Source organism: Acinetobacter sp. YH12233 (assembly GCF_013417725.1).
GTDB lineage: Bacteria > Pseudomonadota > Gammaproteobacteria > Pseudomonadales > Moraxellaceae > Acinetobacter.
In genome coordinates, this window is sequence record NZ_VPDK01000001.1 from 113,416 (window position 1) to 171,086 (window position 57,671).

Annotated in this window: 49 protein-coding genes, 6 tRNA genes, 1 other RNA gene and 1 pseudogene (2 of these 57 only partly in view); 31 read left to right on the forward strand and 26 right to left on the reverse strand. The window is 41.8% G+C overall.

The window, feature by feature from the left end:
* From FTV12_RS00680 to FTV12_RS16460, 6 genes and pseudogenes are all read left to right on the forward strand, one after another.
* Positions 1-439 carry the 3' portion of a L,D-transpeptidase family protein gene (locus FTV12_RS00680; protein ID WP_179992060.1) on the forward strand. Its footprint begins 779 nt before the window's first position, so only the last 439 of its 1,218 coding nucleotides appear in the window; its start codon lies beyond the left edge, outside the window; it ends in the stop codon at positions 437-439.
* A gap of 163 nt (positions 440-602) precedes the next feature.
* On the forward strand, positions 603-1,301 hold the full coding sequence (locus FTV12_RS00685) for a pirin-like bicupin family protein (RefSeq protein ID WP_180010807.1): 699 nt from the start codon (positions 603-605) through the stop codon (positions 1,299-1,301).
* 306 nt (positions 1,302-1,607) lie between these two features.
* Positions 1,608-2,588 carry a class I SAM-dependent methyltransferase gene (locus FTV12_RS00690; RefSeq protein ID WP_180010805.1) on the forward strand — a complete coding sequence of 327 codons (981 nt, stop codon included), beginning with the start codon at positions 1,608-1,610 and terminating at the stop codon, positions 2,586-2,588.
* 236 nt (positions 2,589-2,824) lie between these two features.
* Positions 2,825-3,598, forward strand: coding sequence for a hypothetical protein (locus FTV12_RS16450; RefSeq protein ID WP_373687216.1), 774 nt, complete (start codon positions 2,825-2,827; stop codon positions 3,596-3,598).
* 17 nt (positions 3,599-3,615) lie between these two features.
* A pseudogene (locus FTV12_RS16455) lies at positions 3,616-5,058 on the forward strand (ImpA family metalloprotease); the annotation flags it as partial.
* Positions 4,989-5,747, forward strand: a complete 759-nt coding sequence (locus tag FTV12_RS16460) for a hypothetical protein (protein ID WP_257218394.1) — start codon at positions 4,989-4,991, stop codon at positions 5,745-5,747. The pseudogene FTV12_RS16455 and the gene FTV12_RS16460, both read left to right, overlap by 70 nt.
* 104 nt (positions 5,748-5,851) lie before the next feature.
* Here the strand turns inward: FTV12_RS16460 and FTV12_RS00700 are convergent, their stop codons facing one another.
* The 8 genes from FTV12_RS00700 to FTV12_RS00735 form a co-directional block, all read right to left on the reverse strand.
* Positions 5,852-6,337: a CinA family protein gene (locus tag FTV12_RS00700; RefSeq protein ID WP_034706081.1), complete on the reverse strand. Its 486-nt coding sequence runs from the start codon at positions 6,335-6,337 to the stop codon at positions 5,852-5,854.
* 476 nt (positions 6,338-6,813) lie between these two features.
* Positions 6,814-7,011, reverse strand: coding sequence for a hypothetical protein (locus FTV12_RS00705; RefSeq protein WP_034706083.1), 198 nt, complete (start codon positions 7,009-7,011; stop codon positions 6,814-6,816).
* Positions 7,012-7,081: 70 nt separating this feature from the next.
* Positions 7,082-7,309, reverse strand: coding sequence for a hypothetical protein (locus FTV12_RS00710; protein ID WP_004782813.1), 228 nt, complete (start codon positions 7,307-7,309; stop codon positions 7,082-7,084).
* A 102-nt stretch (positions 7,310-7,411) separates the two neighbouring features.
* Positions 7,412-7,627, reverse strand: coding sequence for a cold-shock protein (locus FTV12_RS00715; RefSeq protein ID WP_004782814.1), 216 nt, complete (start codon positions 7,625-7,627; stop codon positions 7,412-7,414).
* A 427-nt stretch (positions 7,628-8,054) separates the two neighbouring features.
* Positions 8,055-9,755: an NAD-dependent malic enzyme gene (locus FTV12_RS00720; RefSeq protein ID WP_159124414.1), complete on the reverse strand. Its 1,701-nt coding sequence runs from the start codon at positions 9,753-9,755 to the stop codon at positions 8,055-8,057.
* Between the two features lie 425 nt (positions 9,756-10,180).
* Positions 10,181-10,271, reverse strand: a tRNA-Ser gene (locus tag FTV12_RS00725).
* 87 nt (positions 10,272-10,358) lie between these two features.
* Positions 10,359-12,395: an NADPH-dependent 2,4-dienoyl-CoA reductase gene (locus FTV12_RS00730; RefSeq protein WP_180010803.1), complete on the reverse strand. Its 2,037-nt coding sequence runs from the start codon at positions 12,393-12,395 to the stop codon at positions 10,359-10,361.
* A 147-nt stretch (positions 12,396-12,542) separates the two neighbouring features.
* A complete protein-coding gene (locus tag FTV12_RS00735; protein WP_125278928.1) occupies positions 12,543-12,896 on the reverse strand; it encodes a hypothetical protein in 354 nt (117 codons plus the stop codon).
* Between the two features lie 245 nt (positions 12,897-13,141).
* On the opposite strand from FTV12_RS00735, the gene argG reads away from it, so the two are divergent.
* Positions 13,142-14,485 carry an argininosuccinate synthase gene (argG, locus tag FTV12_RS00740; RefSeq protein WP_005234795.1) on the forward strand — a complete coding sequence of 448 codons (1,344 nt, stop codon included), beginning with the start codon at positions 13,142-13,144 and terminating at the stop codon, positions 14,483-14,485.
* Positions 14,486-14,542: 57 nt separating this feature from the next.
* Here argG and FTV12_RS00745 read toward each other — a convergent pair whose 3' ends face one another.
* Positions 14,543-15,814 carry a GGDEF domain-containing protein gene (locus FTV12_RS00745; protein ID WP_166138230.1) on the reverse strand — a complete coding sequence of 424 codons (1,272 nt, stop codon included), beginning with the start codon at positions 15,812-15,814 and terminating at the stop codon, positions 14,543-14,545.
* Positions 15,815-15,966: 152 nt separating this feature from the next.
* Here FTV12_RS00745 and pyrC point away from each other — a divergent pair, with 152 nt between their 5' ends.
* From pyrC to FTV12_RS00810, 13 genes are all read left to right on the forward strand, one after another.
* Positions 15,967-17,001 carry a dihydroorotase gene (gene pyrC / locus FTV12_RS00750; protein WP_179992065.1) on the forward strand — a complete coding sequence of 345 codons (1,035 nt, stop codon included), beginning with the start codon at positions 15,967-15,969 and terminating at the stop codon, positions 16,999-17,001.
* The gene (gene rnt, locus FTV12_RS00755; RefSeq protein ID WP_179992066.1) at positions 16,986-17,645 is read left to right on the forward strand and encodes a ribonuclease T; all 660 of its coding nucleotides are present in this window, start codon (positions 16,986-16,988) and stop codon (positions 17,643-17,645) included. Before pyrC ends, rnt begins: the two co-directional genes overlap by 16 nt.
* Positions 17,646-17,665: 20 nt before the next feature.
* Positions 17,666-17,741: transfer RNA gene (locus tag FTV12_RS00760), tRNA-Glu, on the forward strand.
* Positions 17,742-17,900: 159 nt separating this feature from the next.
* Positions 17,901-18,056, forward strand: a complete 156-nt coding sequence (locus tag FTV12_RS00765; RefSeq protein WP_004782839.1) for a hypothetical protein — start codon at positions 17,901-17,903, stop codon at positions 18,054-18,056.
* Positions 18,057-18,188: 132 nt separating this feature from the next.
* Positions 18,189-19,619, forward strand: coding sequence for an amino acid permease (locus FTV12_RS00770; RefSeq protein ID WP_179992067.1), 1,431 nt, complete (start codon positions 18,189-18,191; stop codon positions 19,617-19,619).
* A 210-nt stretch (positions 19,620-19,829) separates the two neighbouring features.
* Positions 19,830-19,905, forward strand: a tRNA-Glu gene (locus FTV12_RS00775).
* A 109-nt stretch (positions 19,906-20,014) separates the two neighbouring features.
* A complete protein-coding gene (locus FTV12_RS00780; RefSeq protein WP_180025177.1) occupies positions 20,015-21,427 on the forward strand; it encodes an amino acid permease in 1,413 nt (470 codons plus the stop codon).
* Positions 21,428-21,511: 84 nt separating this feature from the next.
* Positions 21,512-22,405, forward strand: a complete 894-nt coding sequence (locus tag FTV12_RS00785) for an alpha/beta fold hydrolase (RefSeq protein ID WP_180025178.1) — start codon at positions 21,512-21,514, stop codon at positions 22,403-22,405.
* A gap of 248 nt (positions 22,406-22,653) precedes the next feature.
* Complete coding sequence (locus FTV12_RS00790) at positions 22,654-23,565, forward strand: alpha/beta hydrolase (protein ID WP_166138240.1); 912 nt, start codon at positions 22,654-22,656, stop codon at positions 23,563-23,565.
* A 131-nt stretch (positions 23,566-23,696) separates the two neighbouring features.
* A tRNA-Glu gene (locus FTV12_RS00795) sits at positions 23,697-23,772 on the forward strand.
* Between the two features lie 24 nt (positions 23,773-23,796).
* Positions 23,797-23,872 (forward strand) — tRNA-Glu (locus FTV12_RS00800).
* A gap of 45 nt (positions 23,873-23,917) precedes the next feature.
* Positions 23,918-23,993 (forward strand) — tRNA-Glu (locus FTV12_RS00805).
* A gap of 314 nt (positions 23,994-24,307) precedes the next feature.
* Positions 24,308-25,729 (forward strand): iron-containing redox enzyme family protein, encoded by a 1,422-nt coding sequence (locus FTV12_RS00810; protein ID WP_180025179.1) that lies wholly within the window; start codon positions 24,308-24,310, stop codon positions 25,727-25,729.
* Positions 25,730-25,795: 66 nt separating this feature from the next.
* Here the strand turns inward: FTV12_RS00810 and FTV12_RS00815 are convergent, their stop codons facing one another.
* The 5 genes from FTV12_RS00815 to FTV12_RS00835 all read right to left on the reverse strand — a co-directional run bounded on the left by FTV12_RS00815 (position 25,796) and on the right by FTV12_RS00835 (position 34,395).
* Entirely contained in the window at positions 25,796-27,040 is a 1,245-nt protein-coding gene (locus FTV12_RS00815; protein ID WP_004782846.1) for an NADH:flavin oxidoreductase/NADH oxidase family protein, read from the reverse strand.
* A 127-nt stretch (positions 27,041-27,167) separates the two neighbouring features.
* On the reverse strand, positions 27,168-28,178 hold the full coding sequence (locus FTV12_RS00820) for an ABC transporter permease (RefSeq protein ID WP_166138250.1): 1,011 nt from the start codon (positions 28,176-28,178) through the stop codon (positions 27,168-27,170).
* Positions 28,178-29,221 (reverse strand): ABC transporter permease subunit, encoded by a 1,044-nt coding sequence (locus FTV12_RS00825; RefSeq protein ID WP_179992073.1) that lies wholly within the window; start codon positions 29,219-29,221, stop codon positions 28,178-28,180. The genes FTV12_RS00820 and FTV12_RS00825 overlap by 1 nt, the downstream gene beginning before the upstream one ends.
* Positions 29,222-29,243: 22 nt before the next feature.
* Positions 29,244-31,076 (reverse strand): extracellular solute-binding protein, encoded by a 1,833-nt coding sequence (locus FTV12_RS00830; RefSeq protein ID WP_180033394.1) that lies wholly within the window; start codon positions 31,074-31,076, stop codon positions 29,244-29,246.
* A gap of 16 nt (positions 31,077-31,092) precedes the next feature.
* Positions 31,093-34,395, reverse strand: a complete 3,303-nt coding sequence (locus tag FTV12_RS00835) for a LysM peptidoglycan-binding domain-containing protein (protein ID WP_179992075.1) — start codon at positions 34,393-34,395, stop codon at positions 31,093-31,095.
* Between the two features lie 208 nt (positions 34,396-34,603).
* Here FTV12_RS00835 and dnaQ point away from each other — a divergent pair, with 208 nt between their 5' ends.
* The 3 genes from dnaQ to nudC all read left to right on the forward strand — a co-directional run bounded on the left by dnaQ (position 34,604) and on the right by nudC (position 38,526).
* Complete coding sequence (gene dnaQ, locus FTV12_RS00840; protein WP_180010790.1) at positions 34,604-35,977, forward strand: DNA polymerase III subunit epsilon; 1,374 nt, start codon at positions 34,604-34,606, stop codon at positions 35,975-35,977.
* Positions 35,978-36,103: 126 nt separating this feature from the next.
* Positions 36,104-37,747, forward strand: coding sequence for a chemotaxis protein (locus FTV12_RS00845; protein ID WP_180033395.1), 1,644 nt, complete (start codon positions 36,104-36,106; stop codon positions 37,745-37,747).
* Entirely contained in the window at positions 37,747-38,526 is a 780-nt protein-coding gene (nudC, locus tag FTV12_RS00850) for an NAD(+) diphosphatase (RefSeq protein WP_125278943.1), read from the forward strand. Before FTV12_RS00845 ends, nudC begins: the two co-directional genes overlap by 1 nt.
* 69 nt (positions 38,527-38,595) lie before the next feature.
* Here the strand turns inward: nudC and FTV12_RS00855 are convergent, their stop codons facing one another.
* From FTV12_RS00855 to FTV12_RS00870, 4 genes are all read right to left on the reverse strand, one after another.
* Complete coding sequence (locus FTV12_RS00855; protein ID WP_179992078.1) at positions 38,596-39,474, reverse strand: alpha/beta hydrolase; 879 nt, start codon at positions 39,472-39,474, stop codon at positions 38,596-38,598.
* Complete coding sequence (locus tag FTV12_RS00860; RefSeq protein ID WP_180033396.1) at positions 39,464-40,156, reverse strand: BON domain-containing protein; 693 nt, start codon at positions 40,154-40,156, stop codon at positions 39,464-39,466. Before FTV12_RS00860 ends, FTV12_RS00855 begins: the two co-directional genes overlap by 11 nt.
* Before the next feature lie 136 nt (positions 40,157-40,292).
* Positions 40,293-40,706, reverse strand: a complete 414-nt coding sequence (locus FTV12_RS00865; protein ID WP_159123344.1) for a YraN family protein — start codon at positions 40,704-40,706, stop codon at positions 40,293-40,295.
* 9 nt (positions 40,707-40,715) lie between these two features.
* Positions 40,716-41,675, reverse strand: coding sequence for a penicillin-binding protein activator (locus FTV12_RS00870; protein WP_180033397.1), 960 nt, complete (start codon positions 41,673-41,675; stop codon positions 40,716-40,718).
* Positions 41,676-41,685: 10 nt separating this feature from the next.
* Between FTV12_RS00870 and rsmI the strand changes: the two genes are divergently transcribed.
* The gene (gene rsmI, locus FTV12_RS00875) at positions 41,686-42,528 is read left to right on the forward strand and encodes a 16S rRNA (cytidine(1402)-2'-O)-methyltransferase (RefSeq protein WP_179992079.1); all 843 of its coding nucleotides are present in this window, start codon (positions 41,686-41,688) and stop codon (positions 42,526-42,528) included.
* Between the two features lie 68 nt (positions 42,529-42,596).
* Here the strand turns inward: rsmI and FTV12_RS00880 are convergent, their stop codons facing one another.
* From FTV12_RS00880 to FTV12_RS00895, 4 genes are all read right to left on the reverse strand, one after another.
* Positions 42,597-42,848 carry a hypothetical protein gene (locus tag FTV12_RS00880; protein WP_004782870.1) on the reverse strand — a complete coding sequence of 84 codons (252 nt, stop codon included), beginning with the start codon at positions 42,846-42,848 and terminating at the stop codon, positions 42,597-42,599.
* Positions 42,849-43,022: 174 nt separating this feature from the next.
* On the reverse strand, positions 43,023-44,270 hold the full coding sequence (locus tag FTV12_RS00885) for an FAD-dependent monooxygenase (RefSeq protein ID WP_179992080.1): 1,248 nt from the start codon (positions 44,268-44,270) through the stop codon (positions 43,023-43,025).
* Positions 44,267-45,475, reverse strand: coding sequence for a 2-octaprenyl-6-methoxyphenyl hydroxylase (ubiH, locus tag FTV12_RS00890; RefSeq protein ID WP_034703738.1), 1,209 nt, complete (start codon positions 45,473-45,475; stop codon positions 44,267-44,269). The genes FTV12_RS00885 and ubiH overlap by 4 nt, the downstream gene beginning before the upstream one ends.
* Positions 45,476-45,885: 410 nt before the next feature.
* Positions 45,886-46,326, reverse strand: a complete 441-nt coding sequence (locus tag FTV12_RS00895) for a BLUF domain-containing protein (protein ID WP_004782875.1) — start codon at positions 46,324-46,326, stop codon at positions 45,886-45,888.
* Between the two features lie 1,200 nt (positions 46,327-47,526).
* On the opposite strand from FTV12_RS00895, the gene FTV12_RS00900 reads away from it, so the two are divergent.
* Complete coding sequence (locus tag FTV12_RS00900; RefSeq protein WP_257218392.1) at positions 47,527-48,570, forward strand: acyltransferase; 1,044 nt, start codon at positions 47,527-47,529, stop codon at positions 48,568-48,570.
* A 190-nt stretch (positions 48,571-48,760) separates the two neighbouring features.
* Here the strand turns inward: FTV12_RS00900 and FTV12_RS00905 are convergent, their stop codons facing one another.
* The 3 genes from FTV12_RS00905 to FTV12_RS00915 form a co-directional block, all read right to left on the reverse strand.
* Complete coding sequence (locus tag FTV12_RS00905; RefSeq protein WP_034703714.1) at positions 48,761-49,000, reverse strand: DUF378 domain-containing protein; 240 nt, start codon at positions 48,998-49,000, stop codon at positions 48,761-48,763.
* A 393-nt stretch (positions 49,001-49,393) separates the two neighbouring features.
* Entirely contained in the window at positions 49,394-50,728 is a 1,335-nt protein-coding gene (gene pepP, locus FTV12_RS00910; RefSeq protein ID WP_179992082.1) for a Xaa-Pro aminopeptidase, read from the reverse strand.
* A 150-nt stretch (positions 50,729-50,878) separates the two neighbouring features.
* Positions 50,879-51,511: a UPF0149 family protein gene (locus FTV12_RS00915; RefSeq protein ID WP_179992083.1), complete on the reverse strand. Its 633-nt coding sequence runs from the start codon at positions 51,509-51,511 to the stop codon at positions 50,879-50,881.
* 65 nt (positions 51,512-51,576) lie between these two features.
* On the opposite strand from FTV12_RS00915, the gene FTV12_RS00920 reads away from it, so the two are divergent.
* The 5 genes from FTV12_RS00920 to lon all read left to right on the forward strand — a co-directional run bounded on the left by FTV12_RS00920 (position 51,577) and on the right by lon (position 56,144).
* Positions 51,577-52,134: a hypothetical protein gene (locus FTV12_RS00920; protein ID WP_004782884.1), complete on the forward strand. Its 558-nt coding sequence runs from the start codon at positions 51,577-51,579 to the stop codon at positions 52,132-52,134.
* Complete coding sequence (locus tag FTV12_RS00925; protein WP_005234746.1) at positions 52,131-52,418, forward strand: cell division protein ZapA; 288 nt, start codon at positions 52,131-52,133, stop codon at positions 52,416-52,418. The genes FTV12_RS00920 and FTV12_RS00925 overlap by 4 nt, the downstream gene beginning before the upstream one ends.
* 97 nt (positions 52,419-52,515) lie before the next feature.
* Positions 52,516-52,700, forward strand: a non-coding RNA gene (gene ssrS, locus FTV12_RS00930) — 6S RNA.
* Between the two features lie 288 nt (positions 52,701-52,988).
* On the forward strand, positions 52,989-53,570 hold the full coding sequence (locus FTV12_RS00935) for a 5-formyltetrahydrofolate cyclo-ligase (protein WP_159123362.1): 582 nt from the start codon (positions 52,989-52,991) through the stop codon (positions 53,568-53,570).
* Between the two features lie 147 nt (positions 53,571-53,717).
* Positions 53,718-56,144: an endopeptidase La gene (gene lon / locus FTV12_RS00940; RefSeq protein ID WP_180002307.1), complete on the forward strand. Its 2,427-nt coding sequence runs from the start codon at positions 53,718-53,720 to the stop codon at positions 56,142-56,144.
* A 65-nt stretch (positions 56,145-56,209) separates the two neighbouring features.
* On the opposite strand, the gene FTV12_RS00945 is transcribed toward lon, so the two are convergent.
* The gene (locus FTV12_RS00945; protein WP_180033398.1) at positions 56,210-57,169 is read right to left on the reverse strand and encodes a M28 family peptidase; all 960 of its coding nucleotides are present in this window, start codon (positions 57,167-57,169) and stop codon (positions 56,210-56,212) included.
* Between the two features lie 155 nt (positions 57,170-57,324).
* Here FTV12_RS00945 and rlmH point away from each other — a divergent pair, with 155 nt between their 5' ends.
* A protein-coding gene (gene rlmH / locus FTV12_RS00950) for a 23S rRNA (pseudouridine(1915)-N(3))-methyltransferase RlmH (RefSeq protein WP_004782895.1) crosses the window boundary here: on the forward strand, positions 57,325-57,671 show its 5' portion. 136 nt of this gene lie beyond the right edge of the window; the window shows 347 of its 483 coding nt (coding positions 1-347); it begins with the start codon at positions 57,325-57,327; its stop codon lies beyond the right edge, outside the window.

A 57,671-nucleotide genomic window follows, 5' to 3' on the forward strand; every position in this document is an offset into this window, starting at 1 on the left:
TGCCAATATCCGCAATGAAGTGCCTGAAGATATTCATTTAATTGTGGCGCATAAAGGTGCTAAGCAGCTTTATCTGTTCAATAGCCGTAACCAGATGATCGCTTCTTTCCCTGCAACGATTGGCAGTTCGAGTACTCCATCGCCAACAGGAACTTATAAAGTGACTGGCGTAGCGAAAAACCCATGGTATAGCTACTCACCATCTAACTTTGTTCAAGGCAACAACAAGAAACCACTTTCTTTACCACCTGGTCCAAACGGTCCTGTAGGTAATATCTGGATCGGTTTAAGCAAAAAATCATTTGGTATTCATGGTACGCCAAATCCATCTGCAATCTCTAAAACTGCGTCACATGGTTGTATCCGTCTGACTAACTGGGATGCGAATGATTTAGGCCGTAAAGTGAAATCAGGCGTAACTGTCCGTTTCCTTGAATAATCTTTATTTAAATACCTAAGCCCGCTTACGAGTGGGCTTTTTTATACCTGCTTTCTCTTATATCGTTGCAAAAATGCAATGATCTGTCGCCTGTTTATAATTTTTTAAGAATTAAAACAACGTTATGATGATCTCAAGTTAAAAATTAAAGTGAGATAAATTCATGAAAGCTTTTCTACATCCAAGTGAAAATCGTGGTCATGTAAAAATGGGCTGGCTGGAGTCTAAACACAGCTTCTCATTTGGCAACTGGTACAATCCGAACTATATGGGCGTGAGTGCATTACGCGTTATTAATGATGATCTGATTGATGCACATCAGGGCTTTGGTACCCATCCGCATGACAATATGGAAATCCTGACCTGTGTATTGAAAGGCACGATTACTCATCAGGACAGTATGGGCAATCATGGCGGTATTGCAGCAGGTGAATGGCAACTGATGAGTGCTGGAACCGGTGTACGTCATAGTGAAATGAACCAGGGCGATGAACAGGTGCATCTCCTGCAAATCTGGATCATTCCGAATGAACATGATGCTCAGCCAAATTATCAGCAAATTCGTCTGGACGCAAAAGAACAACCAAATCAATGGCATTTAATTTGTGGACCAAATGACAATGCACCCATGCACATTCGTCAAAATGCTGAAGTCAAAACAGCCGTGATCCAGCAAGGTCAAAGTCTAGATATTAAGGCTACCCAGCATATCAATTATGTACATGTGATTTCTGGCTCAGTACAAATTGCAGAATATACAGTTGAAGCTGGTGGTGCGATTGCCTTTATGGATGACGCAGAGATTAAAGCAATTGAAGATGCACAAGTGATCTGGTTTGATTTGCCAGAAGCTGCTAATTAAAACTTCTATTTATATTCAGTCTATGCCGACCCATCATTTTGATCAGTCGGCATTTTTTATAGAAAACATATAAAAATAAAAGTGATTCATTCTTTATAAGGATTTGAACTTCAATATCCCACTATACAAATTAAACCAATTCACATCAGTTTTTTACCGAACAACAGTAAATTTTGGGCGAAGATTGAGCTGATCCATTTTGATTGAATCAATATAGCGAATGGCTGTTCTGGTCATTATCTTGTATAGATTAAACAGGTGTATGCACCTTTTCATTTATTCTGAATAAACCGAAGAGCACATCTAATGAACCAGATTTTAGAAATCCAAAGCAGCCAGCAACAAGCTCTGCACTTTTTATTAGACTTTTTAAAACAGCAGCAATATCAGTTTACGGCCATTACCCCACTTTCCCATCAACGGATTCTGGATCGTAAAAGAAGCGAAAAAAATAAATATAAAACCCTACAGGATATCTTTGGCTGGAATCTGGAATTTACAATTACCGATCTTGATCCTGTTCTTTTTTCATTATTATTAGAGCATCAGCTTTTGGAAGTTCAGGATAATACATATAAAAGTCTGATCAGAGTCGCTTCACTCGAAGACGAATTATTTATTCACTCAGCCTTTCCCACCACCCAACAGGACGCTGTTTTTTTTGGTCCTGATACTTACCGTTTTGCCTATCATTTAAAGCAGTATTTATCTTGCCAGGCCAATTCTTTTAAACGGGCGGCTGAAATATGCTGTGGCACTTCTGCTGCTGCAATTCATATAGCTAAACATTTTCCAGATCATGAGGAAATCTTTGTCGCAGATCTGAATCCGAAAGCCCTTCTCTATAGCCAGATTAATATTGATTTTTCAGATTTTGATACGATTTATCCTGTGCAGAGTAATTTATTTTCTGGTCTTGAAGGCCAGTTCGATCTGATTTTTGCCAATCCTCCTTATTTAATTGATCCAGATCAACGACAATACCGTCATGGAGGCAATGAACTGAATGGCAATGAATTGTCTTTTAAGATTATCAAACAGGGTTTACAGCGACTCAGTCCAGATGGACGTCTATTTTTATATACTGGCGTCACTATTTGTCAGGACGGCAATCGCTTCTTACAGCATCTGGAGGATTTAGTGAAACAGCATCAAAATATTGACTGGTCTTATGAGGAAATTGATCCGGATATTTTTGGTGAAGAATTAGAGCAACCTGCTTATCAACATGTAGAAAGAATTGCGCTGGCCCTACTCAAGTTCGAAGTCAAAACTGATAGAACATGAATTTTCAGCTGGGATTGAGGCAATTTTTAAACTGCGGCCTAATTAAAACAAATAAAAATTAACTCAACCCGCATCACATTTAAAATTATTTTTAATAATTATTTATCATTAAAAAACATATACTTAAATTAAATATTGGTTCTATTTTATCGCCACTTACTTCTATAATTCTCATCTGATATTTACGACAACTTTAAAAATAATGTCGTCTTTTTGGTTATACCTTGGGGAAAATTGTGGAAAGAAATTATTTGAGGTTGAGAACAACCTTACTAGCCTTATCGCTATCGATGAGTCTGATTGCCTGTGGTGGAGGTGGCAGTAGCGGAACATCTTCTCCTGCAGAAACACCAGATTCTGCTGTTAATCCACCATCAACAACTAATCCATCTGATAACGAGGAATCATCCCCCTCACCTGTAGAAACACCTGATGGCAGTACACCACCTTTAAATCCACAAACGCCAACGACCACCCGGATTAATAAGGCATTGAGTACAGGTGATGCCCGACCTTTGATTCAGCAAGATTCCGCTACATTGTTAGACTGGGCCTTGCAGCTCGCCAAGCAACAACAAACATGGCAAAAGGGTTTAATTACCTCACTCTATACCAGTTCGAATGGCAAAGTTTTGCAACCTCAACTGCAATTTACGCCAACTGCTTCGATTAATCTTTATCCTTATGATTTAAGCGCAGCTTTGCCAATTGCAGTTTCAGATCAAGCCTGCGGCTGGAATTTAAGTCAGCAGGCAAATAAAGGCTGTGGTCTGGGAGTCGCATCACAAATCGGTAAAGGCCGTGCGCTGACTTTTGGCCAGAATATGCTTGGGGGAATCTCAGCGAATAGTCCTGACGTGGTAGATTTTGCACCCGTGCTCAACAATGGTTTTCGCTGGCTATTGACGGGGAAAACACAAGCACAGCCTAAACAAGAACTAAAACTTACCGTGAATGGTCTGGCACAAACCAACCTGAGCATGATAGAAAATATTTTGCCCACCATTTAGGGGTTAAAGTTACCTTTCTACAATGTAATGTACTGGATCAAACCAATACCTGCTGGAAAGATGCTGACCTGATGATTTTAGGCAGTAATATTGGCGCCAATAATTTTGAATCCAGCTTGATTCAGGAATATCTGGAGGCAGGTAAGCCAATATATTTCCAGGCAATGGGTTATAACGTCACTACACCGATGGAAAAAATCTTTTCGGCATTGAAGATTGAAACCAATAATAATTACTGGCGTGGCCAAGATACTTTACTCATGTCTTCAGGACGTTCTATCACAGATCAATGGAATAAAGTGAATGACATTGATAGTACGATCCAAATGTTGGAATATTTCAAGTCACCAAGTGCGGCACGTCTAGGTGATTTAAATGCCAATAATCCGTTGATTCAAACCATCAATAAAGCTTCTACCAATCTACAAAATTTAAATGCACAAGGCATTACTGCATTTAGCGCAAAAAATAATAATCAGATTCTAAAAGCTTTGGTGTTATTGGCAGATCTCTGGCGTCCAGGCGTGAATTACAGCGGACTGTCGAAAAATGGCGATGCTCTGACTTTTATGCGTACCTATGCCAGCGACTCCTGGACGGACTATAAACGCAAAACCACATTGGTGAATCCAAATGGTGCCGGCGATTATATGCCAGCCTCTGCACAAAACATGGCTGTCAGTGCTCAAGCCGAAACCATTACCGTGACCATTCCACAAGGCAGTGGAATTACCACAATTGGTCGTGCCAGCATTCCGGGCAAACCTGTCAGTATTGAGATTGTTGATGCTCAGGGTGCGCAGCTTTCAGTCCAGACCAGCTATTTACGTGCCTGGGGCAATCCCTTTGATGATGGCGGCTATAAACGTCCTCGCCGTCCCAATAGTTTCACCGTAAAATTAGACGCCACTCAAAGCAATGACTTTATTAGCCCGTTCGGTGGACCATTGATGTTGAATTACAGCAATGCCAAAGCAGGCTCGGTGGTGACCTTAAAAATCAAAGGCGCAGCAAAATATGCGCATTATGATTTTACTCAAACGATCACTGAAGCGGATATTAGCGAAGCCACCAGCATCCTGCAAAGTAGAAACTTCGGCTGGAACACTTTTAAATTTGTTGGTGGTGAAATTCAACAGACCAATGACTATGCTTTAAAAGCCATTGGTGATCGATCGGCACGTACCTATGTGGATCAGATTAAGGGCGTAATCTTTGACAGTAACCACATTGCTAACGGTTATAACAACATGCCGCTGGATAGCAGTACGGCACAGCGTTGTAATGAATTAGGCTGGGATTGTACCGGCACAGTTCATCGTGCCCCGTGTTCAACATTTTGTGGGCTGGATTGCGACCTGTGGCTTCCTGTGCTCAGGAAATCCATCAGATGGGTCAACTTGATACCGGTTGGGGCTGGGTGCATGAACTGGGACATAATACTGTTCAGGATGTCTTAACCATGGTATTCCCTTCTACTGAAACCGGAATAACTATTGGTTGCGTAGTGGAATGTAATAACAACATTCTGGCAGGCCTAAGCATGATGCGTAAATATCATCTATATGCTCAGGACAGTAATGGCAGCAACTTCCGCCACCCAACCTTATATGCCAATATCAAGGATACACGGAGTCTTGGTCTGTCAGGTGAGGTACAACGTGCCGCCATGGAAAAACGCTTATGGCAAGATGGCTATCATGTATCGATGCAAGCCTTCCATATCCAGATGGCCATGAACTATACCCGTTTACATCAAGGTAAATCGCGACCTGATCTTCAGGGTGTATTTGAGTTCATACGCCTACTGAATACGGCACAACGTTTATATAACCAGATCGATTTAAGTAAAGCTTCTCAAGCAGATAAGAATAAACTGGGACTAGGTGCATTTAATGCGAAAAACATGAGCCGCCCTGACCTGATTTATGTACTCAGTTCAAAAATCATGGGCTATGATCTTAAAGATTTCTATGCACTTTATGGCTTGCCTTTAACTGCAACCGCACATGCTTCAGTCGCCATGCTTAATCTGCCTACCGCACCTTTGTATTTCTATGCGCAACCAGATGGCGGTTCAAATCGCCTGGCAACAGGACAATGGCTCACCATTCCAGCAAACGGCCCTCTCCCTAACTATCCTTACTAATTGACCAATTTAATATAAAAAAATCCCGGCTTCGGCTGGGATTTTTTATAGCAGAACATTTTCATGATCCGTGTATTAGCGATCAGTGAGAACTAAATAAATAGCTATTTATTTTTCTTGTCTCGACTGCCTTCAAGGATTTCAATTAAGCTCAGATTAATATTTCTCGCCAGTTTTTTTAATTTCTCTCTCGGTTTTCCTCTGCAAAGAAAGCGGAAACTATAGAGCTCATCTTTATAAGAAATCACATAGAAAAAAGTTCCTACTGGCTTTTCTTTAGTTTCTGTCCCGCCTCTTTTTAATAGTCCTGTACAGGCAATATAAATATCAGAATAAAACATTTTCTTGGCTTTTCTGACCATTTCCTGCGTGACTTCCATAGATTCTGGAGTATATTTTTTAATAAATTCAGGTTTGATTTTTAAAATATTCTCTTTGACACCCATGTCATAACAGACCAGTCCGCCATATAAAATATCACCCGAATATTTATTTTGGGAAAATCGGTAAGCCAGGTAACCTGCTGATGCACTCTCTAGAAAAGTAATACTTAATTTTTTTTTGGCGAGTAATTTTATACATTTATTCATAGAGTAAACTCCTGACTTTATGATCATCTATAGAGTATTAAATATTCAAAAATAAAAGATTAAATACTTAGCTTCTGAATGTCCTAGCAAAACTAAAACTGAACTGCCCTTGCTCACCACCTTAAACCAGCTGTATATCCTCAGTCATTTATATGACTTAAGTTCATACCAACGAAACTCATAATAACCTTGACGGGTTTTAACTCTGATTGGCTTTCTGATTTGATGTGTATTAGATTTTTTATAGATTCATGATAGTTTTATGCCTAAAAGCATAAGTAGTAGAAGATATAAAATATAGATCACTGAAATGATGGCTAAGTCGATTTAAGTGTGAACTAAAATGTGCTTATTAATTCAGGGTTTATTTATAAGACGATGAATAGGTTTAATTAAGAAGTGAATAATTTCAAAGACAAAATCCTGGCAAGATACCAGGATTTTTTATATTCACTTTTGGTCATGTCATATGACCACTAAATAATTTTGAAAATTTTGCCGCTGATGGTGCTTTGAAAAAACATTTCAAAACTTGGGCGAATATTTTCACCTTCAACCGTAATATGCTTAACGTTAGAATCCGATTGGGTATGAACAAAATCAGGGTCAACAGTAGCCTGAATCACGTATTGAACACCGAATTGATCTTTCACATTAATATTTTGCTTAAGCATAAATAAACCTTTAGTAATGATTATAAGAGAGATCGGCTAGAAATTGGTTAGCCAATATATAATTTAAATATTAAATAACTTTATGATTTAATTTAAATAATTGATTTAAAGATGTATAAAATGTACGACCGTCTAGATTCAGGTCAACTTCGATTCCTGATTGAAGCAGTACTCTTTTACCTACTTCAATTTCCTTAAAACCTTGACGTGTATTTTGCATTTTATTCAAGGGAATCAAAGAAACAATAATTTCTGTACCATTTTTAGATTTTGCAATTAATTCATTAATTTTTAACAACTTGTATCCTATTTTTATACTTCTTCCAATCTAGAAAAAGCTTTTTAACTTTTATTTAAAACAATAAAAAAGCACTGATGCGTGCTTTTTTATTCTACAGACTTATAGCGCAGTAATATTTACAGCATTTGGGCCTTTTTGACCTTGAACTACGCTGAATTCAACTTGCTGACCTTCCATTAAGGTTTTAAAACCTGAACTAGCAATTTCACTGAAATGAGCAAAAACATCTGGACCAGATTCTTGTTGAATAAAACCGAAACCTTTAGTTTCGTTGAACCACTTTACAGTACCTTTAACAATATTTGAGTTTGACATAATAAAACCTACTAATTTTTAATAATTTTTAGTCATCTGAATGACCAGTTGTAACTTTGAAAATAATAAAGAATGGAACTTAAAATCTGGATAAAACGAAGGATTATGAATAAAACGACGATACTTAAGGAAGATTTTTTGCAACAAGACTTTTTTCTAGTTAAGGCCAGTATACAGGAAGATTTAAAATAATCAAGTTTTCTTATATATATATTTAATTACTTTATAAATATTATTTTATTATTTACAGAATTTTCATTATATTTTATTTAATTTCAACGACTTGATAAAATAAATCCATATTGCTTGAGTGAGTTAAACTTTTACATTTTAGTGTACTTTCGTTTCCTGCAAACAAAGAAGCAGAGAAATAACAATGTCATCGCTCTGCTTTACTTAATTTTAAACTGCCCTTTCCCTAATAATATTAAAAGGTCACACGCTTATATTCCCGGTATTCCGGTATCCAGAAATTCGCATCTATGGCTTTCTGCAGCACCTCAGAACCAACTTTTGGAGCGACGCCATCCTCAACCGCAGCTTGTGCAACCCTTAGAGCAATAATCTTGGAAATATGCTGAATCTGATCCAGATCTGGCAACAAATTGGCGGTTGGGTCTTGAAGTTTTGGAGAGCATTCTGCTAAGGCATTACTTGATGCCATCAGCATATTATCCGTGACTCGTGTAGCGCCTGAAGCAATCACGCCTAGTCCAATTCCCGGGAAAATATAAGAGTTATTACATTGAGAAATAGTATAAATGTGTTCCTGATAATTAACGGGTGCAAATGGGCTACCTGTAGCAATCAGGGCTTTTCCATTGGTCCATTGAATAATATCGGCTGGAACAGCTTCTACGCGAGAAGTAGGATTCGATAAAGGAAAGATGATCGGATGTTCACAATTTTCAGCCATGGTCGTGATTACTTCTTTACTAAATAATCCCGGCTGTCCAGATACCCCAATCAGTACTGTGGGTTTTGCATATTTGATGACATCCAATAGAGAAATAATCTCTTCGGCATTTCCCCATTCAGCAATATTTTCTGGTTCTTGAGCCAGTTTTCTCTGGAAATTTAATAGGTTTGGCTGGTTTTGAGTAATAAGGCCGAAGCGATCCACCATAAAAACCCGCTTACGCGCTTCAGCATCAGTCAGGCCTTCTGCCACCATTTTTGCCACAATCTGTTCAGCGATCCCACAACCGGCTGAACCTGCTCCCAAGAAAGCAATGGTCTGATCTTTTAATTGTTTGTTTGACGCATAGGAAGCCGCAATCAAACTGCCTACTGCCACAGCTGCCGTACCCTGAATATCGTCATTGAAGCAACATATTCGATCTCGATATTTTTCCAGTAAAGGCATGGCATTGTGCTGGGCAAAATCTTCAAATTGAATCAGCGCATCGGGCCATCTTTGCTGAATTGCCTGTATCACCATTTCGACAAATTCATAATATTCATCACCGGTGATACGAGGCTGACGCCATCCCATATAAATCGGATCATTCAACAACTGCTCGTTGTTCGTGCCTACATCTAAGGTAATTGGTAAGGTATAGGCCGGACTAATGCCTCCGCAGGCCGTATATAAAGCCAGCTTTCCAATCGGAATACCCATTCCGCCAATGCCTTGATCACCTAAACCAAGAATGCGCTCTCCATCCGTAATCACAATCACTTTGACATTTCTTCGATTCACGTTATGCAGGATGTGCTCAATATGATCCCGATCTGGATAGGAAATAAAAACCCCGCGATGACGGCGATAAATCTCGGAAAAATGCTGACATGCTTCTCCTACCGTTGGCGTATAGATGATCGGCATCATTTCGCTTAAGTGATTTTCAATCAAATGATAGAAAAGCGTCTCGTTGGTGTCCTGGATGTTACGTAGGTAAATATGCTTATTGATTGCATCATTGAATGAGCAGTATTGCTGATACGAACGCTGACTTTGTTCCTCAATCGATTCGATCACTTGGGGCAAAAGTCCATGTAAATTAAAATGAATACGTTCTTCTACAGAGAAAGCTGAGCCTTTATTCAGCAATGGGAGTTCAAGTAATGCAGTGCCTGCGTAGGGAATATAAAGTGGACGTTTAGGATTCAGAGGTTCAGTTGCCATTTTTAACTCGCACTTTAAAATTCGACATAAATGAAAGCCGAAAAGAACAAAAAATTATCCTACTATCGTAGTCGACTTTCAGCTGTTTCAGTCATTCAGCGAATTAATAATGAAAAATGTTCTATTTAATAAACTAATAACGGCAATAAAATAAGCTCTAAATTTTTATATCCTCTTTTTCAGATAAAAATTTAGATCATACTTTTTTAATTGAGACTTAAGCTCAATGACTGGGATTAAATTTTAGAAATTAGAGCCATATATGCATTCGTTTTTATTCATTCATTTTTTAATAAGAAAATATCTTAGAAATTAGATCAATTAGCTTGTTATCTATCTGCTTTATCTAAAAAATCAGACAATTTCCCACTCAATAAAACTTAGGCAATAAAAAACCCCGATCAATGATCGGGGTTTTCCGTATCTGGCGGAAGCGGTGAGATTCGAACTCACGGAGGGGTATAAGCCCTCGTCGGTTTTCAAGACCGGTGCATTAAACCGCTCTGCCACGCTTCCATGTGCGCAATAATACGGAGCTTTTAGGTGACTGACAAGTGAAAATTACAGTGAATCTCATCAACTGCATATAGTTTCATCAAATCCTTACAATTTTGCTGCCAATTCAGCCCCTTCACGAATTGCGCGCTTGGCATCCAGCTCAGCAGCCAGCTTTGCTCCACCAATAATATGGTAATTCGCTAAAGTCTTTTGATCCTCTGAAGGCATGACATCTTTGACTGACTCCTGACCAGCACAAACCACGACCGTATCTACACGCAGCAACTGATCATGTCCATCCACTTCAATCCACAAACCTTCGTCCGTGATCGATTTATAGTGCACACCGCGTAACATGCGTACGCCATGTTTTTTTAATTGGGCACGATGAACCCAGCCCGTGGTTTTACCTAAGCCTGCTCCTAAAGCAGTAGTTTTACGCTGTAATAGATAAATTTCACGTACAGGTGGCTCGACTTCTGCTGGCTGCAGTCCGCCTTCACTTACATAATTTGCATGCAGATCTACACCCCATTCCCGTTTCCATTCATCTACTGGTTGCGGTTGTGGCTGATGCGGTGGCTTTAATAAAAATTCTGATACATCAAAACCAATTCCTCCGGCACCAATGACAGCGACACGATCTCCTACTGGTGCGCCGCGCAATACTTCAGCATAAGACAGGACTTGAGGTGCATCACTACCGGTAATTTTCAATTCACGCGGAACAACGCCCGTAGCCACAATGACTTCATCAAAACCTTCGCGTTCCAGTTGCTCCCGATTCACTCGAGTATTTAAACGGACATCTACCCCGGTTTTTTCCAGTTGTACTTTGAAATAGCGAATGGTTTCATGGAATTCTTCTTTACCTGGAATTACTTTGGCCAGATTAAATTGCCCACCCACTTCATTAGTGGCTTCAAACAAAGTCACATCATGACCGCGGCTAGCTGCGACTGTAGCTGCGGATAAACCTGCCACTCCACCACCTACCACGGCGATGCCTTTAGGTTTTTTGGTTTTGACATAAACCAGTTCGGTTTCATAGCCGGCACGTGGATTCACCAGACAGGTAGCACGTTTATTTTTAAAGGTATGATCCAGGCAGGCCTGATTACAGGCGATACAGGTATTAATTTCATCAACTCGATTGGTTGCTGTCTTATTCACCCAAAATGCATCTGCCAATAACGGGCGTGCCATTTGCACCATATCTGCCTGACCCGATGCCAAAATTGCTTCAGCAGTTTCTGGCATATTGATCCGGTTCGATGCAATGACTGGAACAGCAACATGCTTTTTGACTTCTGCGGTGTAATCTACGAATGCAGCACGAGGAACAGAAGTGACAATCGTCGGAATACGCGCTTCATGCCAGCCAATACCAGTATTGAGTAAAGTTATTCCAGCCTTCTCTAATGCTTTAGCGACGGTAATCACTTCCTGCATAGTATTGCCATCATGCACCAGATCTAGCAAGGACAAACGGAAACAGATAATAAATCTTTCACCAATTTCAGCACGAATCGCTTTAACAATTTCCACTGCAAAACGCATGCGGTTTTCAATTTCTCCGCCCCAGCGATCAGTACGCTGATTGACATGACGGCTTAAAAACTGGTTAATCAAATACCCTTCAGAGCCCATGATTTCCACGCCGTCATAACCCGCTTTTTTAGCCAGTTTTGCAGTTTTAACATAGTCCTGAATCGTATCCAGAATCTGGTTTTCAGACATCTGACGTGGTTTAAAAGGTGAAATTGGCGATTTGATCGGACTGGCAGATACCACAAAAGGCTGATAGCCATAACGTCCGGCATGCAAAATCTGCAACAGAATCTTGGCCCCATGCTTATGCACGGCATGCGTAACCAGTCGGTGCGGTGCAATATCGCCCAAGGTATTCATGGTTCCACCAGCAGGCAATAACCAGCCTTGACGATTCGGTGAAATCCCGCCAGTAATCAGGAGACCCACACCACCTTTGGCACGTTCACCAAAATAAGCGGCCAGTTTAGGATAATTATAAAAACGATCTTCCAAGCCCGTATGCATTGATCCCATCACCACACGGTTTTTAATCGTGGTGAAACCCAGATGTAATGGTTTTAAAATATTTGCATAGCGCGTCGTTGTCATAAAATATCCCTGATTCTTATTTGGCTAAAAGCTTAAATCTTATAAATGTACTTTAACTGATTTTCAGGGGCTTTTTATGACTATCAGGTCCGCTTTCTCAGGCACAAATACCAATTGTGATATTCATGCCGTACCTGAGTGATGGATTTATTGCTGCCATTGATTTTTACTGGATTTCCATAACGCAATTACTCCGAGTACTGTACCAATAGGAAAACTGAGCAGCATAAGGATCGCCATAATTCTGGACAAGGTGCGTCCTGAACCATTGCCCTGTTTGACCTTGAGACAGGTCTGAATATTCAAAACAATCAGCACAGCTAAAAGTAGCAACACAATACCCAGACTCAGCATGGAAATCGTCGACTGCTGATATTCCAGATATAAAAATGCAACCGTACTAAAAACCAGCAAACCGGCATAGATTCCATGCACAATCGACAGGGTTTCATTTTTGGCAGCCGGTTGCAGATTAGGTAAAGGAGGAATATTCGGGCTCATGAGGGCTATCCTAAAGATGTTTTTTCTTAATGATGTTATTGAATCTTCCCAGATTTTCCTATTTTTTAAGCGTTTGTCAAAAATACGGTAATTTTATGATTATCTAAGCCTATTGAATCAAGATTTTGAAACGAGTTTTTCTTTTCTAAAGCAAACCTAAATAAAATAATGATACAATTGATGCAATATGTGTTTTTTCAGGCCACCACTTCTGGCGTGCCTATTTCATATCATTAGGATGAACAATGTCTGATAATGCAACTATCTTGCAGAATGTCCCAGTAGGCAAAAAAGTTGGTATTGCCTTTTCTGGCGGTCTAGATACTTCTGCAGCTCTTTTGTGGATGAAACAAAAAGGCGCTGAACCTTATGCTTATACAGCAAACTTGGGTCAGCCAGACGAAGACGATTACGATGCGATTCCAAAAAAAGCTGAGGCTTATGGCGCAGTAAAAGCACGTTTGATCGACTGCCGTTTACAGCTTGCATTAGAAGGTATTGCTGCAATTCAATGTGGCGCGTTCCACATTTCTACAGGTGGCGTTCCATACTTCAACACGACTCCTCTTGGCCGTGCAGTAACAGGTACCATGCTGGTAACTGCAATGAAAGAAGATGACGTGAACATCTGGGGTGACGGTTCTACTTATAAAGGTAACGACATCGAGCGTTTCTACCGCTACGGTCTGTTGACTAACCCTAACCTGAAAATCTACAAACCTTGGTTAGACCAGACCTTCATTGACGAGCTAGGCGGCCGTGCAGAAATGTCACAGTTCCTGATCGACAATGGCTTTGACTACAAAATGTCAAAAGAGAAAGCTTACTCAACTGACTCAAACATGTTGGGAGCGACTCACGAAGCCAAAGATCTTGAATACCTGAATGCCGGTATCAAAATCGTTGATCCAATCATGGGCGTTGCATTCTGGAAAGAAGAAGTTGAAATCAAACCTGAAGAAGTATCGATTACTTTTGAAGAAGGTTTCCCTGTTGCAATCAATGGTCAACGTATCGAAGATCCTGTTGAGTTCATTCTTGAAGCGAACCGTATTGGTGGCCGTCATGGTCTAGGTATGTCGGATCAGATCGAAAACCGTATCATCGAAGCGAAATCTCGTGGTATCTACGAAGCTCCGGGTATGGCCCTTCTTCACATCGCTTATGAACGTCTGGTCACTGGTATTCATAACGAAGATACCATCGAACAATACCGTATCAACGGTCTTCGTTTGGGTCGTCTTCTGTACCAAGGTCGCTGGTTCGATTCTCAAGCATTGATGCTTCGTGAAACTGCACAGCGTTGGGTAGCTAAAGCTATCACTGGTACTGTGACTTTAGAACTGCGTCGTGGTAATGACTACACCATCATGAACACTGAATCTCCTAACCTCACTTATGAAGCTGAGCGTTTGACTATGGAGAAAGGTGATTCTATGTTCTCTCCAGCGGATCGTATCGGTCAGTTGACTATGCGTAATCTGGACATCACAGATACACGTGCAAAACTGGGTATCTATACAGATTCTGGCTTACTTGCAGTAGGTACAGGTTCTGCAGTACCTCAGTTAAAAGACAAAAACAAATAAGTTTGTTTTAACGTCAAAAAAAACCGCTCATCTGAGCGGTTTTTTTATGGATTCGATTTAGGTATTCACGCTGTTCGGGTTTGCGGTGCGGATCGACTGATAATAAATCTGATTCCGTCCTAGCTGTTTGGCTCGATACAACGCCTGATCGGCAATTCCCAATAAGACATCCTTATCAATAAAGTCTTCACCACGATACACAGTGATGCCCAAACTGATGGTGATGTGATCAGCCACACCAGATTTCTCATGCGGAATTTCCAGACGCTCAATCGCATTAAAAATATTAGAAGCCACTGCATAAGCACCATGAGCATCAGTTTCTGGAAGCAGTACCACAAACTCTTCACCACCATAACGGGCCACGAAATCCATATGCCGGATCGCATTTTTAATAGTAAAGGCAATACTGGAAATGACATCGTCCCCTTTTTGATGTCCATAAAAATCGTTATAGTTTTTAAAATGATCCACATCGATAAATAAAATCGCTAAAGCATGCTGATTACGGCGAGAACGTTCAAAAAAGATATCCAGTGTTTCATCGAAAGTTCGTCGATTAGAGATTTTGGTCAGCTCATCATGCTGGCTTAAATGCAACAATTCTGTGGTATGAATCCGCTGAATTTTCTCACTGATTCTAGCCCGCATGGTATATAGAAAAATCATGCGCTCACGGGCAAAAAGCATATAACTAATCACACATCCCAATAGGCTACTGCCGATCAGAATCCGCCCCAAGACCAGTGCATTAAATTCGATCGATAACACGGATAACAGCCAGACCGTACAAAGTGCAGCAAACAACCCCGTGATTAACATCTGTAAAGGTTTTACTCCGGTCAGAATATAACCCAGAATGTAGATAATAGTGATGATCGCCATCGACTGATGTTGCAAGCTTACTGTTTGAATGGACATGGTCAGATAAGAGGTCGAGACTATCATCCAGAACATTAGCAGCATGGAAGCCTGCGGAAAAAAGCGTTTGATTTTAGGTAGACAGGAGAAGAAATAAAAAGCAAGTAAAGCGAGACTACCATTGATCAGCCCCAGCATGCAGCGCACAAAATCTTGCACGAAATATTGTGAATCGATAATCCAGTAGTCGGTCGGAATCATGACCAGCAGAAAAATAAAATAGGTCAGTACACCTGCCCAGACATACTTTTCGACATGTTTACGTGCCCGCTCCAGGTTTTTGCTCCAGAACTCCTGTTCCAGATTCTGAGGGAAAACCGAGCCTACACGCTGACTTTGCCGTGTGATTAATTCTTCTATTTTTTCTTTTTCATCTTGCAATTTTGCTAGATTGTACTTGTATTCCATTGCCAAGTATTTATGTAATTTTTTTATTAATTTTAAAATATCATACTTTTATAAATTAATTTATAGATATCCCTTATTTTGTATATATTTCTCGTTACCATTTTAGGCATAGATGCATTATCATTTGTTTTATTTCTCCGATTGAATTCGCCTTGAATACGATTACCCTTCTCCAGCCAGACGACTGGCATGCCCACCTGCGTGATGGTCACGCTCTGCAACGCACCGTTCCTGATCTAGCTAAACAGTTTTCCCGCGCCATCTGTATGCCGAACCTTGTTCCACCGGTTAAAACTATGGAAGAAGCATTAAGCTACCGTGAACGTATTATGGCGCATGTTCCTGAAGGTAGCGATTTTGATCCACGCATGGTGCTGTATTTCACAGATAATACCTCTCCAAGTGAAGTCAAAAAGATTAAAGATTCTGAGCATGTCAATGCTATTAAACTTTACCCTGCTGGCGCAACCACCAACTCGGATAGCGGTGTAAGCGACATTCGTAAAGTATATTCAGTCATTGAACAGCTTGAAGAGCATCAGGTGCCTTTATTGCTGCACGGTGAAGTGACGCATAATCATGTCGATATTTTTGACCGTGAAAAACGTTTCCTTGATGAAGTCTTAGCACCATTACTAAAACAGTTCCCGAAACTGAAACTGGTTCTGGAACACATTACTACCAGCGAGGCAGCTAATTTCGTACTGGAACAGGATCGTAATGTGGCTGCGACTATTACCCCACAGCATTTACTGTTTAACCGTAATGATATGCTGGTTGGTGGGATCAAGCCGCACTTCTATTGTCTGCCAATTTTAAAACGTCAGACGCATCAGCAAACGTTGCTTGAAGTGGCAACCAGCGGTAATCCTAAATTTTTCTTAGGCACCGACAGTGCACCGCACTCAAAAAATGCCAAAGAAAATGCGTGTGGCTGCGCAGGATGCTATAGTGCTCCGACTGCAATTGAGTTATATGCTCAGGCCTTTGATCAAGTAGGTAAAATCGACCGCCTAGAAGGTTTTGCCAGCCACTTTGGTGCAGATTTCTACGGCCTCCCACGTAATACCAAAACCATTACGCTGGTCAAAGAAGATCAAGTTATTCCTGAAAGTCTAGACTACTTGGATGGTGAACAAATCGTTCCGCTATATGCAGGAAAAACCATTCAATGGAGAAAAATGTGACAAATGAAACTCTTCCAGTCATTGGTCAGCGTTTCCGTGGATTTTTGCCTGTTGTTGTCGATGTTGAAACAGCAGGCTTTAATGCACAGACTGATGCCTTGTTAGAAATTGCGGCCATTCCTATTGTTTATAATGAAGATGGCCAGTTTGTGCCCGGTGCAGCTTACCACGCACATATCAATCCTTTCGAAGGTGCCAACCTGGATCGCCGCTCTTTGGAATTTATCGGGATTGACCCGTCAAATCCGATGCGGATCGCAATGGCTGAAGATGAAAAAACCGCGTTAAAACGTATTTTTAAATCGGTCAATGAAGTGCGTCGTCAGCAAAATTGTACGCATGCCGTTTTGGTCGGTCACAATGCGCATTTTGATTTGGGCTTTGTACAGGCAGCAATTGCCCGTACCGGAACCAAAAACCAGAATCCGTTTCACAGTTTTTCTGTGTTTGATACCGTGACTTTAAGTGCGGTGATGTTTGGTCAAACGGTTCTGGCTAAATCTTGTATTCAGGCCGGTATTGAGTTTGATGGCAAAGAAGCACACTCTGCGTTATACGATACGCAAAAGACTGCGGAACTGTTTTGCTATATTTTAAACAAACTCGCACCTCACCTGCTTGACACTTTGGTGGCGGATCAATAAGATACCGCCATCTTCTAAACGTCCCTATCGTCTAGAGGCCTAGGACATCGCCCTTTCACGGCGGTAACCGGGGTTCGAATCCCCGTAGGGACGCCATCTTATTTATCCTTCTCTTCTTTCATTTTTTCAAGAAAACTCTTTTTCTTATTATTGCTTTCAATACTATTTTATAAATTCCGATTGACTGAGTTTAGTGCCCTTTCTCGTTTGCTTAGGCTATAATCAAGTTGATGTTAGGTTTTGATCAATTTTCCCATGCTAAAGAAAATCCTGCTTGTTTTACTTATTCTGGCACCTTCAGCGCTTTATATTTATGTGATCAGTCGCGATGATAAAACTGCTGAGAACCGAGCAGAAACTACGCCTGCTGAAAAAACACCGACTGAGCAATACCAGACTCCCGATCACTAGTTTTTAAGAGGCTTTGCAAATATTTATTTTTTAAATTAAAAGAAGAACTTTATGAGGAAATTCCAATTTATGTGATATTTCACATAATTAAAACTAAAATACTTTTTTTAAATCTCTCCTTTTAATTGAGCTATGCAATCTCCCTCTCCACCTTCACAGCATTCGTCTGTTGAGGGTCAAACTCCGTCGTTAAAACGTGCCATGGGCACACGTCATCTGATCATGCTTTCCCTTGGTGGCGCTATTGGTACTGGCCTGTTTATGGGTTCCGGTGAAGTGATTTCACAAGCTGGACCTTTGGGCGCAATACTGGCCTATATTATTGGTGGCTTGATCGCCTATATGGTAATGCTCTGCCTCGGTGAACTGGCCGTACATTTACCCGTGTCTGGTTCTTTTGGTGCCTTTGCAACCCATTATATTGGGCCGGGTACAGGCTATATGGTGTCCTGGATGTACTGGCTCGGCTGGTCAGCCACTTTGGGTACCGAATTCACTGCAGCTGCGATTCTAATGCAGGAATGGTTCCCGCAAACTTCGATCTGGTTATGGACATTGATCTTTGCTGCAGGTGTACTGCTCTCCAATTTAAGCTCAACCCGTACCTTTGCCGAATCAGAATTCTGGCTGTCACTGGTTAAAGTTGCGACTGTACTGATTTTTATTATTCTGGGCTTTGGCTGTATCTTTGGCTTTATTCCATTTCAAGGTTATGAATCTGCGCCACTGTTCAATAATTTGACTGAACATGGCTGGCTACCAAATGGTTTGATCCCATTATTCACTACCCTGCTGATCGTGAATTTTGCCTTTAACGGTACCGAGATGATCGGGATCGCTGCCGGTGAAACCGAAAATCCTGAGAAAAATGTACCGAAAGCGATTCATGCTGCGGTATGGCGTCTGATGATTTTCTTTGTTGGCACCATCATTGTGATCAGCTCGTTACTGACTTATACCGATGCAGGTCTACAGGTCGGTGGTCATGGGGGCTTAAGCAGCAGTCCGTTTGTATCCGTGTTTACCCAGATGGGTATTCCTTATGCCGAAGATTTCATTCGTTTCGTAATTATCACTGCGCTGCTCTCTACTGCAAACTCTGGACTCTATGCAGCTTCACGTATGATGTGGGCATTGTCTTCACAAAACCAGTTACCGCGACTATTTGCCAAAGTCAGCAAATCCGGCGTGCCTTATGTAGCAGTTTGGGTCACCATGATTGGCGGCTTGCCTGGTCTGCTCTCTGAACAATTTGGTGCAGATGTCATCTTTAAAAACCTGATGGGCGTGGCCGCTTTTACCATGGTGATTGTCTGGATGAGTATCTGCTGGAGCCAGTTTAATTTCCGTCGCCAATGGCTGAAGTCTGGTCATAGCGTCTCTGAACTAAAATTCCGTACACCTTGGTTCCCCTTAGTTCCCACTCTAGGTTTTGTAACTTGTACTGCAACCGGTCTGAGTATGGCAGCTGACCCCGAAATGCTCTCTGGTTTTATTGGCTGTTTATTGTTTATGGCAGCATGTTATGCAAGTTATTACTGGCTTTATCATCAAAAAGCTTAAGTTCTAAACTTTTGAACTGAAATAATTTCTTTAATAAACCCAATTCCGATTGGGTTTATTTTTTCATATCAGGTAAATCCGTTCAGAAAATAATATCTTAATAAAATAAAATTTTTGTTTTGCCTAATGTTTAAACTGTTAAATACATTTTAGTAAAAACTCTTTTGACAAAGTCCGGCTTAGTCCTTAATATAGCCATCACCTCGCAACGTCCCTATCGTCTAGAGGCCTAGGACATCGCCCTTTCACGGCGGTAACCGGGGTTCGAATCCCCGTAGGGACGCCATTATCTGATCGCTCACGATCAAGTCTTATACATAATCCATATTAATACGTTGCAGATTTGTAGTTTTTCACTACAATAACCCGCTTCATTCTTTTATTTTTTGACTCCTATGCACTCATCTCCGAATGATGCTACGCATCAGGGCAATTCTGCGCCTTTAAAACGCGCTATGAGTACTCGACATCTGGTCATGATTTCGCTTGGTGGCGCAATCGGAACAGGCCTATTTCTAGGTTCGGGTGAAGTCATTGCACAAACGGGGCCTGTAGGTGCCATTCTTGCTTATCTCCTTGGCGGGATCATCGCTTACATGGTTATGCTATGTCTGGGTGAACTTGCCGTTCATATGCCCGAATCTGGCTCATTTGGCGCCTATGCCAAACGCTATATTGGACCAGGGACTGGCTACACCATTACCTGGCTATACTGGCTGACCTGGTCAGTGACCTTGGGAACTGAATTTACCGCTGCAGCTTTATTAATGCAGGAATGGTTCCCTGATAGCTCCATGTGGATGTGGACACTGATTTTTGGTGCTTTCGTATTCGCACTGAATATGATTTCTACCCGCTGGTTTGCAGAGTCCGAGTTCTGGCTAGCACTGGTGAAAGTCGTTACTGTCGTGACCTTTATCCTGCTTGGCCTACTCGCTATTTTTGGTGTAGTAAGCTACCAAGGACAGGAAACTGCTCCGCTATTCAGTAACCTGACAGCTCAAGGCTGGTTCCCAGAAGGTCTGTTCCCAATCTTCACCACCATGCTGATTGTAAACTTTGCATTCTCTGGCACAGAACTGATTGGTGTGGCTGCGGGTGAAACCAAAGATCCTGCCAAAAATGTACCAAAAGCGATTAATACTGCAATTTTCCGCTTACTGATTTTCTTTGTAGGTACGATTATTGTGGTGACCTCCCTTCTTCCGCATCAGGAAGCAGGTCTGGCAGCTGAAGGTGTCAGTAGCAGCCCATTCGTGACAGTATTCCAGCATATCGGTATTCCTTATGCCGAAGATATTATCCGCTTTGTGATTATCACAGCATTGCTATCTGCTGCTAACTCAGGTCTATTTGCTGCATCCCGTATGATGTGGTCATTGTCTTACAGTAAACAGTTACCAGCGGTATTTTCACGCCTAAATGCGCGTGGTGTACCTTATATTGCAGTCATTGTCACCATGATTGGCGGTATGCCTGGTTTGCTGTCTGAACAGTTCGCACCGGAAACTATCTTCACTAACTTGCTAGGTATTGCAGCATTTACCATGGTAGTGGTCTGGATGAGCATCTGTCTCAGCATGTTCAACTTCCGCCGTGAATGGTACAAACAGGGTAAAACAGCGAAGGATCTTGATTTTGCTACGCCATTATTCCCGATCGTACCGATTCTGGGTTTTCTGTTCTGTCTGATTACCTGTATCAGTATGGTGTTTGATCCGAGCATGCGTATCAGTTTCTTTGGCTGTCTGGTATTTATTGCACTGTGCTATGCCAGCTACTACAAGTTTTATCACAAAAATGCTTAAACATTAAAATGACCAAAAGAGCAGCTTCGGCTGCTCTTTTTTATTTATACTGAAAATGTTCTAGGCAGCCAGCGTGGTGTGTCGATGAAAATTATTTATATTCATGGCATGAACAAGCAGAAATTCAGCTCTGCTTCCCTGCGTCAACGTTGGCTGAGTCTGCTAAAATATGGTCTGGAACAGTCGCATCAACAGGCACGTTTTGCTTATCTGAAAAGGCATGTTCGTATCCCCTTTTATGGCGACTTGCTGTCACGACATCATTTACATAATGTGCTAAATGCCAGTACATTGATGCCGCAAGACTGGCCTCGCTTTCCTTTCCAGTCTCCAGTTAAATCCCAGCCACCACCACCCCATCTCAATCAATATTCACCTGAAATTTGTGAAATTCCCGAGCTAAAGGTTGAGGATGCCATGACCTTTAACCAGAAGCTGCAGTTTATTAGTATATTAAGCCGGAATACTCTATTACGGGATTTTGTGATCTTACTGAATCATTTCCCTCGCCTGCATGATACGCTGATCAAAAAATTTCTGATTGAAACCTATTCTTATCTGGCAAATTCCACATTCATGCAGCAGGTGCATCAGCGAATTGGCCAGCAACTGCATGGCGATAAACCCTGTATCCTAATGGCTCATTCTTTAGGAAGTGTGATTGCCTATCATTATCTGCTTTTGCACCCGGAACTGAATGTACAGCGTTTTATCAGCATGGGATCACCAATGGCTTTCCGGGTCATTCAGGAACATTTGCCCCAGCCTGTTCATCGGCCAGAAGCTATTAAAGGTGACTGGATTAATTTTTATTGCAGTGATGACTTTTTAACTGCCTTTCCATTATCAGAACCGCCTTTTCAGTTTCAGCCGGCAATTATCAATCGGGAGATTCGTACTTCAATTTATCATCCGCATGATATTGATGGCTATGTCCAGCATCCGGAAGTCATCGAAGCCCTGCTAGAATTACTCTAAAAAGCATCTTAATTTACAGATTTAATTTTACTATTTCCTTTGTATTATTTTTCTGCTGAGTAAAATTCTTTATTCATACCTACTCATTTTGTGGTTTATTTATGACTCTTTTATAAATATACATATGTCTGTTAATTATTGTTTTATCAAAGATAATTTACACATTAACACCACAAAAAGCGCTGCTTTTGCTACGTTAATATTTTCTATACTGTAAATATAATTCTATCGAACTCAGTGGGGTGTCGATGAAAGTTATTTTTATTCATGGAATGAATCAGCAACATCATAGCGCTGCCTCCATCCGGCAGCGCTGGCTCCATATACTTCAAAAAGGGATGCGTAAACATCAACAAGATGCCAGATTTAGTTATTTAAAACGCCACATTCGTATTCCATTTTATGGCGATCTGCTTTCACGTTATAACGTCCGCAATATTCTAGAAGCTGGCACCCTGATGCCCCAGGAATGGCCTAGCTTTCCTTTTCGCAAGCCTGCTCAACCTCAGCTTCCCGCCCCTGTTCCACGTCCTGGTTGGCGTAGGCCCACAATTACCGATTTCGCCCAACCCAGCCCAAGTGACACCATGGATTTCAGACAGAAATTCAATTATTTTACCGCCCTCGGCAAGAATGTGGCGCTTCGGGATTTTGCCTTATTACTCAATTATTTTCCCACTCTGCATCGCACTCTATTGCAGAGATTTCTGATTGAAACTTATCTTTATCTCGATAACCCTGATTTCATGAGGAAAGTGCATGAACGGATTGCCCGACAACTGAGTGGTCGCAAACCCTGCATTGTCATTGCCCATTCTTTAGGAAGTGTGATTGCCTATAATCATCTTATCCAGCACCCTGAACTGAATGTACAGCGTTTTATTACTTTAGGTTCGCCATTAGCCTTTCAGGTGATTCAATCCAGCTTGGCACAGCCGGTGGTACGACCTAAGGCAATTAAAGGCGACTGGATCAATTTCTACTCAACGGATGATTATCTCACCGCCATTCCGCTTACCCAACCGCCATTCAAGTTTGAACCTGAAATCATCAATCATGGCATTCGTACGCATATTCACCGTCCACATGATATTACTGGCTATTTACTGCATCCTCAGGTTGTTGAAGCCATTCTGGAATTGCTTAAAAATCCGGCCTAAATCCTGCATTTTTCAAGTATTCTGCTAATATTGTTTTAAATTTATGCACTCAAAAGAAAATTTCCAAAAAACTCTGGAAAAGCGTTTGACACCCCCCTGTTTTCACCCTAATATACGCCCACCTCTGAAACGTCCCTATCGTCTAGAGGCCTAGGACATCGCCCTTTCACGGCGGTAACCGGGGTTCGAATCCCCGTAGGGACGCCAATTTCAGAAGTAATATTTTATTAAGTCCCTATCGTCTAGAGGCCTAGGACATCGCCCTTTCACGGCGGTAACCGGGGTTCGAATCCCCGTAGGGACGCCATTACTTCAAACCAAAAGTTCTGGTTTAAAATATCACTTCTACACTGTCCCTATCGTCTAGAGGCCTAGGACATCGCCCTTTCACGGCGGTAACCGGGGTTCGAATCCCCGTAGGGACGCCATATTCGAGATGGTTAATTTAATTAACTTCTAATAAAAAAGCCCAAGCATGATGACTTGGGCTTTTTTATTATTTGTTTTTTTGCTTGTTCCTTCATTCCTGTTTTTAACGTTTGATCAAATTGTCTCGATTGCAATTTTATTTGTTTATAAATAATTCATTCAAAAATCTTATTCTTTTACATTTCTCTTCAACTCGTTATCCATTCATTTTCATTTACAGCAATCGCACTATAAATCCGAACAAAAAATCAACACCGGTGGTATAAGCATGCCGTTAAGGTAGAAAGCATAATATATCTGCAAGGATCAGATTATGTTCGTCAGTACAAAGTTAAGTTCGCCTGAATCATCTATTAAAAATCATAATCATCAATTTAATAACTTTAAAGATTGGGTCAACTTCTTTCAAGATCAACAGATTTCGACGGCAGTAAAGACCGAACAGGCTGAGAACTATTTAAGAGATTTAATCCAGCAAGTTGATGTGGCTGGGCTGGAATGGCTGGATCAACCCAGACATGTAGAGCAACATTTTTTGGAACAGCACCACCAAACCTGCGCAATCTTCCAGTCTTATGTAGAGCGGCGTAGACAGCAGCAAGGACGTGAATACTTCCCGACTGTGTCACATGCATTTGAGTTCCTGGCCAAAGTCGCACCTGTAAAACTGGTAGACGGCTCATGGCTGTATTCAACTGTGCAAAACTGGAATCGTCCGGAAACCAAAGACCTGATTTATATCTATCTGGAAGAACTAGGCATGGGTCATACCCGTGCCAATCATGTCACCATGTATCAGGACTTGCTGAATCATTATGAGCTGAACAGCTATGCTGAGCAACTGGATGCCAGCTATTATGAACAAGCAGCCGTGCAGCTGGCTTTGGCCTATGCGCCGCCAGAATATCTGCCGTTAGTAATTGGTTTCAATCTGGGTTATGAGCAGCTGCCCTTACACCTGTTAATTACCAATTATGAATTATCTGAACTCGGTCTTGATCCACATTATTTCAATGTACATATTACTATTGATAATGCTCACAACGGTCATGCACAAAAATCGCTGCAAGCGTATTTAGATCAGTATGCACTCGCTGAAGATCCTGTTCAGTATTTAGACCTGATTAAAAAAGGTTATGTGCTGAATGACATTGGTAAAAGTTCTACCCAGATCATCAAGCAACTGGATACCGAAAAACTGGCTTTGAAAGTGTTTCAGAACAAAGCGCTGATTGGACAATATATCCATAACCAGAAATGCCAGTTTAGTGGCAAGACCATTAATGAGTGGTTATCCGATCCGGCACACATTAAGGACTTCTTGAAAGTCATGCTTGAAAAAGGCTGGATTGTAAAAGATGCACCTGTAGAACAAAGCCGGTTCTGGAAAATGATTGATGATCCAGATGGCAAAATGTTTGGTGTATTTAATGCGACTGAAAAACAGATTATCAAAGACTGGATTCAAGGTGAGACTTTTGCCGCTCGTCTGTCATCACGTAGCAGATCTCAAGTACATAACCAGATGGAACCGGTGTTGAACCGTATCGACCAGCAACAGATCCATCAACTGAAAAGCCGTCTGAATCGCTGTGCTGCTGCCGAACAGAAGATTGATCTGTTGATTCCTTATGTGGCACCGCATATGCATCATCAGGAAGTGGGCTTGTGGGCAACACGTCAGCTTTCTCAGTTGCTCTTCCCTTTTCAGACTCAAGCCATGACTTATTCTTAAAAAGGTCATTCATAAAAAAACAGGGCATTTTATATGCCCTGTTTTTGCTTCAATGCATTATACAAATTAAGCCGATTTACGTGAATTGATCTGACCTTTAATCACAGCTTTCACATTACCTTTTACGTAATTTAAAAATACCTTTAAAGGCGACAGTTTTGGATTTGGTCGATTACCTTTGGCAATTTCTTTAAATTGTGCGGCATACCAGATGATTTCCATAATCGCCATTTTATCGATCATTGGAATACCGGTTTTAATTTTCTCCACTGCATAACGTACATCCTGTCCAGCCACCAGACGGTTACCCAGATCAGGCTCGACCGCAAATGGACGTGCAATACCGATAAAATCACATGCGCCGCTGTCAAGGGCTGCATTCATACCCACTGCGGTACGGAAGCCCCCCGTCACCATTAAATAACAATTAACTTCCTGACGGATCTTTTCGGCAAAATCGAGGAAATAGGCTTCGCGGGCAACCGTTGATGCTTTACGTTTCTCTGCTTTTACTCCGGCCATTGCAGGTGCTTCATAGGTTCCGCCAGAAACTTCAATCATATCGATCCCGACTGCATCCATCGCCTTAAAGACATAAATCACGTCTTCTTCACTAATGCCACCGCGCTGAAAGTCTGCCGAGTTTAATTTCACTGAAATGATAAAATTCTCTGAAGTTGCTGCACGCACTGCCTTATAAGCCTCTAGCAAGAATCGGCTGCGGTTTTCAATACTGCCACCCCACTGGTCTTGGCGCTTATTGGTCAGGGGCGATAAAAACTGGCTAATTAGATAACCATGCGCCCCATGTAACTGCACGCCTTCAAATCCCGCCTTTTCGCAAATGGCAGCTGAAGTCGCAAAGCGCTGGATAATATCTAAAATTTCATCTTCACGCAGTTCACGTGGCGTACCGAAACTCATCGCCAATGCTGGACTAAAAGGTACAGCTGAAGGTGCTACGGTTTCTTTATTCAAGCCTTTTGGGCACTGACGTCCAGGATGAGATAACTGTACCAGTTGCACCATGCCATGACGTTTGCCGACATTCGCCCAAGCTTTTAACTTTTCCAGGTCACGTTCAGTTTCTACTACCACTACACCGGGTTCATTCTTGGCACGAAAATCCACCATGACATTACCCGTAATCGCACAGCCTAAACCACCTTTGGCCCAAGCCTCATACAACTTTAAATGGGCCTGATTGGGTTGGCCTGCATCATTGGCCAACGCCTCACTCATGGCACCTTTAATGATACGGTTTTTAAACTGGGTATTACGGATCTGGATGGAATCGGCCAATTGTGTCATGTACTTTCCTGAAATGTTTATCTTATTTTGTATGTGTTATAACCTAACTTGCCATAATTGACAATTCATATTGTCAAATGGATACAAATTTTATTTGTAGATATTAAATCAGTCTTAAAAAATCATTTTAAATTTTGGGATCGAAAGCATCCCGGATGGCTTCACCGATATAGATGAGTAAAGACAAGACAATGGCTAAAGTCAGAAACCCGGATAAAGCCAACCACGGCGCATTGAGATTATTTTTACCCTGCAGTAATAATTCACCTAGAGAAGCGGTTTCGGGTGGCAAACCATAACCTAAAAAGTCCAGTGCAGTTAGTGCGCTAATATTGGCAGTCAGCATAAAAGGTAGTTGTGACAGGCTGGAACCCATCACATTGGGTAAAATATGCCTGAACATGATCCGGCCATGCCCTGCACCAATACTTTTCGCTGCCCAGACATATTCCAGATTTCTGGCCCGTAAAAATTCAGCGCGCACCATCGACACCAGTGTGGTCCAGCCAAAAAATAGCATGATCACAAATAGCCAGTAAATATTCGGACTAAACACACTGACCAGAATCATGACCATAAACAGCATCGGCAGGCTGCTCCAGACCTCAAGTGCACGTTGCCCGATCAGGTCAATCCAGCCACCATAATAGCCTTGAACTGCACCGACCAGCACACCTAATCCTGCCGACAGCAAAGTCAGTGCAAAGCCAAACAGCAAGGAAATACGCAAGCCATATAGAATCCGTGCCAGCACATCCCGTCCCTGATCATCTGTTCCTAGCCAATTTTGCCTGCTTGGAGGTGAAGGTACTGGAATATCGAGTGCCAAATTGGGTGTGTCATAGCCGAAGCGGATCACCGGCCAGATTGCCCAGCCTTTGGCATTAATCAGCTGCTGTACCGCAGGATCTTGATACTCGGCTTCAGTTTCAAAGACACCCCCAAAAGTCGTTTCAGGATATGACTTTATTACTGGCAGATAATAGGAGTCCTCATACTTGATCAGTAAAGGCTTATCGTTAGCGATCAGCTCAGCACCAAGTGACAAGATAAAAATAATGACAAAGGCAATGCAGCAGGCAAATCCGGTTTTATTATTTTTAAAACGTTGCAGGCTGGCGCGTAGCATTGGTGACATTATTTCAATCCTCGCGAATCGAAATGAATCCGGGGATCAATTACCCGATACAGCACATCACTGATCAAACGCAGCACCAAGCCCAATAAGGTAAAAATAAACAAAGTTCCAAAAATGACCGGATAATCCCGCTGCAGAATCGCTTCAAATCCCAGCATGCCCAAACCATCCAGATTAAAGATGATTTCAATAAACAGGTTCCCGACAAATAAAATACCGAGCAAAGCTTCTGGCAATCCAGCGATCAACACCAGCACTGCATTGCGCAGTACATGCCGATAGAGTACTGCCCTTTCCTGTAGTCCCTTCGCTTTTGCTGCCAGTACATAGTGTTTACTGAGTTCTTCCATAAAGGAAAATTTCACCAGATAAGTCAGCCGTGCAAAACCACCTAGCACCATGGCCAGCAATGGCAAAGCCATATGCGAGAAATAATCTCGAATTTTTCCAAAGAAAGATAATTCATCAAAATTTTCCGAGCTTAACCCTTGTAAAGGAAACCATTGCAGATAGGAACCACCTGCAAAAAATACAATCAGCAAAATAGCAAAGATAAAGGCTGGAATGGCATAGCCCACAGCCAGCAGCAAAGACGTAGTTTGATCAAACAGACTGCCATGCTTTTTGGCTTTCTGGATGCCAAGAGGAATAGAGACCAGATAAATGAGCAAGGTACTCCAGAAACCTAGAGACAGTGAAACTGGCAGTTTTTCCCAGATCAGTTCAGTCACAGCTTGGCCTTTAAAAAAGCTCTGGCCCAAATCAAACTGAGCATAGCTTTTTAACATTTCCCAGAACCGTAAATGAACCGGTTGATCAAATCCATACTGAATCTTGATCTGCTCCAGCATTTCGGGCGTCAGGCCTTGCTGTCCCTGATACTGCAAGCCACCAATCGCCAAATTATTCGCATGCTGTGCCTGATAGATGGCCTGTTCCACTGGACCACCCGGCGCAAGCTGAATCACTACAAAATTGATCAGTAGAACCATCAATAATGTCGGAATCATAAGAAGCAAACGTTTGACGATATAAGTGCTCATGGCACTCCCCGAAGCTGGAAATCTAGCGATATTTTAAGTATGGTGCCACTTTTCTGGCTTTAGCTGCATCCACCCACCAGTAATCAATACCCGCAGAAAGCTTGGGCTTGATTTTAGGCTGCTGATACATATTCCAGTAAGCATACCAGTATTCACCCGTACCATAGGTCGGAATATGATAATAACCGGCTCGCAATAAACGGTCTAAAGCTCGGGTACTATAAATCAGCTGCTCACGACTTTGTGCCTGAACTACCTGATCAATCACCCGATCAATCACCGGATTTTGAATACCGGCATAATTATAATTGCCAGGCTGACGTGCCGCCTCACTGCCCCAAAACTGTTTCTGTTCCTGCCCCGGTGTCAGCGATTGCGGCATGGTATCCATAATTATATCAAACTGATAATTTCTTAGTCGCTCATAATACTGAGCCGTTTCCACCATCCGAATGTGAGCCTGAATTCCTAAACGTTTCAAATGCCGTAGATAAGGCATCAGATGACGCTGCTGTTCAGCTTGATGCAACAGAAATTCAATCTGTACAGGTTGACCTTGAGCAGTCACCAGTTTCCCCTGCTGATAACGGTAACCGGCATTCAATAAAATTTGTCGCGCCTGTAATAAATTTTTGCGGTTAAACCCGGAGGCATCTGATTGCGGATAATGCCAATCCTGTAATACCGCCTGACGTTGCACCGGATGCAATTTTGATAAATTTGGCTGTAATATTTCCAGCTCCTGAGCACTCGGCTTGCTTGTAGATGCCAGTTCACTATTACTAAAAAAGCTGTTCAGACGCTGATATTCTCCATGAAACAAGGCTTTATTTAGCCATTCAAAATCATAGGCCAGAGTTAAAGCTTGCCGGAAGCGAATATCAGCAAAGGGCTGACGTCGCGTATTAAAAATCAGGCTTTGTGTAGGAATCGGATTGTGATGCTGAAAACGATAGGTTTTGATTTGGCCTTGTTGTACCGCAGGAAACCGATAATCACTTACCCAGCGGTTGACCTGTTTTTCTTCATGCAGCGTAAACTGGCCAGATTTAAATGCCTCAAACTTGATTTCCGGACTACGGTAATAGCGATACTGTATGCGATCAAAATTATAACGGCCGCGATTGGCCAGCAGGTCTTTACCCCAATAATGCGGATTACGTTTATAGGAAATACTGCGTCCTGCATCAATACGTTCAATCACATAGGGCCCAGAACCCAAGATCGGTTTCAGGTTAATGTCCTTGAAGTTGCGCTTTTGCCACTCCTGCTGAGAATAGATCGGCATTTGCGTCACAATCATCGCCATTTCCGGATTATGGCGAGATTTAAAACTAATCTTAACTTTTGAAGGTGACAGGACTTCGGTTTTTTTAATATCTGCCAGATACATCTGTAAGCCAAAATTGGACTGGGTCTGGTACAGATCAAAACTGTATTTTACATCTTTAGCCGTCACTGACTGACCATTACTGAATCTGGCCTTAGGATTTAAATGGAAAATTATATAAGCAGTCTGCTTTGGGTCGAAACTGACTTTCTCAGCCAGCAAGGGATAATAAACGCCGGGTTCATCCAGGGATTTTGACATGAGGCTGTCAAAAATATAGTTAATCCCTTCAGTGACATTGCCCTTACCATTCATGCTGTTCAGATTATTAAAACTGCCATCGGCTGCCTGAATAAGAATGCCACCTTTGGGCGCTTGCGGATTGGCATAAGGCAGAGATTTAGCCTGTGCATATTTGGGTACACTATGCAGTGCAATATAAGGCGTCGTAATGACTGCTGCCCCGCTGGAACTGATGATCCAGGGGGCAGCAAGAATCCATAAGATATGGACGGGATTAAACAATTTCACGATCCAGAAATTAGTTTGGAACCTTAATCACATCACCAATACGCAATTGAGTATTGGGTTTCAGTTCATTCATTTCTGCCAGTTCATTGGTTGCCATACCATAACGGGATGCCAGGCCGATCAAGGTATCGCCACGCTTCACCTTGTATTCAGTGACAAGTTTTGGAAGCTGAAGCGTTTGGCCCACACGTAAACCGGCACGTGGACTAAGATTGTTCAGGCTCGCCAGATCAGTAACGGGTACTCCTACACGATTGGCAATCGCAATCAGAGATTCCCCGGATTTTACCGTATAGGATTCTGTCGCCTTAGAAGATGCAGATTTTGTTGCGACTTTCACTACCGGCTCTTTTTTGGCGATCTGAATATCTTCATTAATTTTTAAACGCTGTCCAATCCGCACATTGCTATTGGTATTCAAACCATTCAAGTCTGCCAGATAACGTAATTGCAGATGATATTGGCGGGCAATCGAGCTTAAGGTTTCACCAGATTTCACGATGTGAGTATCTGATTTAACATTCTTTTCCTGAGTCTCGGTGACCACTTCCTGCACAGGTTCAGGACTGCCAGATAATTTCAGATGCTGACCCACACGCAGATTGGCACTACGAGAAATATTGTTCAGGTTGGCAATTTGATCCATCGACAGATTATATTTTGCTGCAATCCCAGTCAGCGTATCACCCGATTGAACCGTATAACTGTCAGGAACCTGACTACCAGCTGGAATCTTGATGGTTTGACCAATGCGTAAGCCGCTGTTTGCAGACAGGCCATTTAACGCAGCCAGTTCAGATACCGTCAATTTACTTTGATTGGCAATGCTGTACAGGGTTTCACCACGTTTGACCTGATAGTTTTCTGTTGGCGTATGATCAACCTTAACGTTCTCAAACTTCTGTTCGACTTTTTCGGTTTTCTTACTGCTCGCAGTCAGTTCTTCAACTTCATTAAGAGGAACATTAATCTTCTGTCCGACCATCAAACTGCTACCCGCAGTTAAACCCGGAGTTAGTGCAGCAAGTTCTGCATTCGACAATGCGTAGCGATCTGCAATCAATTTCAGATACTCACCACGTTTAACGGTATAGGACTTGGTCTGAACTTTGGCAGTTTCGGCTTTTTTACTGTCTTCAGCTTTCGCTTTGCTGGTACTTTCTTTCAGGGAAAGCTTTTGCCCCACAAATAAACCACTGGTCGTACTCAGATCATTATAATCAGCCAACTGTTTGACGCTCAGGCTGAACTGACTGGCAACACTGGTCAAAGAATCATTAGCTTGAACCACATAGCTTTCCGGTTTCTCTTTGGCTTTCGGTGCTTCCTGTACGGGCTTGGCATCATAGAGATAAATTGTCGTACCTACATACAGTGTAGAGTTTGGATCAATCTGGTTCCATTTCGCGACATCACGCCAGTTCACGCCATTTTTGGCTGCAATCAATGCCAGATTATCACCCGGTAAAACCTTATAGGTACTGCGCTTACCTTTCGGTGCCACAACCACGACTTCTGAATCAGTTTTTACATAGTTTTTGCCCTGATTGAGTCGAGCTTCAACTGAATCTGCACTGGTGTTTACAGCGACTTCTTTCGGATATGAGAATCCTTTGGTCAGCTCCTTACCCTGCTGCTCGGCAATAGACTGACTGGTCTGAATTGCAGTCAGTTTGATCTTGCCATCATAAGGGTCAACAATTTCTGTGCCTGCAGGTGCCAGTGCTTTCAGCTCTTCAATGACCTGTGCCTGTTCAGCCGCAGTTGCTACAGGTTGTAAAAGCTCATCCACGGTTTTATTAATTTCTTCTGCTGACACCACTTTCTGGATTTGCTGACGTTCAGCTGCGGTAATTGGTGGCTCGACCTGGATAGGCTTCACCGAAGCAACTGGCGTCACAGCAACTGGAATACGTGGCGCACTTGGAATAGGCAATTCACTTTTTGCAGCAAATTCAGCAAGTGCTTCAGAACCACGTGGAGTACTGACCCGTTTAGTGGTTTGTGCAGTTAGATTAGGTGTCGTGGTGGTTGACACTGCTGCTGGTGCAGTCGTAGCTGGTTTAGGTGTTGTGGTCGCAGTTGGAGCTTTAGTTGCTGTTGCAGTCTTAGCAGTCGTAGTTGCAAGCACCGGTGGAGTCTGCTTGGCAGGTACGATGGTGGTACTGGTTGATGCTGGTGCTACAGTTGGCTTTGGAGTTACTGTAGTGGTCGTTTTAGGCGAGTTACTGACAGTACCTGCCCATAAGCCGCTTGAGCTAGATTGCAATTTTTTCAGTTTTTCATCTATCGATGGACTTAAGTCAGCCGGAATCAAAATACGGCGTGGACTTTCCGGATCAATACGGTCACCACGATGTCCCGGGTTAAGCTGATACAGTTCAGCACGACTTAAACCCGTAATCGCTGCGATCTCATTTAAATTGGCTGCACCGACAGTCACTTCACGGAAGTGAGGACGGTTGGCAATCGGTGGCAAACTCACACCATAAGTACCCGGATTTTTCACAATCTGCGCAACTGCCAGGAAACGCGGCACATAGTTCATGGTTTCCTGAGGCAGTTTCAAGGACCAGTAATCGGTAGGTAAACCTGCGGCCTTATTACGGTTAATCGCCTGCTGGATACGGCCTGGACCGGCATTATAAGAGGCCAAAGCCAATTCCCACGAACCAAACTGGTTATATAAGCTACCCAAGAATTCATAAGCCGCACGGGTCGATTCCACCACATCACGACGGCCATCGTAAAGTGAGGTTTGTTTCAAACCATAAATACGGCCGGTACTCGGAATAAACTGCCATAAACCTGCCGCTGCTGCACTACTGGTCGCCGCCGGGTCATAAGAACTCTCAATAATCGGTAATAAAGCCAGTTCCGTAGGCATACCACGGCGCTCTGCTTCTTTCACCGTATAATAGAGATAACGTGATGCACGGGCACTCAGGCGGTCCAGATACGGCTGACGGGAAATAAACCAGCCACGCTGTGCATCAATACGCGGATTCCAGGTATTCAGATCCATCTTGAAACCCACGGTCATCCGTTTCCAGATATCACCATGCTTCAAAATCAGTAAACGGTCACCTTCAACCGCACGCATATCCGTTGCAGAAAGTAAATCTTCCAGCCCATCCAAACTGCTTGCATCTAGATATTGTGAGCCAACCTGCTTGCTTGACGCTTTTTGGGTCGCACTTTGTGTAGATGAACAGCCCGTCAGTCCCAAGGAAGCGAGTGCCGTTCCAAGTACAGAAAATTTTAAAAATGCTGGTAATGCGGGCTGCCACAAAATTGCGGTTGGTTTATACATAAAGAAATCCAAACAATTCGTATATAAATTTATTTTTTAGATATGCCATTGTAGTGAAGCATGTCGTGGACACAAGGCATTAATTTACCCCGATTTCACGTTAAATGTTACAAGAAATTAAAAAAACTGGTGCATCTAGACGCATCAAGCGTATTTGCGTTATACAATATCCGCTTCAGCAAGTTCTTTTTTGATCGGATTTTAATTTATGTCTCACACTATCACGCTATATGTTGATGGCGCCTGTCGCGGCAACCCGGGTTTAGGCGGTTGGGGTGCGTACATAATTACCGAACAGAAGGAACACAAAATTTGCGGTGGCGAAGATCATACCACCAATAACCGCATGGAGCTGACCGCGGCGATTGAAGGCATCCAGTTCTGTCCGAAAGATGCCAAGCTGGTCATTTATACCGATTCCAATTATGTCAAACAAGGCATTACCGAATGGATTCATGGCTGGAAAAAGAAAAACTGGAAAGACGTTAAAAATCCGGATCTATGGCAAAAACTGGATGCCACCTGCCAAGGTCGGGATATTGAATGGCACTGGGTAAAAGGCCATGCTGGACATCCTGGCAATGAAATGGCCGATCAACTGGCCAATCAGGGCGCAGATGAAACCTTAAAAAAATCCAAATCAGTGACTGCAATCACTGAAAATAAAAAAAAATCTGAACCTGACTGGCTTCTAGACGACCCTTTCGGGCTGGATCTTGTCGATAGTGAAGAAGAACTCGAAGAGAGCATGGAAATGGCTGAAGAAGAAATGGAACAGACTGAAAATTTGGAAACAACTGAAAATACCGATGAGTCCGCTTCAGTCACTTCAGATTCAACCGAACTACATCCGCAAATTGTGATTACACCGCCGACCTTAGAGCTGCATGGCCCCCGTCAATTGATTCTGGATACTGAAACCACCGGTTTCTATTATCAGGATGGTGACCGGATCATTGAGGTGGGTGCGATCGAAATGATTAACCGGAAACTTACCGGCAGCTCAATCCATATTTATATCAATCCGAAAAAACCGGTTGGCGATTCGGTGAATGTCCACGGTATCACCGACGAGTTCCTGCAAGACAAGCCGCTGTTTGAAGAAATCTCACAGGTACTGTTTGACTATCTGCAAGGTGCCGAAATTATTGCGCATAACGCGACCTTCGATATGAACTTCCTGGATATGGAGTTCAAGCGGGCAGGCTTTGTCGCGCTTTCTGAAGTTTGTGAAGTGACCGATACCCTGGCAATGGCCAAATCCAAGCATCCGGGACAGAAAAACTCCCTGGATGCCCTCGTGCGTCGTTATGAAATTCCACAGCGTGACCGTACCTTCCACGGTGCCTTGCTCGATGCGGAAATTCTGTCCGATGTTTATCTGGCCATGACCGGTGGACAAGTCTCTTTTGATATGGATGCCCTGTCACATACCGAAGAACAAGGCGGCAGTTCAGGCACTGTAAAAATTGAAATTGAATTGCCTGTGATTCTTCCATCAGATGAAGAACTTGCCGAACATGAGAAATGGGTCAAACAATTTGAAGAAAAGCATGGAACGCCTTGCCTTTTTGCCAAATAAAATCTAAATTTCAAGCAGTAATTTCGCTTTTAAAATACAGTTCTTCAGTTATAGTAATTCCAAAGAGGCCCCGTCCGATAAAGCGGGGCTCATATATAGATAATACTCAAGGAAAGGTGCAGATCCATGTCTTACCAAACCTCTATACATTTTGATCCAACAGCTTTACTGATAATAAAAAATGAGGTTGATAACTCGATCAAGTTAGTCGAATCAGCAGTAAGCACCTTGGTAGAAGATCAGACTTTACCTTTTGGCATTGACGATGCATTAAATCAGTTCGAACAATGTGCACAGGTACTGGCACTGATTGATATGCCGAATCTGGCACAAATTGCACAATATTCAGCAGAACTGATGCGCAAGATTATGGGGAATCCGGCGCAGGTCAACACTCAGGATGTGATCGCATTGAGTGAAGGCACCACCATGCTGAAACGCTATATCGAATTTATCTGCTTGCGTGAAGTGAAAATTCCACAGTTCCTGCTCGATACCCTGAACCGTCTGGAACTAGCGCTTGGTAAACCATTAACCACTGAAGGTCAGCATATTGAACCTTTGCTTGACCTGATTACCCCTGACTTCCAGTTACCCCAAGTACCAGGTCTGGAAAAATCCAAATATGTGCAACGCCTGTACAAGCTGTCTCTTAACAAACTGCTGAAACAGGAAGAAAGCGAGATGGACCTGCAAGCGATCAAACTGGTCGGTACTTATCTGGCAGGCCTTTCAGCAAATCATCCAAGCAAGCAATACTGGCATCTGGTGCATGTTGCTTTTGATAATATTGATCACCTGCTCATCAATGAACCACGTTTACGTACTTTAATCAGTATTGAACGCAACATGGCGCAGTACTTTAGTTCAGGCGACAGCTTCAAAGCCTCTCTGTCTGATCTGGCAAATGTATTAAGCTTATGTATTAGTCAGGAAGATGCAACTGCACAGCAAATCCGTAGCCAGCTGAATATTGGTGATGATCTACTGACAGATATGCAACTTCAGGTGTTCAGCCGTCACCTATATGGTCCGGACTTCGAAACCATGCATACCATTAGCGAACTGGTGACTGCGGAAATGACCCAGATCCGCAATGATATCGAATATAACTATCAGCACATGACACCTGAAAAAACTCAGGAACTCCAGACTCAGCTGAATAGCTTGGCCAATATCTTCAAGGTTCTGAATCTGAATGAAGCCTATCATGACTTAAACCGTCAGGCAGCTTCACTCAGCCAGGCAGATATTCTGAAAGATGAGTCTTTTGCCCAACAATTGATGAATGTAATTCTATCCGCGATGAACTCGATTGGTGTATTGGAGCGCCATCATACTTCGAGCCGCTTGCAGCTACGTGTGAATAACATGAATATCTCGCTGGATCGTCTGGACGAAGCACATAACGCTTTGTTGAATGAAACCAAGGCAATGATTGAATTATCTAGCCAGATTCTGACTGATTATCTGCAGGATCAAGATCTGACCAAACTCGAACCTGTACCCATCCAGTTCTGTGAAATTGGCGGTGCTATGCTGTTCCTGAATGCTGAACATGTGAAAGCTGCATTCAATACAACTGCCCTGTTCATTAAAAACCGTATTGAACAGTCGGTTGCATTAACACCAGCAGAAATTCATCATGCGCTGGATGCATTGGCTAGTGCCGATATGATGATCGACAACTTAAAGAACAAACAGCCTGTATTACAGTCTATGTTTAAGGTAGCATTAGACAGTAGTGAGAAACTGAAAATCGTTGCCTAATGTCTAAAAAATTATCACTTGCTTATATTTTCCAGCAGCAACAGTTGCTGGTCGATCAACACTTTCAACTGCCTCAAGTTGAAGCTCTGGCAAGTGATTTGCTGCTGAATCCGGGTGATCAGGTGGTTGCCCGTGATCTTCTTCCAGATGAGCCGATTCCTGAAGGCTTGCAACTGGTTCCAATCCGTCAATTATTACAGTTTTGGAATGTTCAGCAATTTGAACAGGCCAGTCGTGCTGTGCAACTCTTGGAATGGCGCCGGAATCACAAGTTCTGTAGCCATTGTGGTACTCCGACTGAAGCCCATGCTGTTGAATATGCCATGGTTTGCCCAGCTTGCCATTATCGTCAGTATCCAAGGGTGCAACCTTGTGTGATTACTGTGATTACCCGCGGTGAAGATGAAATTTTGCTGGCCAAAAATGCACGTAATACCAAAAGCCAGATGTATGGTCTGATTGCCGGATTTGTCGAAGTTGGGGAAACGCTTGAAGAAGCGGTACGTCGCGAGACGCTGGAAGAAGTCGGCTTGAAAGTGAAAAATATCCAGTATTTGGCCAGTCAGCCATGGCCTTTCCCGAGTAATTTGATGATTGCCTTCAAAGCAGAATATGCTGGCGGTGAGCTGCAATTGCAGGAAGAAGAAATTAGCGATGCGAAATTCTTCAAGTTTGATCAGCTGCCTGAAATTCCATTTAAAGGCAGTATTGCCCATGCCATGATCATGCATGTGACTCAAGGTACACCGGTCGCAGATGATACCCGTAAATGGCTCTAAGGTTTTCAATTAAAAAAGCCCGGTTTTTATACCAGGCTTTTTTATGGGAATTACCACGATCACAGATCTTCACTTGAAAGCATCTTCTAGCGCCCACATCACACGCGGCTTGGTTTCAAAGAACCGGCTAAACAAACTGGACAATGAACCGATCATCGTAATATGACCCAGTTTCGGAATGGTAATCAGCTCACTATGATTGCCATGGTCTTTTAAAACCCGGTCCAGATCCTGACTGTTGAAATGACCGACAATATTGTCCCGCTCTGCCATGAACAGATAATGTTTGGTGGAGGTATTTTCCACAAAATAATATGGCATGACCTGCTGATACGGAATCGACTGGTCAAAAGCATCGGCACAGATCGGATCATCTTTATAGTCAAAATGATAAGGACCTGCCAGTCCAATAATGGCGCGGATCTGTTCCCGCTCAATCATGGCCTTTTGTGGATGGTATAGCGCTGACATGACATTAAATGCCCCGGCTGAATGCCCAATCAAGACCAGATTTTCCGTAGAAACATTTAACTGGTCTGCATGCTGCTGCAAATGATTTAGCAATAAATGCAGGTCATTAATATAAATCGGGAAAATATGTTCAGGCGCTAGATGATAATTCATCACCACCACATCATAACCTTCTTTGGCAAAGGCCTCGCCGATGAAGTGGTAATCCTTTTTATCACCATGCAGCCAGGCACCACCATGGACAAAGATAATCAGGGGGCGATGTGCTAATGGCTGATGGCTTAAAAACAGATCAAAACGTTGACGGGCTTTTAAGCCATAGGCTAACTGGGTTTCAACACTATAACCCTGTTTGGGGGTTAACCGGTTCAGCGCATAACTGCCAAAATCATAGATCCGGAAATCTTTATAACGTTGTTGGACTTCAAGGATCTGATCTGACAGCTGCGTTTTAAATTGACTGACCTTATGGAACATCGGTCGGTTCAACTGTATCAGGATCGATGGCGACTGGAGTCTGTTCAACACCCGACTGTGCATAAGATGCAGGCGCTGCAAAATTCTGGTTAGTACTATAACCAGAGCGCTGATCCACGTTGTCGATGAGCGTGACAATTTTCGTGATATTCCCCACTTGTTGCAGCACCTGATTCAGGTCATCGATTTCAGCACTGTTCAGACGTCCCATCACATACAGTACACCATCTTCAGTATGCACATGCACTTTACTGTCAGACACCACCGGTGCTTTCATAATCAAACCACGGGTATTTGCCGTCACGGCGGTATCCTGCATGATCGTAGTGTAGCTGCTCTGGTTACCCACAGTGATAAAGTTATGCACCGCTCTGACATCACTCATGGATTTGACATTATCTTCTGCCAATTGCTTGAGATGCGCATCCGGCACCTGCCCGGTCAACAGGACATTACCATGGAAGTTTTCAATATTGACCCTTGACTGTTTAAAACGTGAATCCAGTTTATAAAGATTAATTTTTGCAGTACGTACAATAGAAGAATCGATAAATACCTGTCCTAGCGTCCGAGCTCCATTTTCGGTACCTACAGGAGCCGTACCAGTACCGCTAGAAATAAAGCTGGCACAACCCGATAAACTTGCGACACACAGCATTGTTATTGCAATACGCTTAACCACTCAGCAAGACTCCTTAATTTTAATCAGTCTTATTTCAATATAATAATCTGTTTTTTCAAGGCCAGATGTTCTTCATCATACTTGAACTTTCCCATGATGCTGCAAATTTTATCTGCCGCATCAGATCTTATTTTATTCAAAGATTAATAAACTCTTGATCAAAAGTAAAAGCATTTTCAAACCAGTGCAGATCATAAGGGTATTGAGAAAAATCATGCTGTATGGTTTTTGCAAAATACCGATTAAAATCAAAACAAATCACATCAAAACGATAGTAATAATGTGCAAACTGTGGATTTTTTTGAATAAAACATACAGCCGTTTGTAGGACTTTTCGTTGCTTGGCAGAGGAAACAGATTCATAAGCCAATGCATAACCCGTTTTAGCTCGTGCTTTTACTTCGACAAAGACCAGTTCCTGCTCACGCTGCATGACCAGATCAAGTTCACCATAGCGGCTATGCCAGTTTCTGGCAATGAGCTGAAAGTCTTGTTGTTGCATCAGTTGCGCAGCTTGTTGTTCTGCCCATACACCTAATTGTTTCTGCATCGCTGACTCTTATAGTGCCTTGAGACCTTTGGCACTCTGCTGAAAACAGGATGGTGTACGTTGTATGCCCTGATCCGATACCCGAATCATTCCAGTACGACCCTGGAATTCAATATTGCGTATTTTTTTATTATTTAAATAATACTGGGTGATTTGCCAGGCATCGCCACCAAAAGCAATCAAGCGCTGATAGGACATATTCACCGGTGCCTGTTGATGAGCCTGCATCACATCAGGCCAGTTAGCAAAATAAAGTACCGGCACATCGCAGGACTTGATGCCTCGTGGCGGAACATGCTGTTCATTAATTGCATTTGCGACTGTATAAATCCGTTTATGTCCCAAACCCTGTAAGGATGCCAGCCAGTCCGCATTGCCAAGCAATAATATCCCCTGCTTGCTCTTCAGAAAAAATGGTGGCTTCTGGATCATTTCCAGTTGCAGCTCACTCTGACTAAGTAGTGACATTAGCAGAAGTTCATGTTCTGACTCACTACCCGGTTGGCGCATCACAAACAGTTGCTGAATCCCATCTTGCGCAATCTGCTTCTGTAAGGCAGCCGCATCTTCTTTTTTCGACAGGCTAAATTGCCAGATATTTGGCGCTGTAAGACTACTTTCATTCAAACTCAGTGTACGAATCTTGGGTTTAGTTTGCACCAGTTGCTCTACATCCTGACGTGCCAGAGGGCCGATCACCATTTGCGTCTTTTTACTGACATGCTGTTTGAGTAACTGAGAGATTTTTTTCTGATCTGAATTGACCCATTTCAATGGTACTTTCTGTCCGGACGCTGTATATGCACTGAGAAATCCTTGCTTGATACTCGAAGCGGCTCGCGCCAAGGGGCCGCTTTCAGGTAGAATAATCAGCACTTCTGCTTGTACGCTGCTGACGCAGGCCAGTAACCCCAAGCCCAAAATTTTATTTTGAATCTTCCATTTTTTATTATTCGATTTATTCCACATGGAGAAACCTATGAGTGCTCAGTTATTTGTTGTTGCGACTCCAATCGGGCACTTAGATGATATTAGTTATCGTGCAATTAATGTATTGAAATCGGTGAGTCTTATTGCAGCTGAGGATACACGAACTTCTGCACAATTACTTAAACACTTTAATATTCAAACACCTTTGACAGCCTGCCATGAACATAATGAAAGCAACAAGATTGATCAGTTGATTCAACGCCTGCTTAATGGTGAAGATATGGCATTAATCAGTGATGCAGGCACACCACTGATTAGCGATCCAGGATTCAAGTTTGTCCGTGCTGCCCAAGAACATAATATTCGTGTGGTTCCTGTGCCGGGCGCATGTGCTGCAATTGCCGCTTTAAGCGCAGTAGGTTTACCAAGTGACCGTTTCAGCTTTGAAGGTTTTTTGCCGTCTAAACAAAGCCAGCGGCTCTTGACTCTGGAAAAACTGAAAGATGAAACCCAGACCTTAATTTTCTATGAAGCGCCACACCGCATTTTGGAATGTGTCAAAGATCTGGCAGCGGTATTCGGTGCAGAACGTCCTGTAGGTTTTGCCCGTGAAATTACCAAGACCTTTGAAACTATCAGGAAAATGACACTGGGTGAATTAGTCGAATTTGTTGCCAATGACCATAACCAGCAAAAAGGTGAAATCGTACTGGTCATTGGCGGTTCTATCGAAGAAAAAGATCTGGATCAGGAAAAACTGGATAAATTGTTACTGCGTTTATTACAAGACCTGTCTGTCAAAGCAGCTTCACAGCTGGCTGCTGATTTGACTGGAATCAAGAAAAAAATTGCCTATCAACGTGCTTTGGAACTAACCTCTGCCAACGATTAATTTTTCTTTACCCATAAAAAACACCACAATCAATGTGGTGTTTTTTTATTCGTTAATATCAAGTGCAATTATTCTCTTGCAACGGATTCATCAGCTGGAACTTCAGTAATACGGCCACCGCTTGCCAGGAAAGCCGCAATTTCATCTTCAAGTGCCTGACGTTTTTTCTGCTTAGCAGTTACAGTTAAAGTTTCAGCTTCTAATACATCTGTATCATTCACAACTTCTTCGCTACTTGCAGCACCTTTTTCTGCTGCTTTTGCTTCATCGTCGTCGATTACAGGATCTTCTACATCATCATAATCATTTACGTCTGTCATTTTGCTCTCCCCACAAATGGCTTCGCTTTTATCTATTAAACCAAGCTTTAAATTAACTGAAATTTAGCAATCTCTTTGGTCTTCGCCTAGCCCTAATTTTCAAAAAATCGTATCTTTTTTAAACAAAATGGTTACTCTTTATAGATGTTTGTTTAAAAAATTTACATTCGGCCGCTAGGCTGAATAACGTGTATCTTTGAGTAAGCTTAAACCATTCGCCTGAGCCATAAATGCATCTTTCAGGACTGTCTGTTGCTCGACCTGTTTCAGCCCGAAATTACGTGCCCACACCACTGGGAAAAGCTCTGTAGTTTCCACCCAGCCAATCGCCGACATGCTATGCATCATCGCATCATTCTGGCCTTTACGGCGATGCTCATAACGTTTCAAGGTCTGTTCATGGGCCCACACTCCACGCGCTTTGTCATGCAGCAACACGTCACAGAGTACGGCAGCATCCAGACAGCCGATATTAACCCCTTGTCCAGCGAGCGGATGAATCACATGCGCAGCGTCACCAATCAGCGCCAAGCCATCTTGTACATACTGCTGTGCAGCACGAGCTTTGAGTGGGAATTTAGCTCGTGCTGTCGCTTCCAGCACTTCACCCAGCATATGATAGCTTTCACGGGTCAATAGTTGAGTGAAGTCAGCATCTGATAGCGCTGCATACTCATCGGCATAATCATCAGGTAATGTCCAGACTATGGATTGCCAGTGGCCTTGCTCTTCTTCTTTAAGACTCGCCATTGGCAGATAAGCCAAAGGACCAGTTTCCAGAAAAATCTGACGGGCCACATGCTGATGTGGCTGGGCTGTTCTAATTGCGCAGCTGATTCCGGCCTGTTTATAGTCCAGTACATCGATATCGATAAAGGCTTGCTCGCGCACAAAGGAGTTCGCGCCATCTGCGCCAATGACCAACTTAGTTTTGAGCTGGGTGCCATCTGCCAGATGAATGATCCAAACATCTACTCCACGTTCAACCCGGTTAACTTTGACCTGTGTGCGGTAATCTTGCACCTCTTCAAGCATCTTTTGCTGGATGGCCAGATTCAGAATACTCGGTTCCACCATTGAGCCTAGCGCCTGCTCTACAGAAGGTGTTCTTTCTGAAGAATGACCAAAGTTAATTTCACCATAGCCATTTTTATTCCAGACCTGCATTCCAGTATATGGCTGCTGGCGTGCAAGTTTTTCCCACACACCTACGGTTTTTAATAAATGAATAGTCGCCTGACTTAGAGCCAAAACCCGCGGATTGGCTACGCTTAAAGTTTTGTCTGCATCCAGAATAGGCGCAGCATCCAGAACAGTCGCTTGCACACCACCTTGAGCGAGTAATAAAGCCGTTAGACCGCCTACCAGACCGCCACCAACAATCACGACATCTAATACATCAGAACTTGGATTCAGACTCATGCTTTTAACCCCATGGCATAGTTAGCGACTAGTGGCTTGATACCAGGAATGGTATCAAAAGCAATCAGTCCGGTATTACGGATCAGTTTCAAGAATGGATTCTGGTTACTAAATCCACGTACGACTGAATCACAGAACTTAATCACTCTTTGCTGGTCATTCAAACGGGATTTTTCATAATCCTGTAATACTGCTGCATCACCTAAGTCTGCACCTTGTGACTGCTGTTCTTTCAGGTAGCGCACCAATACATGCGCATCTCGCATACACAGGTTAAAACCCTGACCCGCTACTGGATGAATTGTATGTGCAGCATTACCCATCAAGACCACGCGGCCCACAGCCTGTTTTTCTGCTAATACTTGGGACAATGGAAAACTGAAGCGCTTACCTGTTTTCTGGAATTTACCGGCACGATCGCCATAGGTTTCTTGTAAGGCGTTCAGGAAATGCTGGTCATTTTCTTCACCCAGCCATTCTCCTTCCGTTCCTTTTTTCACAGGCCAGACTACAGAACGACGATATTCACCTGGAAGTGGTAATAAGGCTAATGGGCCTAAGTGGCTAAACCGTTCAAAGCCAACATGATTATGTGGCTTAGAAGTTTGAACGGTAGTGACAATGGCGACCTGATCATAGTCATGTTCTGAAGCCCCAATACCGAGCGCTTTACGACAGAAAGAATCACGCCCATCAGCAGCAATCACCACTTTGGATTGAAGTTTCAATAAAGCATCACCACGTTGTGCTTCAAGATAAGCAAACTCAGCATCTTGAGTCAGAGAGCTGACCTGAACCCCATCAATCAGTTCAATGAGTGGTTCTTTTTTGACTTGAGTTAATAGCACACGACCTAGCCAGGCATTTTCAATCACTTGGCCAAAGCTTTCGACTTTTTCCTGTTCTGCAATTAAGCGCGCCTTACCAAAACTGCCCTGCTCAGTGATATTCACTTCAAGAATCGGCGTTGCATGTTCCTGCAAGGCATCCCAAAGCCCAAGTTCCTGATAAATCTGTACACTACGGCGTGACAAGGCACTATTACGTGCATCAAAGCTGGAATGATAGGGTGCAAGGTTTACATCATCATAATCTGGATATTTGATCGCTTCCAAAAGTTTGACTGCAATATTGGTTTTGGCCAACATCAGCGCGAGACTCAAGCCGACCATACCACCACCGACAATGATGACTTCTTGTTGCATGCTGTAATCCTTTCAATGGCGTACCTATATATAGATACTTATAATCATGATGAATTTTATATTAGCCTAAAAAATTTCTTTTTTATAATAAATTAGGTTGCGGTTTCGAAGCGAAGTCTGCTTGTGGTTAATTTATAGCTCACCTCAACGTCCTACTTAAATTTTTCAAAATACAGAAGTATCATCTGCCTGATAAAAAGCAGAAGAATTTTGGCACTGATTGTTAGGTTTAAAAGCTTGGCTTGGTATGAAATGATGAAGATGGGATCTGGATATAATTTTTTGAATTAACAATATTTATGTTTTTGAATTTATATAATATTTTTTATTTAACTTATTTAAAGTAAATACTCATTTTAAAAAATCATGCGATACGTAGCTTTAGCTTATATCGCATGATGATGTAAGGATTAACTTGCTTTCAATGTATAGGCATGGTCATTCAAACTTGCCAATATCTGTATAAATTGAGGAATGGTCTCGGCATTCAAGGTATAAGGATTGAATTCATCCAGATTATGTTCGGCAAAGAATCCAAGAATATCCTGATGGATATTGGCATATTTCATATGCCAGTCTGAGAAGAGACGGTCATTCACATCTTCAAAATACAGAACTTCACAATTTTTATGTCGAGGATCTTTCAAGATTTTTTTATAGAACAGATCTTCAATCTTGTTCCTATCTCCTTCCAGACATTGAACAAAGTAACCATTTCCATAATACAGAGCCCCAAAAATCGCATTACGTGAATTGAAATTCAACGCTTCTGTCAGAATATTGAATAGATCATTCATTGGATCTTCGCAATCATACAACTTACTAACATATAAAAGTCTTGCGTCGCTCATTGTCTACCTCAATATTTTAGATTATGTACATTACTCAATATTTTTCTGTTTAATATATATAACTGATTTTATAAAAATTTTCTATGATCAGATACAAAATAATTTATCGAATAGTAAAATAACTTGAAAAATAAAATAAATTTTTATATAAATTCAGCTACTTGCTTTTAACACGCATTTTCCAAATATTTCTATATTAAAAAGCTTCAAAATTTTGCTATTTGAGATCTGCCATCAAGTATCAGTTTTTTACTTTCTAAATGCTCATGTAATTTGAGCACCAGTTATCTTTGCCAGAACATCAGCAAGCCAGCAAAAATGTAAATCAGCGATTTGTTCTCAATCAATAGTGCAAGTGCTACGAATACGATAGCAAAGATGAAGGAACGGATTAAAGTCGCGATGTTTAATTTAGAAACGACAGTCTAAGTCGAGCTCAAGCAACTTATTAAGTATGTACTTTCTTACACCTCTCTTCTTATAATATTTTTAAAAGGTAATTGTTTTTAATTTCTAAATGATACAAAAACATGCTTATTTAATAATCAATCTTGTACTCTTTGACTTACAGCTATTCAAGTCCTTTACCCCTATTTTAGTTAAATGAATTTTCATATGATGATTACATCAGGAACAAGGAGTTCCACATAAGAATAACAATAGATAAGCACAAGGACAGTAAGGTACGACAGGAGTTATACCAAGCTAACCAATACGAAAAACCCCGGCAGGATGCCGGGGTTTTTTATTATTTAATGATTAAAAATTTGAAGATGATACTGAAGTTTCTAAACAGAAATCTTAGCAATCACTACTACCTATATCTTTCATCTACTTATAGAAAATTCCCAAATTTTGGTGTGAAGTTAATAATGTATACGTGATCTTTGAATTAATTCATCAATGGTTTCTGGAATTTCTTTTATTAAGCTGAATACTTTTACTTTTTATTAAAATTTTGAAACATATTTTAAGCCGGTTAATAAATAATAATAATTAATAAAAAATTCATTTTTTACCAGTTTCTAAACTCTAGTGAATATTTGAGTTCCCGTAAAATACGGCTACTTTTATATAAAACCAACCGTAATGATTTTAGATTAAATAATTAGTAATATTCACGGTCTTTCACTAGGTATATTTATTAAACAAACATTGAGTATGGTAGTTTAAATTAAATACTTTAATAAAATAATAACTATGCTTTATTCAGTGCAATTTCTTAGGGGGATTGCTGCCTTAATGGTAGTTATAAGTCATACCTCCTTTAAAGGACAACAATACAGTGTTGATACACTTCAGTGGTATCACATAGGTGGTTCTGGCGTTGATTTATTTTTCATAATATCTGGCTTTATTATGTGTTATACAACATATAATAAAAAAGTTAATTTTCTAAATTTCATGAGAAACCGATTCATCCGAATCATTCCTCTTTATTGGGTTCTCAGTTTTTTTGCTTTAATTGTATTTCTGATTTCTCCAAATCTTATAAATTCATCCGGTGGTGAAACAGGAATTTTCGAATCTTTCTTTTTAATTCCGAATGGCAGTAAATTTTTAATTAATAATGGATGGACTTTAAGCTACGAATTTTATTATTATTTTATATTTTCTTTTTTCCTAATCTTTTTATTAAAAGACTTATATAAATATCTTTTTATCATTCTATATTTTTCAGTTGTTGTGGCTATAGGTTTAATACTCCAACCAAAATCTGAATTTCTGATGTTTTTAACCCATAATCTTTTGCTTGAATTCGCTTTAGGCGTTCTGGCATTTATCATTATAAAAAATACTAGTCTTTCCCGATTAATGTCTATATTTATGATTCTTGTCGGTGCTTCCCTATTAGTCTATCAAAACTTTTATAAACTACCTGATTTCATCACCTTGAGATCATTAAAAATCGGGATCCCAATGTTTTTCATTTTTGTTGGATGCGTAGCTTTAGAAGACTTAATCACAGAAACTAAATCACTAATTTTAAGATTCTTTAATCATCTTGGAGATTCATCTTACTCTTTATATTTGATTCATCCTTTTACTTTAAGCCCAGTTGCTATGGTTTTAAACAAACTCAATATATTAAACCCTTACCTATTTAGCTCTATACTTATTACCTCTTCGATCTTGGCAGGCTCTATTACGTATCTAGTTTTAGAAAAAAGGTTAATTAAATTAGGCAAAGAACCATTTAACTTCTTTAGGTATTTTTATCCGGTCGATAGAAAAAACTTATAGAGATTTTTTGATCACTTTATACGGTTTTTATCGATTTAAAATTTTATATAGGTTGACTAATTTAGAAATGGAAAACGGAGCTTAAGCTCCGTTTCTGTTAAATGTCCTTTATATCTTTTAGATTAACTAATCTGTTATAGAAATCAGTTAATTAAAAAAATATAAATGACTTCAATTAACTTTTAGTCAGTTAACGTACTACTCGAGCTTGAGACTCATGATGTACATCACGTCGACCCAATTTTGTACCAGTATAGATCAGATACAAGGCAGACAAACCAACCAATACATAGATAATTCGAGATAGTGCACTCATTTCACCAAAGATGGCAGCGACTAAATCAAAGTTAAACGCACCAACCAGCCCCCAGTTGATGCCACCAATAATCGCTAAAGCATAAGCAATCCAGTCAAGCGTATTTAGTCTCATCATTTTTCTCCTGCTCTTCTTTGAGTTTATTTAAGGAACAGGTCAAGTATGAGAACGAAATCGGAATTAATATGTTGCTTTGATGCTAAAAACTCAATTGCTGTGTTGAATTCCTGTCATCTTATAATTCTCAATTTTAACAAAGTTAATTTTATTTGAATAAGTCGCGATTAACGTAAGTAAAAGTCTTGCATGTTTCTTGATAGTATCTTTGTTTTATGTAGCCATTGGATAACTTATTGCCTAAGAAATTAATCCATTTTTTCTTAAAATTTTATAAATATTCATTTTAATATCAATAAATTAAAAAATTACTATCATTCACGAATACATTTTTAACTTTCTACTATATAAAAAAGCCGGTGAGATCACCGGCTTTTTTATATCTTTCATTTAAGCAGCATGGGCTTTGGCCATTAAGGCTTCAATATCTTCCACGGTTTTCACAACTTTTGCAGTTAGCACTAGTGGGCCATTTTTGGTAGCAACCACATCATCTTCAATCCGGATTCCGATACCACGCCATTTAACATCTACAGTTTCATCATCTGGCGCAATATAAAGACCCGGCTCAACTGTCACGACCATACCTTCTTCATATGCACGCCATTCACCGTTGGCTTTATAAGTACCTACATCATGTACATCCATACCCAGCCAATGTCCAGTACCGTGCATATAGAACTGGCGGAAACTTTCCGTCTGGATAATTTCTTCAAGATCTCCCTGCATAATCCCCAGATCAAGTAAACCTTGAACCAGAATGCGAACCGCCACATTATGCGGCTCTTTATAAGAGTTCCCGATTTGAACTGCATTGATGGCAGCAATCTGTGCATCCAGTACGACATTATATAAAGCTTTTTGTTCCGGACTGAATTTACCATTCACCGGGAAAGTACGGGTAATGTCCGAAGCATAAAACTGATATTCACATGCAGCATCAATCAGAACCAGATCACCATCTTTCAGTTCTTTGTCATTCTCTACATAATGCAGAATACAGGCATTTTCACCGCCACCAACAATACTGTTGTACGATGGTACACAGCCATTTTTACCAAAAACATAATTTAATTCTGCTTCTAAAGCATATTCCATCATGCCTGGACGAACTTTCTGCATAGCCAGTGTATGCGCTTCTGCAGAAATATCTGATGCAAGCTGCATCAGTTCAATTTCATTTTCATCTTTATGCAGACGCATTTCATCAATGATACGATCCAGCTGCATGATCTGTGCCGGTGCAGAAGTACCACGGCGGCTTTCACCACTGGCTGTTACGATCCATTTGGCTACACGTGCATCAAATTCGGCATTGTGTCCAATCCGGTAGAAAAGCTTGTCTTTGTTCTGAAGCTTGGTGAGGATTTCCTCATCCAGTAGATCAATCGCATAAGCTTCGTCTGCTTCATAATCATCAACGGCGCCATCTACTCCGGCACGGTAGCCGTTCCAGATTTCCATTTCACGATCACGTTCACGGCAGAACAGGCTATAGGTATAGCCTTCTTCTTCAGTATCGAAAGTTTCAATGACTGCAACTGCTTCAGGCTCAGCAAATCCGGTCAGGTAAAAGAAACTGCTGTCCGCGCGGTATTTATAATCTGCATCACGGTTACGCAGGGCAACCGGGCTGGTGGCAATAATCGCGATACTACGTAATCCCATTTCCCCTGCGAGGATGTCACGACGTTCCTGAAAATCGGCTTGAGTCAGTTTCTTCATTACACCTTACTTCTTATCAATTGCTACTGTTATTTAAAATTTGTTCCTGAAAACAGGTCAGATTAATTTACTATCATCATGAGAAGGATCAGCAAAAAATATGCCGGTTTTCAGAACCGTTTTTTAATTTGTGTTTAGAACCGCTTGAACTTAACTCGGACGTTTCGGCGAGAAAATTTCAACTACAGATTGCGCTTCAGTTGCAGAAGCTGGAGTAGGTGCTTTTTGCGTGAATTTCTGCAATAAAGGTGTTTCTTCAACTTCTAATTTCTTACGGCCGACGGACAGGCTTACCGGAATCAGACGAACAAACTCATACAGCTCCTGATAGCTTTCTTCGCCTTCGGCATCGTCATCAGAATCTTCAAACTCGACTGCTGCAACATCTTGTAAATGTTCAATCAGTTCCATTTCATCATTGCGGATATGCCCTGAAGCCAGACCGAAACCAAGCACTACGCCTGCACACCAGTCAGCCAATGCCTGAACGCGTTCAGCCAAGCTATGCTCATCATCTGGTAGTAATGGCAGATAATCCAGCTCATCTTCAGACAGCGCATGAAATATGTCTTCTGCCTCACCCGTTAACAATTCTAATGTTTCAGGGTTCAGTTCAGGAACATCTAGCGTTTTTAGAATCTGTACCCATTCATCATTTGAAGGTGCCTGAGTGACACAGACAATTCCGGTAAGCAAACCATGCAGTTCGCTTGGGCTAGAAATTTCTTCAATTGAGGAAAAATTGCGGTACCATTCTGACCAACCTGAAATATCGTCTTGCATTCGTTTATCCAATCTCTATACTGCTTTATATATTACCTTTGTTTGCAACACTGTGCGACCTCGATATGTTAGAAGAATTACAGCGTCTACAAGTGCATATTGGCGTTTTAAAAACGCGACTTGCACAACTTGAAAGTGAGAATACCAGTTTACGGGAGAAGCAAGAGGCTTCAAGCGTGCAACATGAAACTCAAATTGAACAAAAAAATAGCTTTATTGCGCAAAAACAACAAGAAATCCAGAATCTCAATCAGCAACTGACAGAATCACGTAACCAGTTTCAGCATTTAAACCAGGATGCTACAGCACTGGCAGATCGTTATAGCCGTCTGGAAAAAAGTTGTACTGATCTAAAGAACCGTTTTCAGGAAATTCTGGCTGAACGCAATGAGTTACGCGTGCTGAAAGAAAAGTTATTGCTGGAACAGCGTCATGCCCAGCAGGAAATTCAGCGGCTGAATCAGGAATCTGAACGTCTTACCCAGAAAAATGAAAATGCCAAAGCTAAAGTTGAAGCCATTATTCAACGTCTGGCAATTTTGGGAACAGCCCAGGATCAAAATGCACAGGAAATTCAGCAATTGGCCCATCCTACTGAAGTGACTGAGGAAGCTTCATCATGAGTGAACAAATCGCAATCGACTTAAAGGTATTGGGTCACAGTTTCCGTCTGGCCTCCACTGCGGATCAGCAGGATGAACTACAACGTGCAGCGCAATTACTCAATGAAAAATACGATGAATTTCGCCGTAAAGCACCTCGTATGGAACCAAGTAAACTGATCATTATGGTGGCACTGGAACTGATGCAGGAAGTATTGACGATGAATAAATCCCTGCAACAATATGCACACTGCGAACGTTTGTTACAAACTATTTTGGAAGAAGTTGAAGAACTAACTGAATAATCGAGTTTTTTGTTTAAACTTCGGTCGTTCGACTAAACTGTTTACAGTTCACGAACAGCATAGAGTTGCCACATCAACATTATCGTTTATACTTAGTCTAACTCTGAGATGTTCGCCAGCGGGTCAGATTCCCCTGAGCCGATATTTAAATCTTAGGATTGAGTTCTGCATATTTAGAGTGTATGCCCATCCGGTATGGGAAACCCAGCAAGTATGCGTCTCGTCCACCTTGAACTTTAGGGTTCAAGGGTAATGACATGCAGCGGCATCCTCGGAGTGCTTCTATTTTTCTCAAAATATTTCATCATTTATCTTCTTTTCTAAATCTTAAATTCATTGCATTTTTCTTGGTTTAGCGTCCTATACTCGTACCTTTTTCGTCTTTTAAAAAATTGCCTAGATCTAAATATAGTTCGATTAATTCATCATAAATGTTTCATTATTTTTAAAATTTAATCAAAAATTCATACTGATGCCTATAATACTCGCTATGTTGCTACCCTCTATTTAAGCTATGGCATTTTATTAATCTAATGCCCTAAAATCCTGAAGACCATATTTATGACGACGATGAATCTTTCCGAACTTCGCAAACAGCTACGTAAACAGCGCCGTCAACTCTCTCGATTTACCCAGAAACAGACTCAACAACGTATCCTGAATATGATTCGGACTTTGCCAGAATTTCATGCAAGCAAATCTGTTGGGGTTTATCTGGATGCTTTCGGTGAGGTTCGGACTCAGGCGCTGATTGAATACTGCTTTAAGCATCATAAACGGGTTTATCTCCCCAATATTTGCAATATGAACCAGCAACTCACTTGGGTAGAAATCAGCCAGAATCAATATCGTTCCCAGCGTTTTGCTCATCATCGGTTGGGAATGCGTGAACCCATGGCTACACGTGGTCTGCATGTCTCAAAACTAGATCTTTTAGTTATGCCACTATTAGCCTGTGATCAATATGGCACCCGAATTGGTATGGGTGGTGGCTATTATGATCGTACGCTGGCAACAGCACCGCACCGTCCTTTTCGTCTGGGGTTAGCACATGACTTTCAGCTGATCCCACAGCCTTTAACCCGAGAAGTTTGGGACCAGCCTCTAGATGCCCTGCTTACGCCTACACTTTTACAACGTTTTAAGCGTTAAACAATGTATTTCCAAATACATAAGTACTTTAAAATCACATAATTAGTCATTTTTTATACAATTTAGTCGCTATAGCCCTTGTAATTTTTAAATTACCCATCACTATTAAAAACATGGCAACACCGTTGTCACTCATTAGGAGTGCCCATGTCTGAAATTATTATGAATCAAGAAACCTTAGAGCCTCAGGTTCCAAGTGTATTACCACTTTTGGCGCTACGTGATGTGGTGGTGTACCCACACATGCAAATTGCGCTATTTGTCGGTCGTGAAAAATCGATCAATGCAGTTGATGTGGCTCGTAACAGTGACAATCTAGTATTTGTAGTTGCGCAAAAAGATTCGCTTACAGAAGAAATTGATCACGACAACTTATATCAATACGGTACTGTCGCGAAGATTGTGCAAGTTGTGAATCACGAAAATGATGAAAACTGTATTAAAGTCCTGATTGAGGGACTGTATCGTGCCAAGCTCAAAACCATCATTGATGAAAATGAGTATTTGACTGCTGAGCATGAACTTAGCCCAATGACTGTGTCAGTCGATGAAACAACTCAAGCTACGCGCTTGCAGGAGCTGCGTGCCCTGTTCGCTCAGTATGCTGAAGCAAAACTTCGTAATGCTCGTGAGCTGATTGCAGCTGCGAATAAAATCGAAGACTTGTTGCAACTGTTATTCTTCGTAGCGACCCGTGTTCCTTTGAATATCGAAGTGAAACAGAAATTCCTGGAATATGACGAGTTCGATGCACATTTAACTGAGTTGATGACTTATCTACTGCAACAGTCTGAAGAACAGCAGATCGAACAGACTTTGCATGACTCTGTTAAACGCCAGATGGAAAAAAACCAGCGCGAATACTTCCTGAATGAAAAAATGAAAGTCATTCAGCGCGAGCTTTCCGATATGAATGGCGGTGCAGAAGATGACGTTGCGGAAATCGAAAAACGTCTGGCTGAAGCTGATCTGCCTGAGCATGTGCGTAAAAAAGCGGAATCTGAGTTCCGTAAACTCAAAGCAATGCAACCAGCCTCTAGCGAAGCTGCGGTAGTTCGCAACTATCTAGAAGTGATTCTAGATACGCCATGGAACAAAGCCAGCAAAGTTAGCATTAACTTGAATAAAGCTCAGGAAATCCTGGATGCCGATCACTATGGTCTGGACGATGTCAAAGACCGTATTGTGGAATATCTGGCGGTTCAGTCTCGCGTGAAAAAATTACGCGGTCCAATCCTGTGTCTGGTTGGTCCTCCAGGTGTAGGTAAAACTTCCTTGGGTGAATCGATTGCCAAAGCGACTGGTCGTGAGTTTGTCCGTATGGCCCTAGGTGGTGTACGTGACGAAGCAGAAATTCGTGGTCACCGTCGTACCTACATTGGTGCGATGCCAGGTAAGATCGTGCAGTCATTGACCAAAGTTGGCGTGAAAAACCCGCTGTTCTTGCTCGATGAGATCGACAAGATGGCTCAAGACTACCGTGGTGATCCAGCTTCTGCAATGCTTGAAGTACTTGACCCATCACAGAACAGCAAGTTCAACGATCACTATCTTGATCTGGACCTTGATCTGTCAGAAGTGATGTTCATCTGTACTGCCAACAGCATGAATATTCCTGAGGCCCTGCTGGACCGTATGGAAGTGATTCGTCTGCCTGGTTATACCGAAGAAGAGAAAGTTAACATTGCTGATCGTTACCTTGTTCCTAAAGCAATCAAGAACAATGGTTTACGTGCTAAAGAGTTGACTGTGCATGAGGAAGCGATTCGTGACATCGTGCGTCGTTATACTCGCGAAGCCGGTGTTCGTAATCTTGAACGTGAAGTGTCTAAAATTGCACGTAAAGTAGTGAAAGAAGCGGTTAGCAAGAAAGCTAAGAATCTTCAGGTTGAAGTGAATGCGGGTAATCTTCCAGACTACTTGGGTCCACATAAATTTGACTACGGCATGGCGGAAGAAGAAGCTCAAATCGGCCGCGTAAACGGCTTGGCTTGGACTTCAGTGGGTGGTGAGTTACTGACTATTGAAGTTGCAGCAGTACCTGGTAAAGGTAAATTCATTACCACCGGTTCACTTGGTGATGTAATGAAAGAATCGATTACCGCTGCCATGACTGTCGTTCGTACCCGTGCGGCTGAGTTAGGTATCGAAGCGTCTCGCTTTGAAGAAACTGATGTGCACGTGCATTTACCAGAAGGCGCAACTCCGAAAGATGGTCCATCTGCAGGTTTGGCACTGACCACGGCTCTAGTGTCTGCATTCACCGGTATTGCGATTCGTCCAGATATTGCGATGACAGGTGAAACCAGCTTAAGTGGCCGTGCAATGCGTATCGGTGGCCTGAAAGAGAAACTGCTTGCTGCGCACCGTGGTGGCATTAAACTGGTGTTCATTCCACAGGAAAACGTTCGCGACCTTGCGGAAATTCCTGAAAATGTAAAAGAAGGCTTAGAAATCAAAGCTGTGAAATCGATTGATGAGATTTTACCTCTGGCTTTGATCGATATGCCGAAAGCACTGGTGAAACCACCAATTGTGAAAGCAAGTGAAGAAGCTAAAGCTGCACGTCATTAAGACCTAAAGGCTTTGAAAAACACCCTGCTCTGGCAGGGTGTTTTTGTATTTAGGCGAGGATAATTTTAAAGACGAATCACCATATCGACCAAGCCATTCACGACCTGAGCCATCTTGGTCAGATCCAGTTTATCTAAGGTATCCTGCTCGGTATTGTAGTAAGGATTACGATAATGCGCTGTGTCTGTAATCAGCATAGTTGAATAGTTAAACTTGGCATAATTCAGATAGCCAGAAAAATTCATGTCCTGAGCAAATGCCGGACTAATAAAACGCTGACAGTCTAGCCGCTTGAAACGTTGCATGGACGAACAGTAATCTCCTGTCAAACCGGCCGATGCCAAATGTCCAATCGCAGCAATAAAGTTTCCATGCCGTGGATAGATCCATTTCAAACCTGTCGGATAGGTCTGCACCAGATTTTCATCATAATAACCAATAGAATCCAGAATAATGACACCTTTCACTTTTTGTTTCTGGGCCTTTAATGCTTTGGCATGTAGATAGCTTCCCATATGTTCAGTCTTGAAATAGGGTGGCTCCTCCAGTGTATAGAAAGCGAACTCGATATTATGTTTGAGTTTTGACTTTTGTAAGGCCAATAATCGAGCTGTTTCCAGTACCCCTGCTACACCGGAAGCATTGTTATCTGCTCCATACAGATCACTAAAGACATCATAATGCGCGCCAATAACCAGTTTAGTTTTGGCTTTGGCATTCAGTTGACACACCACATTTCTATAGCTTAGGCTATTTACAATATAGTTTTGAAATTGGCAAGGAATGCCAAGTAAACGCATCTGTTCTTTGAGCCATGCTGAGACCCGGTTTAATTCACTGGTATTTTTAAAATTCCGGTATTCATCTACACTGATAATTTGTTTGATAAACAGTTCCAGATGTTCTGTCTGTGCCTGTTTGGAGGAAAAATTTGCAGGTGCAGCAAAGCTCATGCCTGAACTGGTTAAACCGAGAATAATTAGTAGAAAAGTACAATATCTTTTAATAATGAGACTGGTCCGCATTTCTTATTATCCATTCCTTTATTATCAAGCGGATACTTGAATTATGGATATTAAAGCAACATTAAATTCATGATTTCAATTTCAATTTGTTTCCCTAGCTCAACTTCGTGTTGTTTGATCGTTATAATGAAGTATCTAATTATTGATCCAGTTCTATGAAAATCCGTATCTTAACCATCGGCCAGAAAATGCCGGCTTGGGTGCTGACAGGCTTTGAAGACTATTTCAAACGTATTCAGCCTTTTGTACAGACTCAGGTGGTTGAATTGCCCATGGCGAAACGGGGCAAAAACGATTCTGAAGCCGATATTCTGAAATACCGAAATATTGAAGGTGACAGTATTTTAAATGCCTTAAAACAGAATGAAGTCCTGATTGCACTAGAAGTCGGTGGCCGTGAGTTTAGTACGGAAAAACTGGCTGAAACCATGAAAGGCTGGATGCTGGAAGGTCATGATATTGCCTTGGCGATTGGTGGGCCAGATGGCCATTCTGAAGCAGT

Excerpts from the sequence above, each read along its gene's own strand:
- FTV12_RS00685 (WP_180010807.1), top strand. The coding sequence starts at position 603 with ATGAAAGCTTTTCTACATCCAAGTGAAAATCGTGGTCATGTAAAAATG.
- FTV12_RS00690 (WP_180010805.1), top strand. The coding sequence starts at position 1,608 with ATGAACCAGATTTTAGAAATCCAAAGCAGCCAGCAACAAGCTCTGCAC.
- FTV12_RS16460 (WP_257218394.1), top strand. The coding sequence starts at position 4,989 with ATGGGTCAACTTGATACCGGTTGGGGCTGGGTGCATGAACTGGGACAT.
- FTV12_RS00700 (WP_034706081.1), bottom strand. The coding sequence starts at position 6,337 with ATGAATAAATGTATAAAATTACTCGCCAAAAAAAAATTAAGTATTACT.
- FTV12_RS00705 (WP_034706083.1), bottom strand. The coding sequence starts at position 7,011 with ATGCTTAAGCAAAATATTAATGTGAAAGATCAATTCGGTGTTCAATAC.
- FTV12_RS00715 (WP_004782814.1), bottom strand. The coding sequence starts at position 7,627 with ATGTCAAACTCAAATATTGTTAAAGGTACTGTAAAGTGGTTCAACGAA.
- FTV12_RS00720 (WP_159124414.1), bottom strand. The coding sequence starts at position 9,755 with ATGGCAACTGAACCTCTGAATCCTAAACGTCCACTTTATATTCCCTAC.
- FTV12_RS00730 (WP_180010803.1), bottom strand. The coding sequence starts at position 12,395 with ATGACAACGACGCGCTATGCAAATATTTTAAAACCATTACATCTGGGT.
- FTV12_RS00735 (WP_125278928.1), bottom strand. The coding sequence starts at position 12,896 with ATGAGCCCGAATATTCCTCCTTTACCTAATCTGCAACCGGCTGCCAAA.
- argG (WP_005234795.1), top strand. The coding sequence starts at position 13,142 with ATGTCTGATAATGCAACTATCTTGCAGAATGTCCCAGTAGGCAAAAAA.
- FTV12_RS00745 (WP_166138230.1), bottom strand. The coding sequence starts at position 15,814 with ATGGAATACAAGTACAATCTAGCAAAATTGCAAGATGAAAAAGAAAAA.
- rnt (WP_179992066.1), top strand. The coding sequence starts at position 16,986 with ATGGAGAAAAATGTGACAAATGAAACTCTTCCAGTCATTGGTCAGCGT.
- FTV12_RS00765 (WP_004782839.1), top strand. The coding sequence starts at position 17,901 with ATGCTAAAGAAAATCCTGCTTGTTTTACTTATTCTGGCACCTTCAGCG.
- FTV12_RS00770 (WP_179992067.1), top strand. The coding sequence starts at position 18,189 with ATGCAATCTCCCTCTCCACCTTCACAGCATTCGTCTGTTGAGGGTCAA.
- FTV12_RS00780 (WP_180025177.1), top strand. The coding sequence starts at position 20,015 with ATGCACTCATCTCCGAATGATGCTACGCATCAGGGCAATTCTGCGCCT.
- FTV12_RS00785 (WP_180025178.1), top strand. The coding sequence starts at position 21,512 with ATGAAAATTATTTATATTCATGGCATGAACAAGCAGAAATTCAGCTCT.
- FTV12_RS00790 (WP_166138240.1), top strand. The coding sequence starts at position 22,654 with ATGAAAGTTATTTTTATTCATGGAATGAATCAGCAACATCATAGCGCT.
- FTV12_RS00810 (WP_180025179.1), top strand. The coding sequence starts at position 24,308 with ATGTTCGTCAGTACAAAGTTAAGTTCGCCTGAATCATCTATTAAAAAT.
- FTV12_RS00815 (WP_004782846.1), bottom strand. The coding sequence starts at position 27,040 with ATGACACAATTGGCCGATTCCATCCAGATCCGTAATACCCAGTTTAAA.
- FTV12_RS00820 (WP_166138250.1), bottom strand. The coding sequence starts at position 28,178 with ATGTCACCAATGCTACGCGCCAGCCTGCAACGTTTTAAAAATAATAAA.
- FTV12_RS00825 (WP_179992073.1), bottom strand. The coding sequence starts at position 29,221 with ATGAGCACTTATATCGTCAAACGTTTGCTTCTTATGATTCCGACATTA.
- FTV12_RS00835 (WP_179992075.1), bottom strand. The coding sequence starts at position 34,395 with ATGTATAAACCAACCGCAATTTTGTGGCAGCCCGCATTACCAGCATTT.
- dnaQ (WP_180010790.1), top strand. The coding sequence starts at position 34,604 with ATGTCTCACACTATCACGCTATATGTTGATGGCGCCTGTCGCGGCAAC.
- FTV12_RS00845 (WP_180033395.1), top strand. The coding sequence starts at position 36,104 with ATGTCTTACCAAACCTCTATACATTTTGATCCAACAGCTTTACTGATA.
- nudC (WP_125278943.1), top strand. The coding sequence starts at position 37,747 with ATGTCTAAAAAATTATCACTTGCTTATATTTTCCAGCAGCAACAGTTG.
- FTV12_RS00855 (WP_179992078.1), bottom strand. The coding sequence starts at position 39,474 with ATGTTCCATAAGGTCAGTCAATTTAAAACGCAGCTGTCAGATCAGATC.
- FTV12_RS00865 (WP_159123344.1), bottom strand. The coding sequence starts at position 40,706 with ATGCAGAAACAATTAGGTGTATGGGCAGAACAACAAGCTGCGCAACTG.
- FTV12_RS00870 (WP_180033397.1), bottom strand. The coding sequence starts at position 41,675 with ATGTGGAATAAATCGAATAATAAAAAATGGAAGATTCAAAATAAAATT.
- rsmI (WP_179992079.1), top strand. The coding sequence starts at position 41,686 with ATGAGTGCTCAGTTATTTGTTGTTGCGACTCCAATCGGGCACTTAGAT.
- FTV12_RS00880 (WP_004782870.1), bottom strand. The coding sequence starts at position 42,848 with ATGACAGACGTAAATGATTATGATGATGTAGAAGATCCTGTAATCGAC.
- FTV12_RS00885 (WP_179992080.1), bottom strand. The coding sequence starts at position 44,270 with ATGAGTCTGAATCCAAGTTCTGATGTATTAGATGTCGTGATTGTTGGT.
- ubiH (WP_034703738.1), bottom strand. The coding sequence starts at position 45,475 with ATGCAACAAGAAGTCATCATTGTCGGTGGTGGTATGGTCGGCTTGAGT.
- FTV12_RS00895 (WP_004782875.1), bottom strand. The coding sequence starts at position 46,326 with ATGAGCGACGCAAGACTTTTATATGTTAGTAAGTTGTATGATTGCGAA.
- FTV12_RS00900 (WP_257218392.1), top strand. The coding sequence starts at position 47,527 with ATGCTTTATTCAGTGCAATTTCTTAGGGGGATTGCTGCCTTAATGGTA.
- FTV12_RS00905 (WP_034703714.1), bottom strand. The coding sequence starts at position 49,000 with ATGAGACTAAATACGCTTGACTGGATTGCTTATGCTTTAGCGATTATT.
- pepP (WP_179992082.1), bottom strand. The coding sequence starts at position 50,728 with ATGAAGAAACTGACTCAAGCCGATTTTCAGGAACGTCGTGACATCCTC.
- FTV12_RS00915 (WP_179992083.1), bottom strand. The coding sequence starts at position 51,511 with ATGCAAGACGATATTTCAGGTTGGTCAGAATGGTACCGCAATTTTTCC.
- FTV12_RS00920 (WP_004782884.1), top strand. The coding sequence starts at position 51,577 with ATGTTAGAAGAATTACAGCGTCTACAAGTGCATATTGGCGTTTTAAAA.
- FTV12_RS00925 (WP_005234746.1), top strand. The coding sequence starts at position 52,131 with ATGAGTGAACAAATCGCAATCGACTTAAAGGTATTGGGTCACAGTTTC.
- FTV12_RS00935 (WP_159123362.1), top strand. The coding sequence starts at position 52,989 with ATGAATCTTTCCGAACTTCGCAAACAGCTACGTAAACAGCGCCGTCAA.
- lon (WP_180002307.1), top strand. The coding sequence starts at position 53,718 with ATGTCTGAAATTATTATGAATCAAGAAACCTTAGAGCCTCAGGTTCCA.
- FTV12_RS00945 (WP_180033398.1), bottom strand. The coding sequence starts at position 57,169 with ATGCGGACCAGTCTCATTATTAAAAGATATTGTACTTTTCTACTAATT.